General features: G+C 40.6%; 48 protein-coding genes and 1 tRNA gene (2 of these 49 only partly in view). 29 read left to right on the plus strand and 20 right to left on the minus strand.

Annotated elements, in window-relative coordinates:
* The 8 genes from BP549_RS11270 to BP549_RS11305 form a co-directional block, all read left to right on the plus strand.
* Nucleotides 1-1,331: the 3' portion of a methyl-accepting chemotaxis protein gene (locus BP549_RS11270; RefSeq protein WP_292380639.1), read on the plus strand. Its footprint begins 739 nt before the window's first position; 1,331 of the gene's 2,070 nt are visible here — the last part of the coding sequence; the start codon falls outside the window, past its left edge; its stop codon occupies nt 1,329-1,331.
* A gap of 28 nt (nt 1,332-1,359) precedes the next feature.
* Nucleotides 1,360-1,881 carry a chemotaxis protein CheW gene (locus BP549_RS11275; protein ID WP_292376737.1) on the plus strand — a complete coding sequence of 174 codons (522 nt, stop codon included), beginning with the start codon at nt 1,360-1,362 and terminating at the stop codon, nt 1,879-1,881.
* A gap of 243 nt (nt 1,882-2,124) precedes the next feature.
* A complete protein-coding gene (locus tag BP549_RS11280) occupies nt 2,125-3,441 on the plus strand; it encodes a GntP family permease (RefSeq protein ID WP_292380641.1) in 1,317 nt (438 codons plus the stop codon).
* 159 nt (nt 3,442-3,600) lie between these two features.
* Nucleotides 3,601-4,062, plus strand: coding sequence for a metal-dependent transcriptional regulator (locus BP549_RS11285; protein ID WP_292376739.1), 462 nt, complete (start codon nt 3,601-3,603; stop codon nt 4,060-4,062).
* A 348-nt stretch (nt 4,063-4,410) separates the two neighbouring features.
* Nucleotides 4,411-5,415 carry a metal ABC transporter solute-binding protein, Zn/Mn family gene (locus BP549_RS11290; RefSeq protein ID WP_292380644.1) on the plus strand — a complete coding sequence of 335 codons (1,005 nt, stop codon included), beginning with the start codon at nt 4,411-4,413 and terminating at the stop codon, nt 5,413-5,415.
* Between the two features lie 110 nt (nt 5,416-5,525).
* Complete coding sequence (locus BP549_RS11295; protein ID WP_292380646.1) at nt 5,526-6,290, plus strand: metal ABC transporter ATP-binding protein; 765 nt, start codon at nt 5,526-5,528, stop codon at nt 6,288-6,290.
* A gap of 38 nt (nt 6,291-6,328) precedes the next feature.
* A complete protein-coding gene (locus tag BP549_RS11300; protein ID WP_292376742.1) occupies nt 6,329-7,153 on the plus strand; it encodes a metal ABC transporter permease in 825 nt (274 codons plus the stop codon).
* A gap of 514 nt (nt 7,154-7,667) precedes the next feature.
* On the plus strand, nt 7,668-8,123 hold the full coding sequence (locus BP549_RS11305; RefSeq protein ID WP_292376801.1) for a hypothetical protein: 456 nt from the start codon (nt 7,668-7,670) through the stop codon (nt 8,121-8,123).
* Nucleotides 8,124-8,895: 772 nt separating this feature from the next.
* On the opposite strand, the gene porB is transcribed toward BP549_RS11305, so the two are convergent.
* From porB to BP549_RS11335, 6 genes are all read right to left on the minus strand, one after another.
* A complete protein-coding gene (porB, locus tag BP549_RS11310) occupies nt 8,896-9,786 on the minus strand; it encodes a pyruvate synthase subunit PorB (protein WP_292380649.1) in 891 nt (296 codons plus the stop codon).
* Nucleotides 9,783-10,991 (minus strand): pyruvate synthase subunit PorA, encoded by a 1,209-nt coding sequence (porA, locus tag BP549_RS11315; protein WP_292380651.1) that lies wholly within the window; start codon nt 10,989-10,991, stop codon nt 9,783-9,785. The genes porB and porA overlap by 4 nt, the downstream gene beginning before the upstream one ends.
* The gene (porD, locus tag BP549_RS11320) at nt 10,991-11,278 is read right to left on the minus strand and encodes a pyruvate synthase subunit PorD (protein ID WP_292376802.1); all 288 of its coding nucleotides are present in this window, start codon (nt 11,276-11,278) and stop codon (nt 10,991-10,993) included. Before porD ends, porA begins: the two co-directional genes overlap by 1 nt.
* A 41-nt stretch (nt 11,279-11,319) precedes the next feature.
* Nucleotides 11,320-11,868, minus strand: a complete 549-nt coding sequence (locus BP549_RS11325) for a pyruvate ferredoxin oxidoreductase subunit gamma (protein ID WP_292376745.1) — start codon at nt 11,866-11,868, stop codon at nt 11,320-11,322.
* 581 nt (nt 11,869-12,449) lie between these two features.
* Nucleotides 12,450-13,409, minus strand: coding sequence for a tRNA dihydrouridine synthase DusB (dusB, locus tag BP549_RS11330; protein ID WP_292376746.1), 960 nt, complete (start codon nt 13,407-13,409; stop codon nt 12,450-12,452).
* A 297-nt stretch (nt 13,410-13,706) separates the two neighbouring features.
* Nucleotides 13,707-14,264, minus strand: coding sequence for a signal peptidase I (locus BP549_RS11335; protein ID WP_292376747.1), 558 nt, complete (start codon nt 14,262-14,264; stop codon nt 13,707-13,709).
* 612 nt (nt 14,265-14,876) lie between these two features.
* On the opposite strand from BP549_RS11335, the gene BP549_RS11340 reads away from it, so the two are divergent.
* The 5 genes from BP549_RS11340 (at nt 14,877) to BP549_RS11360 (ending at nt 23,176) form a co-directional block, all read left to right on the plus strand.
* Nucleotides 14,877-16,976, plus strand: a complete 2,100-nt coding sequence (locus BP549_RS11340; protein ID WP_292380824.1) for a DNA-directed DNA polymerase II small subunit — start codon at nt 14,877-14,879, stop codon at nt 16,974-16,976.
* Nucleotides 16,977-17,689: 713 nt separating this feature from the next.
* A complete protein-coding gene (twy1, locus tag BP549_RS11345; protein ID WP_292380654.1) occupies nt 17,690-18,739 on the plus strand; it encodes a 4-demethylwyosine synthase TYW1 in 1,050 nt (349 codons plus the stop codon).
* Between the two features lie 707 nt (nt 18,740-19,446).
* A complete protein-coding gene (gene prf1, locus BP549_RS11350) occupies nt 19,447-20,694 on the plus strand; it encodes a peptide chain release factor aRF-1 (RefSeq protein WP_292376749.1) in 1,248 nt (415 codons plus the stop codon).
* 130 nt (nt 20,695-20,824) lie between these two features.
* The gene (gene argS, locus BP549_RS11355) at nt 20,825-22,534 is read left to right on the plus strand and encodes an arginine--tRNA ligase (RefSeq protein WP_292380656.1); all 1,710 of its coding nucleotides are present in this window, start codon (nt 20,825-20,827) and stop codon (nt 22,532-22,534) included.
* Nucleotides 22,535-22,765: 231 nt separating this feature from the next.
* Nucleotides 22,766-23,176, plus strand: coding sequence for a hypothetical protein (locus tag BP549_RS11360; protein WP_292376751.1), 411 nt, complete (start codon nt 22,766-22,768; stop codon nt 23,174-23,176).
* A 68-nt stretch (nt 23,177-23,244) separates the two neighbouring features.
* Here the strand turns inward: BP549_RS11360 and BP549_RS11365 are convergent, their stop codons facing one another.
* Entirely contained in the window at nt 23,245-24,957 is a 1,713-nt protein-coding gene (locus tag BP549_RS11365; protein WP_292376752.1) for an asparagine synthetase B family protein, read from the minus strand.
* Nucleotides 24,958-25,283: 326 nt separating this feature from the next.
* Here BP549_RS11365 and BP549_RS11370 point away from each other — a divergent pair, with 326 nt between their 5' ends.
* Nucleotides 25,284-26,330, plus strand: coding sequence for a methionine synthase (locus BP549_RS11370; RefSeq protein ID WP_292380659.1), 1,047 nt, complete (start codon nt 25,284-25,286; stop codon nt 26,328-26,330).
* Nucleotides 26,331-26,498: 168 nt separating this feature from the next.
* Nucleotides 26,499-27,533 carry a methionine synthase gene (locus tag BP549_RS11375; RefSeq protein ID WP_292376754.1) on the plus strand — a complete coding sequence of 345 codons (1,035 nt, stop codon included), beginning with the start codon at nt 26,499-26,501 and terminating at the stop codon, nt 27,531-27,533.
* A 225-nt stretch (nt 27,534-27,758) separates the two neighbouring features.
* Here BP549_RS11375 and BP549_RS11380 read toward each other — a convergent pair whose 3' ends face one another.
* Nucleotides 27,759-27,929, minus strand: coding sequence for a ribbon-helix-helix domain-containing protein (locus BP549_RS11380; protein WP_128506349.1), 171 nt, complete (start codon nt 27,927-27,929; stop codon nt 27,759-27,761).
* A gap of 293 nt (nt 27,930-28,222) precedes the next feature.
* Here BP549_RS11380 and BP549_RS11385 point away from each other — a divergent pair, with 293 nt between their 5' ends.
* Complete coding sequence (locus BP549_RS11385; protein WP_292376755.1) at nt 28,223-28,357, plus strand: hypothetical protein; 135 nt, start codon at nt 28,223-28,225, stop codon at nt 28,355-28,357.
* A gap of 226 nt (nt 28,358-28,583) precedes the next feature.
* On the opposite strand, the gene BP549_RS11390 is transcribed toward BP549_RS11385, so the two are convergent.
* Nucleotides 28,584-28,657: transfer RNA gene (locus BP549_RS11390), tRNA-Lys, on the minus strand.
* 524 nt (nt 28,658-29,181) lie between these two features.
* Here BP549_RS11390 and BP549_RS11395 point away from each other — a divergent pair.
* The 5 genes from BP549_RS11395 to BP549_RS11415 all read left to right on the plus strand — a co-directional run bounded on the left by BP549_RS11395 (nt 29,182) and on the right by BP549_RS11415 (nt 30,998).
* Nucleotides 29,182-29,388, plus strand: a complete 207-nt coding sequence (locus BP549_RS11395) for a TRAM domain-containing protein (protein WP_048122563.1) — start codon at nt 29,182-29,184, stop codon at nt 29,386-29,388.
* Nucleotides 29,389-29,445: 57 nt separating this feature from the next.
* On the plus strand, nt 29,446-29,652 hold the full coding sequence (locus tag BP549_RS11400; protein WP_011033303.1) for a TRAM domain-containing protein: 207 nt from the start codon (nt 29,446-29,448) through the stop codon (nt 29,650-29,652).
* Nucleotides 29,653-29,707: 55 nt separating this feature from the next.
* Entirely contained in the window at nt 29,708-29,914 is a 207-nt protein-coding gene (locus BP549_RS11405; RefSeq protein WP_011306043.1) for a TRAM domain-containing protein, read from the plus strand.
* 51 nt (nt 29,915-29,965) lie between these two features.
* Nucleotides 29,966-30,172 (plus strand): TRAM domain-containing protein, encoded by a 207-nt coding sequence (locus tag BP549_RS11410; RefSeq protein ID WP_292380828.1) that lies wholly within the window; start codon nt 29,966-29,968, stop codon nt 30,170-30,172.
* Between the two features lie 397 nt (nt 30,173-30,569).
* Nucleotides 30,570-30,998: a polymer-forming cytoskeletal protein gene (locus BP549_RS11415; RefSeq protein ID WP_292380664.1), complete on the plus strand. Its 429-nt coding sequence runs from the start codon at nt 30,570-30,572 to the stop codon at nt 30,996-30,998.
* A gap of 95 nt (nt 30,999-31,093) precedes the next feature.
* Here BP549_RS11415 and BP549_RS11420 read toward each other — a convergent pair whose 3' ends face one another.
* From BP549_RS11420 to BP549_RS11430, 3 genes are all read right to left on the minus strand, one after another.
* Nucleotides 31,094-31,858 (minus strand): ABC transporter ATP-binding protein, encoded by a 765-nt coding sequence (locus BP549_RS11420; protein WP_292380667.1) that lies wholly within the window; start codon nt 31,856-31,858, stop codon nt 31,094-31,096.
* Between the two features lies 1 nt (nt 31,859).
* A complete protein-coding gene (locus tag BP549_RS11425; RefSeq protein WP_292376760.1) occupies nt 31,860-32,648 on the minus strand; it encodes an ABC transporter permease in 789 nt (262 codons plus the stop codon).
* Nucleotides 32,649-32,768: 120 nt separating this feature from the next.
* A complete protein-coding gene (locus BP549_RS11430; protein ID WP_292380669.1) occupies nt 32,769-33,800 on the minus strand; it encodes an ABC transporter substrate-binding protein in 1,032 nt (343 codons plus the stop codon).
* Nucleotides 33,801-34,218: 418 nt separating this feature from the next.
* Here BP549_RS11430 and BP549_RS11435 point away from each other — a divergent pair, with 418 nt between their 5' ends.
* Complete coding sequence (locus BP549_RS11435) at nt 34,219-34,740, plus strand: helix-turn-helix domain-containing protein (protein WP_292376762.1); 522 nt, start codon at nt 34,219-34,221, stop codon at nt 34,738-34,740.
* A 236-nt stretch (nt 34,741-34,976) separates the two neighbouring features.
* On the opposite strand, the gene BP549_RS11440 is transcribed toward BP549_RS11435, so the two are convergent.
* The 5 genes from BP549_RS11440 to BP549_RS11460 form a co-directional block, all read right to left on the minus strand.
* Nucleotides 34,977-38,177: an S-layer protein domain-containing protein gene (locus BP549_RS11440; protein ID WP_292380673.1), complete on the minus strand. Its 3,201-nt coding sequence runs from the start codon at nt 38,175-38,177 to the stop codon at nt 34,977-34,979.
* Between the two features lie 184 nt (nt 38,178-38,361).
* Nucleotides 38,362-39,384: a thiamine-phosphate kinase gene (thiL, locus tag BP549_RS11445; protein ID WP_292376764.1), complete on the minus strand. Its 1,023-nt coding sequence runs from the start codon at nt 39,382-39,384 to the stop codon at nt 38,362-38,364.
* Nucleotides 39,385-39,797: 413 nt separating this feature from the next.
* Nucleotides 39,798-40,595: an anaerobic ribonucleoside-triphosphate reductase activating protein gene (locus BP549_RS11450; protein WP_292380676.1), complete on the minus strand. Its 798-nt coding sequence runs from the start codon at nt 40,593-40,595 to the stop codon at nt 39,798-39,800.
* Nucleotides 40,596-40,644: 49 nt separating this feature from the next.
* Nucleotides 40,645-43,029 (minus strand): anaerobic ribonucleoside-triphosphate reductase, encoded by a 2,385-nt coding sequence (gene nrdD / locus BP549_RS11455; RefSeq protein ID WP_292380679.1) that lies wholly within the window; start codon nt 43,027-43,029, stop codon nt 40,645-40,647.
* Nucleotides 43,030-43,119: 90 nt separating this feature from the next.
* On the minus strand, nt 43,120-43,371 hold the full coding sequence (locus BP549_RS11460) for a glutaredoxin family protein (protein ID WP_292376767.1): 252 nt from the start codon (nt 43,369-43,371) through the stop codon (nt 43,120-43,122).
* 748 nt (nt 43,372-44,119) lie between these two features.
* On the opposite strand from BP549_RS11460, the gene radB reads away from it, so the two are divergent.
* Nucleotides 44,120-44,833: a DNA repair and recombination protein RadB gene (gene radB / locus BP549_RS11465; RefSeq protein ID WP_292380682.1), complete on the plus strand. Its 714-nt coding sequence runs from the start codon at nt 44,120-44,122 to the stop codon at nt 44,831-44,833.
* A gap of 156 nt (nt 44,834-44,989) precedes the next feature.
* On the opposite strand, the gene BP549_RS11470 is transcribed toward radB, so the two are convergent.
* Entirely contained in the window at nt 44,990-46,090 is a 1,101-nt protein-coding gene (locus BP549_RS11470) for an inositol-3-phosphate synthase (RefSeq protein WP_292380685.1), read from the minus strand.
* A gap of 567 nt (nt 46,091-46,657) precedes the next feature.
* Here BP549_RS11470 and BP549_RS11475 point away from each other — a divergent pair.
* The 5 genes from BP549_RS11475 (at nt 46,658) to ppk1 (ending at nt 54,153) form a co-directional block, all read left to right on the plus strand.
* Entirely contained in the window at nt 46,658-47,701 is a 1,044-nt protein-coding gene (locus tag BP549_RS11475) for an S-methyl-5-thioribose-1-phosphate isomerase (protein WP_292380687.1), read from the plus strand.
* Nucleotides 47,702-48,011: 310 nt separating this feature from the next.
* Complete coding sequence (locus BP549_RS11480; RefSeq protein WP_292380690.1) at nt 48,012-48,179, plus strand: preprotein translocase subunit Sec61beta; 168 nt, start codon at nt 48,012-48,014, stop codon at nt 48,177-48,179.
* A gap of 25 nt (nt 48,180-48,204) precedes the next feature.
* The gene (locus BP549_RS11485; RefSeq protein WP_292380693.1) at nt 48,205-49,176 is read left to right on the plus strand and encodes an alpha/beta hydrolase family protein; all 972 of its coding nucleotides are present in this window, start codon (nt 48,205-48,207) and stop codon (nt 49,174-49,176) included.
* A 51-nt stretch (nt 49,177-49,227) separates the two neighbouring features.
* The gene (locus BP549_RS11490) at nt 49,228-51,396 is read left to right on the plus strand and encodes an endonuclease MutS2 (RefSeq protein WP_292380694.1); all 2,169 of its coding nucleotides are present in this window, start codon (nt 49,228-49,230) and stop codon (nt 51,394-51,396) included.
* 570 nt (nt 51,397-51,966) lie between these two features.
* Nucleotides 51,967-54,153, plus strand: a complete 2,187-nt coding sequence (ppk1, locus tag BP549_RS11495) for a polyphosphate kinase 1 (RefSeq protein ID WP_292380830.1) — start codon at nt 51,967-51,969, stop codon at nt 54,151-54,153.
* 220 nt (nt 54,154-54,373) lie between these two features.
* Here the strand turns inward: ppk1 and BP549_RS11500 are convergent, their stop codons facing one another.
* On the minus strand, nt 54,374-54,817 hold the full coding sequence (locus BP549_RS11500; RefSeq protein ID WP_292380697.1) for a lamin tail domain-containing protein: 444 nt from the start codon (nt 54,815-54,817) through the stop codon (nt 54,374-54,376).
* 623 nt (nt 54,818-55,440) lie between these two features.
* Here BP549_RS11500 and BP549_RS11505 point away from each other — a divergent pair.
* Nucleotides 55,441-57,090 carry a Ppx/GppA phosphatase family protein gene (locus tag BP549_RS11505; protein ID WP_292376775.1) on the plus strand — a complete coding sequence of 550 codons (1,650 nt, stop codon included), beginning with the start codon at nt 55,441-55,443 and terminating at the stop codon, nt 57,088-57,090.
* Nucleotides 57,091-57,218: 128 nt separating this feature from the next.
* Here the strand turns inward: BP549_RS11505 and BP549_RS11510 are convergent, their stop codons facing one another.
* Nucleotides 57,219-57,671: the end of a CHAD domain-containing protein gene (locus BP549_RS11510; protein WP_292380699.1), read on the minus strand. Its footprint extends 2,184 nt past the window's final position; the window shows 453 of its 2,637 coding nt (coding positions 2,185-2,637); its start codon lies beyond the right edge, outside the window — the gene reads right to left on this strand; it ends in the stop codon at nt 57,219-57,221.

Below are 57,671 nucleotides of genomic sequence, written 5' to 3' on the forward strand. Positions count from 1 at the left end.
AGAGGGACTTTGATCGCCTGAAAAGTCTTAAAGAGAAACAGGCGGTTGATGTGAAAAATATGGCAACCATAGCTGCAAAGGTTAAAGGAGATGCTGAAGCCGCCAGTACCGACCAGAAAGAGCAGCTCGATATCTTGATAGAAAATTCTGTAAATAAGATCTTTCTCGTTACCTTTCTTTCGATACTTATTGGGGCCTTACTTGTTTTTGTGATTCTGAACCTCTACAGAAAGCCCATCTACGAACTGCTCCAAGCAGCCGATAAAATTTCGAAAGGAGATCTTAATGTTGAGATTAAAGGAAATTCAAGAAGCGAAATTTCTCAACTCTCACAAGCTTTTAAATTAATGGTTGAAAACCTTCGTAGCCTTATAAAAGGAATTCAGGAAAGTTCGGTTCACCTTTCTACACTTTCAGAAGAAATGTCTGCTTCTTCTGAGGAAGTGGCTTCTGCTTCAAGGAAAATTTCTGACACTGCGGCTGAAATTTCAAACGGGACCGAAGTGCAGAGTACAAAGATAGTGGATATCACTCACGCAATGCAGGACATGACACATAATATCCAGGAAATTGCGGAGAATACCCAGAAGGTTTCTAAGAACACAAGTCTTGTTAATAGTAATGTCAATAGCATTGGAAATGCTTCAAGAGAGATTCTGTTAAAAATGGACCTTATTCATTCTTCCGTTGATGAGACTGAGAAAGTAATTATGGAGCTGGATTCCAAATCTCAACAAATTAATGAAATTGTGAATCTTATTACCAAGATTGCAGACCAGACAAATATGCTTGCGCTGAATGCTGCAATTGAGGCTGCTCGGGCTGGCGAACATGGTCGAGGTTTCTCTGTTGTAGCTGATGAAGTCCGAAAACTTGCCGATGAATCCGGTCATGCTGCTAATAATATTTCCAGTCTAATCAATGAAATAAGAGGGAGTATCAGTGAAACCGTGGAAAGTATAGAGGCCAGTAGAAAAGATGTGCAGGCCGGTTCATTGTCTGTTAATAACGCGGTTGAAATGGTTGCAGGGATTGTTTCTACAATCAATGAAATAACAAATATGATAGAAGATGTTGCAGCCGCTACAGAAGAACAGTCTGCATCCATTGAAGAGATCACTTCAACTCTGGAGGATATTTCTTTAATTTCGGAACAATCCGCCGCAGGAACCCAGGAAACGGCTGCATCTCTCGAAGAGCAGAGTGCTTCAATGTCAGAACTTGCCAATATGGCAAGTGACCTTTCTTTAATTGGGGAAAGGATGAGAAAAGCAACCGAGAAGTTCAAACTTGGTGACTCAAAAGAAGGATCAGAAAACACTTTAAGTTAAAATCTCTGAGTTAGTTTGAGGAATTCAAATGTTTGAAGAAACATTAGATGAGGGTTCAAGACTTTCTGAAGAAAATTTACGTTTAGTGACCTTTGAGCTTTCAGGTGAAGAGTTCGGAGTAGATATCATGCAGGTCTCCGAAGTTATTCCGGTTCCTAGGATCACCCGTATTCCTCAGGCTCCGGAATGTGTAAAAGGGCTCATTAACCTGCGGGGAAAGATCCTCGTGGTGATAGATCTTAACAAGCGGCTTGAGTTCAATTCGAAAGAGACCGACAGCCTATCCAGAATCATCATAGTAGAAGTCAAAGATACAGTTATTGGAATGCTTGTAAATTCCGTAAAGGAGGTCATTAACCTGCCCCTTTCTTCAATTCAAGCGCCCCCTGAGATGATCAAGTCGAAAATAAATGCGGAATATTTAACAGGCGTAGGAAAAGTAGGGAACAGGCTTCTTATTCTACTAAATCTTGTAAGAGTACTTGGAGAAGAAGAAATCGAAGAACTCAGTGAGTTATCTTCTCCTGAAGAGAATGTTTTTACTGAGTAAACTGTCCTCCACAAAAATTGGAAGTGAGCAGGGAAGGAGCTAGAATAATGGAGAGGATATTTAACTGAATGCACTATCCTCTACAAAAGAGAATGTTTAAACTTACTGGATTTTCTTATCCCTAAAAAATGCTTAATCGTTAAACTGTTTTCTCCCGAAAAGAATATTTAAAAAAATATTTAATCTTGAACAGTTATTCTCTGTTGAAGCAAATATTTAAAAACTCACGATCAGGTTTTAAGTATGCATCCTGTAGTTATATTCCTTTTCGCCCTTCTCTGCATTTTATTTTTTACAACCAGACTCAGGTTGCACCCTTTTCTCAGCCTTGTCCTTGTATCCGTTTTTACAGGAATCCTTGCAGGAGAGCCCCTGGCTACGGTCGAAGCAATAACCGGGGGATTGGGCAGCGTGTTTTCTCGTTTTGCTATTATTATTACTTGTGGAAGTGTTATCGGACTTTTGCTCCAGGGAACTGGAGGAATGTCCTTAATAGCCTCTGATATTATACGTTTTTCCAGAAATCCTCTACTTGCCCTTAATGTCCTTGGCTTTCTTTTTTCTGTTCCTCTAATGTGTTACATTCTTGCCTATGTTATCTTTGTTCCAATAGCTAAAGAGTTGGCTGCCAGACTTGATAACCCCTCTATTTCCACTGCAACAGCTCTTGCACTAGGAGCTGTTGCTTCATTTAACCTTGTCTATCCTTCTCCTGTCGTCATCTCGGCAGCAGAAGAGCTATCAGCTAATATGGACAGGCTTTTTATTCTGGGGCTTCTTATCGCAGTTCCCACTTCCTTTGCAGGTTACCTCTACTCTAGGAATTTAAAAAAGTCTAAAACTACAGGCCTTTCGGATAGAATAAAAGAAAAGACAGCCGAAGTTCAGGAAAAAGCTTCAGAAATATATGATAACCCTGCCGAAAAACCCCGGAGAATCGAAGCTTATTCTCCAATTTTTATCCCTTTACTTCTTATTCTCCTTCAGGCAAGCTTTGAACATCCTCATCCTATGCTCACGTTTCTGGGAAATCCGAACATTGCGCTCCTTATAGGAGTTCTTCTCTCCATCTTTTCCGGCAGAAAGCTCGGATCTCTGGTACTGAGAACGCTGGTCGAAAAAGCTGTAAGAAGAAGTGGGGTTGTACTTCTCGATCTCTGCGGAGGCGGCGCTCTTGGGGCTACTCTTGCCATGACAGGAGCAGGAGAGGCTCTTGGCAGGTTTTTCTTGCAGTTGAGCCTCCCTCATATCCTTGTGCCTTTTCTCGTTGCTGCAGCTCTTCAAACCGTACAGGGATCAAGGATTGTGACCATGCTCATTGCACCTTCTCTCTTACTGCCTCTGATTCCTGAACTGGGGCTTCCTCCGGAAATCGTTATCCTTTCAATGGCTTCAGGCACTTTTCTGATTTCCCATGTCAATGATCCTTTCTTCTGGATTTTTGGAGAGCTTGCAGAACTGGAACCCTCTGAGGTCTTCAGGTCAAATACCCTTGGGAGCGCCTTTATGGGTATCGTGAGTTTTCTGCTGGTATCTGCTGTGCATATCTTCTTTTACTGAGTTTCTTCTTTACTGATTTTTTCTCTTACTGAGAGTTTTAACTGTTATTTCCAAGATTTTTCCTGCGCTTCCTCTTTTCTAGTTTTGCTACAGTAAAATTATAACCCCATAATTTGGCATATGGCAAACAATAAATACCGGTTTTTTATATTTCTATATATGAATGAGCAAAGTTATCCTGAATTTACAGGCCTTGAACTCTCTCCGAGAAAGGTAGATTATCTTAAGTTCATTCTTGAAAAAGGAGGAACTGTAAGAACTACAGAGATCTCTTCAGGCCTGCAGGTAGACCCTTCAACTACGAGCAAGACCTTAAACGAGCTTGCAAATGCAGGCTACCTAAACCACGTTCCTTACAGGGGAGTGGATCTGACGGAATTGGGTAAGGCATATACGCAATTTCTTATCCGAAGGCACAGGATTCTCAGTCTTCTTTTAACCCATTATGGTCTTTCGTCGGAGGAAGCCTGTGATGAAGTTTCGCGCTTTGAGGCTTTTGTTTCCAGGGATGCAGTTGATAAAATCTGCAGCTCAATGGGTCACCCGATGTTCGGTGTATGCGGAGAAATAAGTCATGGAAAATGCCTGCATGAAGAAACACATCATCGATTGCCGGAATAAGTGAAGCATAAGTGAAGCATTAAAAGAAATACTAAACGAAATACTAAACGAAATACCAAAAAAGAACTAAAATGCTAATCAAGTTCCAACTGAGACACTAATCAAGCGCTATCAAGTACTAACAAGATATTGACGAGGCGCTAGTGAAATACTAAGTGATAAATCAATATTGCATAAAGCCCGAAATGAGCTTCGAGATAAATTTGGACTTACGCCAAAAAATTCCCTGAATCATTCAAAAATTTGGGTATACACCAAATTTATTCTCCTTGGTATCGGTCTTATCTCATTCAGAAATATATTCGTGAGCCAAGAAAAAGTGAAAGTGAAGAAAGCGGGATCTCAATTATGAATCTGAAAATTCTACCTCTATTAGTGCTCTTGACTGTTGGTCTGAGCCTTTTTGCCAGCGGCTGTACAGGTCCAAGTAACTCCCAAAATAATGAAAATACAGGACAGAAAGTTGAAGTAGCAGGGCCGAATGAGCCTATAATCGTAGCTGTAAGTGTGCTTCCTCAGGCTGAGTTTGTAGAAAAAGTGGGGGGAGACAAAGTGAAAACCGTTCTTATAATCCCTCCGGGAGCAGACCCTCACACTTATGAGCCCTCTCCTAAAGAGATGGGAAAAGTGAGTGAAGCTCGTATGTATGTTACGGTCGGCGTTGATATGCCTTTTGAGAAAGTCTGGATCGATAGATTCGAATCTATCAACAGCGGAACTCTCATAGTAAATTCTTCTGACGGAATTCAGCTTAAAGAACTTGCTGCCCATGACCATAGTGAAGGAGAGGGAGCAGAAGAACACGCAGCAGAGCTTGAAGAGGATGAGAATAAATCTGATAACAGTACTCAGACCGGCATTCACGAAGAGCTTGATTCCCATATCTGGACATCTCCTGCAAATGCAAAGATAATGGTCGAGAATATTTGCGAAGGACTTGTAAAAATCGATCCTGAAAACAAAGAGTACTATACTCAGAACAGGGACGCTTACCTTGAAGAGCTGGACGCTTTGGATGCCAGGATTCGGGAAAAGCTTGAGGGAAAAACGGAAAGAAGCTTCATGGTCTATCATCCTTCCTGGGGTTATTTCGCAGCGGATTACAACCTTACAATGATTCCAGTAGAAATTGAAGGAAAAGAACCAAGTGCTCAGGATCTGGCGAAACTTATAGACCTTTCAAAAGAGAAACAGGTCAAGGTAATCTTTATCCAGCCCCAGTTCAGCACGCGAAGTGCTCAATCCGTAGCTGAAGAAATAGGTGGTGAGGTTGTAGCTGTAGACCCACTTGCAAAGGATTACATTGGAAATATGAATAATGTATCCGATATTTTTGCCAGAAACCTTGTATGAAGTCAGTAAAATTAGCATTCGAGTCCTGATAAAGTCAATTACTCAAGTTTTGTATCTAAGTATCGAAAGACCGTAATTCGAGATAAAAACGATATTATGAAGGGAAGGCAATGGAGAAGGTTATAGAACTGAAAGATGTCTGGGTTCGTTACGGAACCCAGACTATTCTTGAAGCAATCAATTTTGAATTAAAGGAGCCAAATGGACTCCTTGGGATTATCGGACCTAATGGGGGAGGAAAGACTACATTTCTCAAGGTGCTTCTTGGGCTTCTGAAGCCTTACAGGGGAAGTGTGAAGCTTTTTGGGAAACCTCCAGAGAAAAGCAGAGAGCTTGTAGGATATGTCCCTCAATACAGAGGTTTTGATTTTGACTTTCCTATTAGTGTTTGGGAAGTTGTGCTTACAGGCAGGATCAGCCATACGGGCTTTCTGAAAAAGTACAGAGAAGAAGACAAAAAGGCTGCAGAAGAAGCCCTTAAGACCGTAGAAATGTTCCAGTACAAAGATCGGCAGATCGGGCAGCTTTCGGGCGGGCAGCGTCAGAGAGTCTTTATTGCACGAGCTCTTGCTACGAATCCCAAACTTCTGCTTTTGGACGAACCTAATTCCGGGCTTGATCCGCATATGCAGGATGAACTTTATCGCCTGTTGAACAGGCTCAAGCAGGAAATGGCAGTTGTCATGGTTACTCACGACCTCAGTGCAGTTTCCGTTTATGTAGACAAAATAGCCTGCCTAAACCGCACTTTTCATTACCATAACTCCAGAGAAATCCCGGTTGAAGATCTGGAAGCTACCTATCAGTGTCCTGTTGAACTAATTGCTCATGGAATCCCTCACAGGGTGCTGGAAAATCATGAGGAGAATTCCTGAACTCAAGGTTGGTTTAAAAAACAGATGGAGAAATAAAAATGTTTGATTTTCTGCAATACAGTTTTATTCAGAATGCTCTGGCAGCCGCTGTTCTTGCAAGCATAGCCTGCGGGATTATAGGAGTCTACGTTGTAGTTAAAAAAATAGTCTTTATAAGTGGAGGGATAGCGCACGCTTCCTTTGGAGGTGTTGGCTTGGGCTATTACCTCGGAATCAACCCCATGTTCGGAATTCTTCCTTTCAGCCTGCTTTCGGCCCTTGTTATGGGAACTGTTAGCAAGAAGTCTAAAATCCCGGAAGACAGTGCTATAGGTATACTCTGGTCTCTTGGAATGGCACTTGGAATAATTTTTGTCTATCTGACTCCTGGTTATGCTCCTGATCTTATGACCTATCTATTTGGGAATATTTTAACAGTCCCTCGCTCTGATCTTTACTTTATGTTGGTTCTTGATATAATAATATTAGGCGCAGTTTATCTTTTTTACAAGGAATTTCTTGCTCTCTGTTTTGACGAAGAATTCACAACCGTGCAGGGTCTTCCTACTGAGAAGCTTTACCTTTTCCTTCTCTGTATCATTGCTCTGACAATCGTGGTGCTCATCAAGGTCGTGGGTATCATCCTTGTAATAGCTCTTCTTACCATTCCTGCTTCTCTGAGCCGCAAATTCACCCATAACCTGAAGAAGATGATGCTAATTTCCATAGTTTTCGGAACTGTGATCAGTGTAACTGGAATAGGTCTTTCATATGCTCTGGATGTCCCATCCGGTGCAACGATCATTTTAGTATTGAGCCTTGTGTACGGATTTGCAGTTTTTGGGATGGAAATACTCGAGAGTAGAAGAAATTCCGGGGCTTAAAAGAACCCTGAGCTTCTTTTACAGATAGAAAATATTTCACGGGCTTATCAGGAGTTTTTCCGAAATAATTCAGTATTCATCCTGCACTCGCTCAAGAATTATCTAAAACTCTTCTGAACATTATTTTAATTACCATTCAAATATTTTTTTGTGAAATTGAATAGTAATTAATTATAATTATATTTATTCGGTTTTATTAAGACATAATTTTATATATGGTGAGATGCAAGAGCCTAATCGTTTAATTTATTATATTTTATAGAATCCCAGGACTAAATCTCTCAGGCTGGGTTTATAAAGAAAAACGGAGTCTGAAGCACCTAACCCATTTGCGTATAACCGCTTCGAGTGGGGAAGCAACGGATACGCTGGCAACTAAGCATTTATTGGGAGCTATCCTAAGCCAATCCATAAGTGTATCTGAAAGCCACATAAAAGCAAGTGACTGAACCCGCCATATGAAATGGAAGCCACTGTACTTATTAAAATAAATACCGCAATCAGGATGATAAAAATGAACCGTGATACAACCCGGGATCAAAATATAAAAGAAAATGAAACTTTCGCTGGAGAATACCTCGATCTTCCGGATATCCCCCTTCCGGAGACCGATAATGTTCTGTATTCAATCCTGAACTCATTAAATCAGAATATTGCAGATTTTCACACCTTTGTGAAATTCAACCCCTTTCTGTCTGAGGACCACCTGAATGTTGAATTGCTGAAAAGAAGCATGGGCATTCACAGGGACTTTACAGCTCTGTTCCTGCACACTAAAGAAGAACTGTTATTTACCTACCCCGAATTTATTGAGAAAACTGAAAAGGTGCTGTTCAAGGGAAATGTTGGTACAGACTGTATAAAATATACTAACAAATTATGCAGAACAATAAGTGATTATAAAATAGCTCTGCACAGAGAAGGCTATTTGCCTGACCTGAGAAGACAGTTGCCGTTAGTTGATCTGTAATCATTCAGTAACTTACTTTTTTCAATAAAATTTCTTTTTTAATTCAGATTTAAAGCCAGGATTCCATTCTTATGTCTTTTTAATATCTCGATAATTCTAATTCGAGTAATTCTAACAATTTGAAAATCAAGGATACTTCCAGGCTCAATCAAATATAGAAAAGAAAATTTTCTTTCCTTGTTTATATATAAACTTATTTTATATATTACGGTACTTCCAGAATTTTATATTTAATTTTCAGTACATCCGTAATTTTATATAATCAAAAGATATCTGAATTGCCAGGCATCTGTGAAAAACGGTGTCTTTGAAAAACGGTGTCTTTGAAAAACGGTGTCTTTGAAAAACGGTTCTTAAAAAACGGTTCTTAAAAAACGGCATTAAAAACAGATGCCTAATCACACTTAATGAGAAGCCTATTCATAGTCTTATTCTTTCTTATTTTGCATAAATTGCTTTTTCAGTTTTTAAGACGCTAAGTTGACTATATAATATCCACAGTAAAATTTCAATTCATTCAGAGAACTTTTATATAATCCATGTTAATGCACATAGCCAGCTTTAGACTCTAATTTTGCTACTTTTCACTTTAGTTTTCGAGCCTATCCCAAAACTTAAAATTTGCTTCTTCGGTTTCCACATTTTAAGTGATCAATCGAGCTTCAAATCATGAAAGTAATCCAGGATAATTCTGATAATTGAGAATGAAAATGGGTTTTGAGATGAGCTCACTAAAAAATAAAAGTAAAATAAAAAAGCAGAACTTCAGTTTTTACTGAAGTCCAAAGTGCTTTATGTTCCAGTCTGCAGTAGCCTGGATCTTCTTGATTTCTTCGTCACCGCCTTCCATAGTGAAGAGGTGTTTGAACCTTTTCTGGGTCCTCAGGTATTCCTCAACTGGTTTGGGGTCCTTAACCTTCCTGACCTGGGTAATTTCCCCGTATTCCATTTCGTACATTGGCCAGAGGCAGGTTTCTACTGCGAGTTTGGCGATTTCCAGGGTCTTGGAGGTATCAAAGCCCCAGCCTGTTGTACAGGGACAGTGAGAATGTATATAAGTTGGGCCCACGATTTCAGTGGCTTTCTTGACTTTACGCATCATATCTCTTGGGAAGCCTATTGAAGTTGTTGCAACGTAAGGAGAGCCATGAGCTGCCATAATAGCAGGCATGTTCTTCTTGGGGCGCGGGTTTCCAAAGGAGACTTTTCCGGGTGGAGTGGTAGTTGTGCTTGCATCGAAAGGAGTTCCACTGCTGCGTTGGATTCCGGTATTCATATAAGCTTCGTTGTCCATACAGACATATGTGAAGTCGTGGCCTCTCTCGAATGCGCCCGAAAGGGAACCGAGTCCTATATCCATAGTAGAACCGTCTCCCCCGATTGCCACAATCTTGATATCATCCTTTTTGCCAAGAGCCTTCAAAGCAGCTTCCACACCTGAAGCCACTGCGCCTGCATTTTCAAAAAGGGAGTGGATCCAGGGAACCTGCCAGGAGGAATACGGGAAAGGCGTGGACATCACTTCAAGACAGCCTGTCGGGTTAACCACAATTGTATTTGGGCCTGCGCCCATGAGTGTGAATTTTGCAGCAAAGGCATCACAGCAACCTGCACAGCCGCTGTGCCCGGATGTGATATATGTTTTTGGTGCAGTTTTACTCATAGCAACTCCTCCTTAAGATCCAGAAACTGGCTTTCAACCGTGATTCCGGACTTTGCAACTTTTTTGGTTTTTTCTATAACCTTTGCAATACTTTCCACGCGAATGTCACGGCCTCCGTGCCCTATAGTATAGCCAATTACAGGTACACGGACTTTACTATTGTAGAGGCAGGACTTGGTTTCTGTAAAAAGCGCTCCTTCGTTTGTCCCTATGGAAATATTCTTATCGAGTACGACGACGGCATGAGCATTCTTAACAGCTTCGCAGATCTGTTCCTTCGGGAAAGGCCTGAAGGATCTGACCTTTAAGACACCGATCTTTTCTCCTTTTGCTCTGTACTCGTCAACAACATCCTTGACAGTGCCCAGAATAGAGCCCATAGACATGATAATAATCTCGGCATCATCAAGCATGTATCCGTCAATAAGTCCTCCGTGGTATCTACCAAAGACTTCTTCAAACTCCTTTGCAACGGCCTCGATTTTCGGAAGAGCTTTCTGCATTGCCTGCTCATGGAGATATCTGAACTCTTCATAAGTATCTGGGGCTGCAAAGGCTCCGAAGGTCTTGGGATCTTCAGGGTCGAGGATATCATCGGGCTGGAAAGGCGGAAGGAAATTGTCGGTTAATTCCTGTTCAAGTAGGACCACAGGCTCGTAAACATGAGACAGGATAAAACCATCCATGCAGACCATACCTGGAACCATTATCTCATTGTCTTCTGCGATTTTATAGAGCTGGGGTAGAGTGTCACATGCTTCCTGAACATCCTCTACATAGAGCTGGATCCAGCCTGTATCCCTCTGCGCAATCGCATCCTGGTGATCGTTCCAGATGTTGATTGGAGCACTAATTGCTCTATTTGCCACTGTCATTACAACCGGAAGCCTCATGCCTGAAGTGTTAAAAAGTGCTTCATGCATGAGCAGAAGTCCCTGAGAAGTTGTGGCTGAATAGGTTCTTGCGCCTACTGCTGATGCTCCTATGAGGGCAGAAATTGCCGAGAACTCGGCTTCCACATTAATATACTCGCAGTTGGGGATTTCACCGTCTGCTATAAACTGTGACAGATCTTCAACAATATGTGTCTGGGGAGTAATCGGATAGGCTGAAATAACATTTGGACGGCAGACCTTTGCAGCATGGGCCACAGCATAGGAACCTTCCACAACGACCATTTTTTTCTTGTAAGCTGGATTAATCATTATTTCTCCTCCAGAATCATTTCAATTGCATCTGCAGGGCACTCATTTGCACAAATTCCGCAGCCTTTGCAGTAATCATAATCATATTCAAAAAAGCCGTCTTCCCTGGGTTTGACAGACATATCAGGGCAGACAATTTCGCAGATGCCGCACTTGGTACATTTTTCGTAAATATAAACAGGACGGAAGTTTCTCCAGCCTCCGGTTTTGTTTTTAAGGGTAGACCCAGGTTTACAAACTCTGCAGCGTGAAATGTTTAAACCTTCCTCTTCCTCTTCATTTTTCAGAACTTCGGGTCGTATCTTGCGGTCTTGTTCGGATCCGTTACTCACGCTTCTTCCCCCTTTATAAGCTTGTAGGCCTTCTGAATTGCATTTGCATTCTTTTCTCCAACCTTTCCTGGAAAACGAGCCTTTATTGCATGCTGGATTGACTCAACATTGATTTCTCCAGTTGCACCCGCAAAGGCACCAAGAAGGACGGTGTTTACAATGGGAACTCCTATAATATCCATTGCCACCTTCGTAGCATCCACGGTCATGACCTTAGCTTTTGTATCTAGTTTCAGGCTTTCCGGCTTTTCAGTTGTGTTAACAATAATTATCCCATCATCCTTTATCCCGCTTGCAACATCAACAGTTTCGAGCAGGGTTGCGTCTTGGACGATAACATAATCCGGAGTGTAAATCTGGCTTCGTAGCCTTATAGGATTATTGCTAATCCTCGTGAATGCCTGGACTGGGGCACCTCTACGCTCTACCCCAAAAGCGGGAAAAGCCTGGCTGAACTTTCCATCTTCAAAAGCTGCAACTGAAAGCAATTCAGCCGCGGTAACAGAACCCTGGCCTCCTCGACCGTGTATTCTGATTTCCTTCATCTGGATTCTCCTTTTAATGAGATTTTATCTATCGTTTTTCTAATTTTTCTGTATTTTTGCTGTTCTCGGCAGTCTGTTTGACAAGTCTTAATTAGCTGTCTGGCATACTGCTATTAATCGAATCTAATAGAATACTAATCGAATCAACCTAATGTTATCCAATTTACTAATTTGTCAGACATAATAGGTATCAATCAGCGTCTGACTCTTTCTTCAGGCACTACTACGATATAAAATAAATATAAAATGTATATGTACTTCAGGGATCCAAAACCTAAATGGCAAATTGTTAACCTGGATCTCTTTCATACCATTGAGTTATAATTAATATCGAAAGATTTATTTTCAATTCTGGGTTCACGCTGTTTTGTGCCTGATAGTTCATGGATAATAGTGTAGAATATTATTAGGCTTTCGGTGAATTAAAAGAAATTATTATATATATTTCTAATCTTTAATTATTTTTTTAAACGTATTATATTTGTTATTCTCCAGGTTAACCTGTCTCTTGTTCACGTTTTGTCACACATTGGCCGTAAACAAAGATCTTTTAAAAAATATGGAATATTTTAATATTTCTCCTAATAGGAATCCTTTATTAACTCAATCATCGCCTTTCCATCTTTCAGATTATTAATCTTTTCCCTAATCTGCCGCGAGCCACGCAGCCCTTTTGTAAACCAGTGAGCGTGCATTCTTAGATTTGTAGATGTGTAAAGATTATATTCTTCAAGTAAGGCGATATAGTTCTCAAAGTTCTTCAACTGCCGTGCCTGCCTGTCAAATTCCAGCTTTTCCCCGGTTTCCAGATAGTGCCTTATCCTTTTAAAAATAAAGGGATTTCCCATTGCTGCGCGCCCTATCATAAGCCCGTCACAGCCTGTAAAATCAAGGGTAGCTTCGGCAGACTCCTCATCCCTTATATCCCCGTTTGCAATCACTGGAATGGAAATTTCATGTTTGACGGCTCGGATCACTGTAAGGTTCGAACTTCCGGAGTACATCTGCTCTGCTCTCCTGCCATGTACGGTCAAGGCCGAAGCTCCAGCTTTTTCGATCAGGCGCGCAATCTCAAGGGTTTTTTCATCCCTCTTCAGAATTCGGATCTTTACAGTTACAGGAGTCTTCAGCACATCGGTTAGCTCTGAGATTATTTCGTATACAAGTTTCTGGGAATTGAGAAGAGCCGAGCCACATCCTGTTCCCGTAATGCGCTGCGCAGGGCAGCCCATATTCACGTCGATAATCTCAGGACTGTACTCCTCTTCAATAAAGAGTGCAGCTTCCCTCAATTTCTCAGGAGAACTTCCTACAAGCTGAACTCCGAAAGGTCGGTCTTTAGGGGAACAGATACCTTTGAGAAGAGATTTTCGGTTTTCGTTGAGCAAGGCATCTGCGCTGATCATCTCGGTATAGGTAAGGTCAGCTCCATTCTGCCTGCAGAGCAGCCTAAAAGCCAGATTTGTCACATCTGCCATAGGTGCAAGAAGAAGATTTCCAGGGGTTTCGGTTTTGCCGATTTTTAATTTATTCAGTTTCATTTTTCCGAATGTTTTTTATTGATTTTTCTGTTTTTTATTGTTTCTTAATTATTATTCTAACGGTTTTTTTCATTTCTTACCTTTATTTATCTGTTTTGGAATTGTTTTGCCTTCAAAGACTGTAGTCTTATTGTGATATTTCCTGTTATTTCTTGAAGTTTTTTATGGTTAAAAGCATCAACCAGAAATAAAAAGGATAAACTAGGAAACCAAAGCTTTAAAGAACAAGTGTTTGAACCCGTTTCTTTACAAACTGGTTCAGAGCTTAAAAAGATAAGTTGTGGATATAGACCTTGCTCATGAGAAGATCAGTCTGACATATCCCAGATAAGGAATCCTGTACTGTGCGGTTCCTATAATCCATTCGTCTTTTACAGGCATATTATAGCTTATCTGTCCTTCTTGGTCATAGTGAGTGTTGGTTATAACATTGTCTCCTTTGGTAATATAACCGGAATACGGAGCAACTGGGCCGTTCTCCCACATAGGCTCTCCAGCTTCTACTCTGTACATAGCCCTATGAATTATTGGAGTCACTCCTTCCTCTCCATATGGGCGGTAAAGAATCACATCTCCATAATCTGAAAAAGACTTATAGTCTGTATTTTTTCCTTCCTCATTTGTGGTAATGTCCACTCTGTCGGCGCTTTTGATGAAGATAATATCTCCTACTTGCATATGCGGTTCCATACTCCCCGACTCCACCGCAACCATAGGAGTCCAGAGTCCGAATGCCAGCTTGGAAAGGACCATGAAAATGATCACGACAGCTACAACAGACAGCAAATCCTTCCCAAGGGAAACCCAGGGTTTTTCCTGTTCCTGGACACTGTTTTCCTTATTAATCTCGCTCATGTTAAGCCTTTATTCTTTTGATTTTATTCTTTTAGGTGCTAGGTGCTGCGTTATATTCTATCCTACTCTGTCCGACTGAAATCTTATCTGGTTGGATTTAAAATCTTATCTGGTTGGATTTATTATGACCCAAGGATTAATACGATTTTAAGACTATATGCAGCCGCAGAACTATTTCAGCCATACATTCTACTTTTCTGACTTATATAAGTTAGTCAAAAATTGATTTATTAAGCCTTTTAATTAGATTTATTGAAGACCTTATCTTTATCTATATTAGTTTTGAACTGACTCTTTTGAATTGATTCTTTTATAATTTTTAAACAAATAATGAACAGATTCATTCTACATTAATAGGAACTAATACTCATTCTACAATAGATAGGAATTAATAACTATAAGTATTCTATCGAGAATACAAAGGTTTCATAAAATCTTCTATTATGGTAGCAAAGTAAATTTAGTAAATTAGTTTCGTATCTTATTAATTTTTATATTTTAAGCAGCTTTTGCTTTAGTCTCTGCGAGTCTTGAGTGAAATCGGTTACAGTGCCAGATCAGGCACGAAGATTTGAAAGAGCTCAGATAAGTTCGAAAGGTCAGGTTGGAATTATGGAAAGAAAGGATATTATAAGGGCTATTATGGAAAAAGAGTATCAGATCAGCCCTGAAGCCGTGGAGCTCATCTATTCCAGTAACTCTCCTGAAGACCTGCTCAAATATATCCTCTCAACTGTAGATGACTCTGTTATTGTCATAGGAACCGAACATATAGATTTTGAAGGCTTTGCCGCTTACGGAAAGGCTTCAACGCTGAATTATACAAAGAAAGAAAAAAATCCTGATGACACAGAATATGAAAAAAAATCTGATTTCAAAACTTTAGCAGGGGAGTTCCCCTCGGACAAAATAAATGCCCTTGATACAGAGAAAAAGAAAATTCTTTCGGGGGCTCCCATACTTTCTTCCATACCAAGCAATCCATCATCTGAATCTGATTCCTTTTTAGTGCCCAATTCTCTTTCAGAGTCTGCTCTTTCCTCAGAGCCTGATGTTGTTATTACAGCTCATGAGTCGATTCTAAAATCACTTCAAGACTCTGTTCCTGATTCTATTTCAGTTCAGGATATGGTTCCAGATATGGCTTATGAACCAGCTCCGGATATTCTGAACACTTTACATACTCCAGACACTCCGAATACTCTGAATACTCCGGATACTCAATCAAATGTGGTTTTATCTGACGAAGCCTCTGCCTCCCTTTCTTCAGTAAAGGCAGCGCCTCTGCCTTTCTCCTCTCTCCCCTCTCAGGCTATAAATAGGTCATCTTCTTCTTTTTTTGGGCAAGGGAACTCTCTTCCCCCCTCTCCTTCAAATAGAATTTTCAGGAAAGAGTCAACTTCCTCCTTTTCTGGAATCGGATTTCTTTCTGGTTCTAAGAACGAGGAATACAAGCACTATCCAGGCAGAAATCCTGTGACTGTATTTTCCGATATAACAGGGCATTCCACCTGTGTAGGGGAATACATGCAATTTGTGCAGTATTTCAGGGATAGATACAGCAGGCTTTCAGAGATTATTCGGGGAAGGATCAATGCACGTCCCATCGAAAGCTTAAAAAGAAGAAGCTTTCGCCGAGGAGGAGGAGACGGAGGTTCTGAGGAAATCTCGATTATAGGCATGGTTTCGGACATCAGCAGCACAACAAATGGACATAAAATTCTTTCGTTAGAGGATCCGACAGGTTCTTTTCCAGTTCTTATTCGGAATTCAGATAAAGAACTTTTTGAATTTGCATCAAGAATTCTCCTCGATGAGATCATAGGTGTAACGGGTTCGGTAACAAATGACGGAAGCCTCATGCTCGCCACAAAGCTAATACAACCCGATATCCCGAATAATGTCCAGCGCAGAACCGGAAGCCACGGTAAAGCTGTACTGATTTCGGATGTGCACGTGGGTAGTTCCCAGTTTATGGAAGATGCCTGGCTTGATTTCCTGGATTTTTTGAAAGGAGAATCGGACTCAGAAAGCATGCGAGAGCTTGCAGCCAGTATTCGTTATCTTGTTGTTGCAGGAGACATTGTTGACGGAATAGGGATCTATCCTGACCAAGAAATGGAACTGGAAATTCTAGATGTCTATGAACAGTATAGGAAAGCTGCCGAGTATTTCAGGGAAATTCCCGAGCACATTCGCGTAATCATAAGCCCTGGAAATCATGATGCTGTCCGCCAGGCAGAACCCCAGCCCGCTCTGCCGGAAAATATTCAGGCTTATTTCCCTCAGAATATTGTTTTTGTTGGTAATCCTGCTTTTCTGGAGCTTGACGGTGTCCGTATTCTTATCTACCACGGCAGGTCGATTGACGATCTTGTGGCGAGCATCCCCGGAGTCTCATATCAGGAACCTGCGGGTGCAGTTCTTGAGATGCTAAAACGCAGGCACCTTGCTCCTACCTATGGGAGCAGGGTTTCCATATCTCCTGAGAAAAAGGATTATTTCATAATCGATCCTGTGCCCGATATCATTCATACAGGCCATGTCCACACCCTTGGAGTCCAACGTTATAAAAACGTCCTTCTGGTCAATTCTGGAACTTGGCAGGGCCAAACAGAGTTCCAAAAACGTGTAAATCTGGTGCCTGTTCCTGCAAGAGTCCCAATTGTAGATTTAGAGAATTTTGACGTAAAAATTCTTGCTTTTGACTGATTTTGATTGGATTTTGTTTATTCAGCTTACCCTAAATCAGTTATTAAGGTAGTCTAATAAATATGCAGAACTGAAAGATATTTGTGTTAAGGTTATGATTTTGCTTATCATAGCATATATCTTTGCAGAAGGGACACTATTATATATTAGACCCCTTGAAAAATGATGAGTTTTTTAAGGGATATTAAACCTTATTTGTCCAATTAAAGTACATTTAATTGGGAAGGGACTGAAGCTATGTTTAATTAGGTAAATAAGGCTTAATATATGTTCAAAAACTGATCATCTTTTGAGGAGTCTAATATTAAAGTATATGGATAACTTTACGTAAATATTAGTTAATGCTTATTAACGTCATCTATCTATCAAAAATATGTGAATATTGTAGCAACTTTGGAAAAGAAACACAATTCTTTTCTGGTCATGTCCGTAAGTTATTGAAAACCATAAGCTTAAGAATATCTATACATTTTCCACAAAGTGGGGAATGTGCCCGATTTTCCAAATAAAATCAACAACTCACGGACAAGATCTGAGATTAATTGTATTCAACTGATTAAGATTCAGTTGAGTCTTAATCGAGAGTCGAACTTTTTTAGCCTCTGGTAAGATCTAAATTATTACAGGTTACAGTTGGTTTGTATAGAGTTCTGAATCTCTCCAAAATTATTTTCCGATCCTTATATATACCTCAAAGATTTAATATTCGAAAAATGCCGCTAGAAGAAAAAAAGGAAAACGCCGGGAAAGATTTCCCGGAAATTCAGGAAGAAAATCTGGAAGGAGAATCTACTGTTCTTCCATTTGACATTCCTGATTTCAAAACTCTCCTGAAAAAGCAGGGCTATGCTTTGGCAGGCCGCCACTCGGCCGTTAAGACCTGTCTCTGGCTCAGACACGCTATGAATGACCAGGGGTTCTGCTATAAATCGAAGTTTTATGGAGTTCAGTCTCATCGATGCCTTCAGATGACTCCGACGCTTATGTGCAATCAACGTTGCCTTTTCTGCTGGCGCCCGACTGAGGTTCCTGTTCCTGCGCCCGAGGAGTGGGATTCACCTGAGAAGATAGTGGAAGAAAGTATTGTCTGCCAGCGTAAGTTAATTACAGGCTTTGGCGGTTCTCCTAATGCACTTAAGGAACGCTGGCTTGAGGGCAATGAACCAAACAATGTTGCGATCTCCCTGTCAGGTGAGCCAACCTTTTATCCTTATCTCCCGGAGCTTATCGAGGAGTACGAAAAAAGAGGTTTTACGACATTTCTTGTCACAAACGGCACAGTTCCCGACATGCTTGCAAAAGTTTCCCCTTCCCAGCTCTACATGAGCCTCGATGCTCCGGATCTTGAGACTTATCTTAAGGTCTGCCAGCCCAGATCGCCTGCCCTATGGGAAAAGATCAATGAATCTCTGTCCCTAATGAAACAGAAAGAATCAAGGACAGTTATCAGAACCACCCTGGTAAAAGGTGAAAACCTGTTCAAGCCTGAGGCTTATGCCAAGCTAATGGAAAAAGCCTCTCCTGATTTTGTGGAGATAAAAGCGTATATGCATCTGGGTTTTTCAAGGCTCAGGCTTGACCGATCTGCAATGCCTACTCACGAAGAGGTCTTAGAGTTTTCAAAGGAACTTGCAAAACATATTGGGTATGAAATCGCAGACGAATCTGAAATTAGCAGGGTAGTCCTGTTATCAAAGGATGGGAAAAAGTCCCCTGTCAACAGAAATAAATCTTCTGTCAAAAAGGTTCTCTATCTTGATTAAACTCAAGTTTTCTACCATTAGTACTAATAATAATTAACCTCAGAGTATACAGAATGGTTTTTATATACCTACAAATATATAATTTAAGTCGGGGGATAGAAACAAATATAAACTCATGTTTCAATTAGGATATAGTTCCAGCATGGATTAATCCAGTTTTATAGTCATATACAGTTTGAGTAAAATTATGTCTCACATCTAGTGTTATCAACAGAACATGAAAACGAACAAGTTTACGCCTTATAGGCACTGGCTTTTTTCCGGAATTTCGGAATGTCGGTTTTTCTGACAGCGTACTCTTACTTTCAGTTTTTCGTGTTCAAAGCGGTTTTTACATTCAGCTTTCGGTCGAGACTGAACTCGCTGTGTGATTTGTCGTTATCAAATCTTTCATCACCCTTGTTGAGCTAACCGAAAAGCTAAACGAATGATGAACTGAATAACAAAAATTACCAAGATTCCTAATTAAAATGTCAAAAGTGAGATTCTTAGATGTGTTTTCAAATTCCGTAGTTCAAATTGATTCTAAGCTCAAGACAATTTGAGTTCAAATTGATTGAAAGTTCAAACTTATTCACTAATCCAAGTTAATCTGCCTTACATTTATTAATCTCAATCGAAAAGGTAATCTCAAATTCAATAATGGATTCAATTTCAAATTTACCAGAAATATCAGAATTTTGCTATCTTCATGGGGAACTTTTAAAATGACTGAACAATCTGCACACGAAAAATACGAATTTAAAAAGAAGCTTGAAAGCCTGAGGGATAAGAAAGGAAGAAGTACCGAGCTAATTTCGCTTTATATTCCTCCTGACAAGCAGATTTTTGACGTTACAAACCAGTTGAAAGACGAACACGGGCAGGCTGCAAATATTAAGTCTAAGCTTACCAGGACTAATGTACAGGGGGCCATTGAATCTCTCCTTTCAAGGCTCAGATATTTAGACAAGGTACCTGAAAACGGAATAGTTTATTTCACAGGGGCCGTGGATATCGGAGCTAACAAGACGAGTATGGAGAGCGAAGTAATTGTCCCTCCTGAACCCATTACTGTTTATAAGTATCACTGTGACTCCTCTTTCTATCTTGAGCCTCTTGAGGATATGCTCAAGGATAAGGGCACGTTTGGGCTTCTGGTGCTTGACCGCAGGGAAGCCACAGTAGGGCTTCTGGTCGGAAAAAGGATCGAGGCCTTTCGCAACCTTACCTCAACAGTTCCGGGAAAACAGAGGAAAGGTGGTCAGAGTTCTCATCGTTTCCAGCAGCTCAGGCTAATTGCCATCCATGAATTCTATAAGAGGATAGGAGACGCCGCAAATGATATTTTCCTAGCAGTTGAGCCTAAAGATCTCAAAGGTATCCTGATAGGAGGCCCTTCTCCTACGAAGGAAGAGTTCTATGCCGGAGAGTTTCTGCACCACGAGCTTATGAGAAAGATCCTTGGGCTCTTTGATACGGCTTATACTGACGAATCAGGGCTCTCGGAACTTGTGAATGCTGCCGCAGATAAGCTTCAGGATCTTGAACTCATGGGGCAGAAGAACGCTGTCAGGGCCTTCTTCAAAGAACTTATTTCCGACTCAGGTAAAGTAGCCTATGGGGAGACCCAGGTACGAGCAAACCTTGAAATCAACGCTGTGGATGTGCTCCTGCTTTCCGAAGATCTGCGGGCTGAAAGGGTAACCACGAAGTGCAGTGTTTGCGGATATGAAAATAAGTGGACACGGCGCTGGAAACCTGGAGAATCTGCCCCGACAGCCGGGAATTGTCCAAACTGTGGAGCTTCCCTTGAAGTCACGGACGTTACCGATATCGTTGACGAGTTCTCAGCCCTTGCTGACAAAAGCAATGCAAAAGTTGTTTTCGTGTCTACCGACTTTGATGAAGGGTCACAACTCATGAACGCTTTCGGAGGCATTGCTGCAATTCTAAGGTATAGTACTGGAGTCTAATCTCATCCGGACTCCTATCCAATACTTTTTATCCAATACTTTTTTAATCAGACTGTCCTTAGATCACTGAATCAAAATTAGTAAATTAAAGTTATCATATTGTTTTCGTAGTTTTTACAGGTGATTTATCTTGTTCCTGGAATTAAAAGCTCAGGCTACATCAATCTTAAAAGACGCTATCCAAAAGGTCGGACTTGAAATTGAAGATTCCGAACTTTATTTCGAAACCTCTTCTTACGCTGACCTTGCAAGCAGGGCCGCTTTTAGGCTGGCAAGTCTGTACAAGCAAAACCCGAAAGAACTTGCAACCCGCATTGTTTCTGCAATCGAAATTCCGGATAATTCATACATAGGAGAGGTAAGTGCTTCTGGCCCTTACATTAACTTCCATGCAGGAAGGCACTATCTGAACAGGACAGTTACTGCAGTTCTTGAAGAAAAGGAGAAATTCGGCTGCGGAGTCCCAAAGGATAAAATTTTACTTGAGCACACCTCAGCAAACCCTAATGGTCCTTTACACGTAGGGCACATCCGAAACTCCATTATCGGAGACACTCTTGCCCGCATTCTCAGGAGAGCAGGATATGATGTAGAGGTACAGTATTATGTTAATGATATGGGTCGCCAGATTGCAGTAGTTTCCTGGGCATGCGAACGCTTTGAGCTTGACCTTTCCAGAAAACCCGACTCTGCCATTGCTGATGTGTATATCAAAGCTAATGTCGAGCTGGATAAAAATCCGGATTATGTAAAGGAAATCGATTCTCTTATGGAAAAGGTAGAAGCCGGGGATGTCAGGACAATCGACAGTTTTAACAACGCAGTTTCCCTGGCGATCTCGGGAATTAAGGAGACCCTGCTTCGTTTAAATGTTGTCCATGATAAGTTTGTCAATGAATCTAGTTTCCTTAAATCCGGGGCAGTGCATGACATTGTCGAAAGGATCAAGGCGACCGGTAGGACAAAAACAGACAAAGGGGCACTTGTGGTAGACCTTTCAGACTACGGGTTTAAAAAGACCCTTGTTATCCAGCGTTCAAACGGTACTTCTCTTTACACGACAAGAGATCTTGCTTACCATGAATGGAAAGCCGGACAGGCAGACCGCATAATCGATGTTTTCGGAGCTGACCACAAGCTGATTTCAGGCCAGCTAAGGGCCACCCTGAACGCAATCGGAGTCAAGGAACCTGAAGTCGTTATTTTTGAATTTGTCTCTCTCCCTGAAGGTTCAATGAGCACCCGTCGCGGGCAGTTCATAAGTGCAGATGAGCTCTTTGACAGGGTTACGGAAGCAGCCCTCGAACAGGTCGAAACTCGTCGTCCTGAGACCTCTTACGAATTCAAGAAGCAGGTTGCAGAAATGGTGGGAATAGGCGCGGTAAGATATGATATTGTAAGGGTCTCCCCGGAAAAATCCACGGTTTTCAACTGGAAAGAGGCTCTGGACTTTGAGAAGCAGGGCGCTCCTTATATCCAGTATTCCCATGCTCGTGCCTGCAGTATTCTCGAGAAAGCAAAAGAAGAAGTAGCCTGGGATCCCTCTGCAGAAATCGAGCCTTCTCTGCTTGTCGAGGACACTGAAATCGATCTTATCAAGAAGATGGGGTCGTTTGACAGTATAATCGACCTTGCAGCCCGCGAACTCAAACCTCACGTGATTGCGATCTATGCCCGTGAACTCGCTGATGCTTTTAACCAGTTCTACCGCTTTGTCCCTGTAATTGCTGCCGAGGACGAGAAAGTCAGGGCTGCAAGACTGGCTCTTGTGAACTGTGCAAAGATTGTGCTTGCAAACTCACTTGATACACTTGGAATTGCAGCACCCGAATCTATGTAAGTAAAAAATAAATGTCTGTATAGACATATTAAAAGGAGTTAGAGATAAAAATAAAAATAACTTTTTTATCTTTTTATTCTCTTTCCTTCTCTCTTCTTCCCTTTTCTTTTTGTTTCTCCTCAATCTTCCTTTTTTGAATATCATCTATCCGCTCCTGAAAAGGAGGTTTTGAGAAAAATATAAAATCTTTTGCAGCAAAAAATATAGTTTACAAATACTGATGCAGATATTATGACCACTATAAACGAAGCTTTTCGGATATTCTTGAATGAGCAGGAAGCTAGCTTGAAACCTGATGCCTTCTTGGACCTTGAAGATGTAATCCTTCTTTATGAAGAATTCCTGGAATTTAGTGCTGAAGATTCTTTCTCTGAAGAAGACAGAGAAATTTATAATGCCCGAAATGAACATGACAACAAGAGCTATTGCGACATTTTTGGTCCTGAGCATCTCACCCCATCCGGAATTAAGGAGTTTCTCAACGATTATGTAGTTGAAGTCGGAGGAGGCAAGAAGTTTACGGGTACAGCCGCTAGAGTCCTTGAAAAATTCTTTGAATGGGCTCAGGAAAAAGGTTACATTGACGAAAAGGCTTTTGAAGTAAATAGCAAGGTTCTCAAGAAGTATAAGAAAAGCTATTGAGTATCTAGAAAAATGGGAATTTTTTTGCTTTAGTTACTCAGTAAAACTTTATATTTGTCTCATTATAATCATGCTCTTTCCTTAATACCTGATAGGTAACTTAGAGTGCTTATCCCATTTACTGACATAGGATATTTTGTTTCATTTCTATATTCTATTATAGTTTTTAGCATTGGATATTTTTCAATATTCTTATTCTTATATCTGGAAAATTTTGTCAGAAGCCTTGAGATTAAGGGATTTTCAAAGTGCATCCCCCATATCGGGTTATCTATTTTCTCGTCATAATAGCTGTGAATAAATGTCCTATAGTACTGTAGTTTTTCATATTTTGAGCGTTTCTCTAGAGGCTTAAGGTTTAAAATATCGGTAGTACAATCTATTTTTTTAAGTATGCTGAAATCTCCTGAGAATAACCAATCTCTTGCATATTTTTTGTAAAGGTCCTGATTTACCCTGTGTTTTATTGGTATTTTCAGATAAAAATTAATCAGTTCGGTGTCCCAGAATGGTATTCTCCATTCATACCCGAAAAACTCATAGGTTCTGACTGAATTTATAATAAATTTGGGCTGTCTTTCATTAAAATCAAAAAATTCTATTGCATTTGCACAGGTTTCATTATCATTTATTTCCAGTCCAAATATTAAGTTCTTTAATTTTTCTTTAAAAATAGGTTCAAGCTCATAGTTATAGGGTAATTTCCAAAGATTGTAATGCATTCTCAGGGAATCTGCCAAAAAGGTTTCTAAATCATATCTTATTGAGGTGTCGAGGTAAGACTTGGGAATATGACTACCTGAAAGCACATCTCCGGTGTGTCCTGGAACAAAAACGGAATTGTCTGGAATTTTTCTCTGGTTTTTCAGTTCTTTGAGAGCGACAAAATCATGTATATGTGGCAGAGATGACAGGTTCCCAGCCCATTCTTGGAAATAATTGCCTTCTTTAGAGTTACGGCATTCATGACACTTTTGAGCTGTATACTTTACAAAAAACCATTCATATCCAAGAGCTTTTGCTACCTGTTTACTTATCATGGATTGTCGATTACCTTCTCTTCCATAACTAATACAGATAACGTCATTGACTCCAAGCCTTTTTAACATTGTAACAATAATACGCGAATCCAGTCCTCCACTTAAAGGCACAACCAACCGTTTTCCCTGTTTTATGGTACTTTCAATAAGTCTCGAAAAAACGTTTATAAAGACAGAATCCAGCATTTCAAGAAGCTTCTTTTCAGGCAGTCCATAATAGTTTCCATGTAAAAATCTGAAATAGTAGGAAGTTTTAAGGCTGTCCTTTTCTTTCTGATAACTTAAGATTTCTCCATTTCTCATTTGTTTTATGCTATCAAAGAGAGTATCTCTCCCTGTTACATAGCCTACAAGCATAAATTCTGCTGCATTTTCCTCATTAAGTTGCTGATTAATTTTGCTTTTTAAATAGCAAGCACTGTCTGACACAATAAATGTGTCTTCTGCTATTGTATAAAATAGTGGAATACTCCTTAGTTTGTCCACAGCACAAAATATCGTACTTTCAGTCTCAGCTACAATCGCAAACTCTCCATTTAACTCTTTAAGGAGATTTTCAATTTCTTTTTTCTGGCCGTGATTTTCTTTACAGATTAATGACGATATTAACTCAACGAATTCTTGTGGATTCAGGAGTCTATTATTAAAAAATACATTGCCTTTTAGATGATATGTAACTCCGTTAAATTCTATTTTTTTCCACGTATAATGCTTATTAAGTAAGCTTACCTCATTTTTCACTGTACACCCCCAAAATTGACCCCTTTATTAATTTATATTTTCCTACACTTTTCTTCAACTAAATGTTAAAACAATACAGCGAACGCTTAAGGTGGAATAATCTTTAATTTTAGAATTTCCATCCAATATGTCAGAAACTGTGGTTTATTTTTGATCGAAATTATTTGCCAGAAAACACATCTATGTAAATATGATATTATTTATTAGCTCCAATCTATACTTCATTTGTTTAAATTCCTTTTTATAAAATATAATAATAACCTTGTGTTATTGAACAGGATGATTTCCAATAATTATAATACTTGATACTGTCTTAAATAACAGGTATGCAGGACGTTATTTTTATTGATGGAGGCAGTCTTCCCACGCCTGAAGGTATTACAAGGGAATGGGTAAAGACCGCGGCTGAAAACCGGGATGAGGACGAGAAACTTTTTTCTATGGTAAAGGAGGCTTTCCGGAAGAAAATAGATGTGGGAGTGCATGTACCCACTTATCCTCAGTTTAGAGATATGATAGGGCAGTTTCTGGATATTATAAAAGATGAAAAAAACTGTTATGAGCCTTATGTACTGAAAGAAGAAAATGCAAAGATCCTTGAGTTGGAGATAATTGACGAGGTTGCAAAACAGTACAGGGAAGAAACAGGAGAAACACTTGAAGTCAGGGTTTGTATTGCAGGCCCAACAGATCTCTACCTCCAGGCGTTTGGGGCAACGGATTATGTAGATGCATATCATGTCCTTGCACTGGACCTTGAAGATTTCATAAAACAGGCGTTTATGGCTGCGAAACACTTTAAAATAAAGGTTATAGCCCTGGATGAGCCAAGTCTCGGGATAAATGACAGAATTCAGTTTTCTGATACTGACATCATCTCTGCTCTCACTGTCGCTTCCACCTACGCCAGGAATCAAGGGACAGATATGGAAATTCATCTTCATTCTCCATTAAAATATAAACTTGTCTGCGAGACCCCTATCAATATTATAGGCTTTGAATATGCGGCAACTCCTTCTTACCTTAATCTTCTGGATAAAAAAGTGCTTGAGGACTCAAACACCTACATCAGACTTGGAGTCTCAAGAACCGATATCTCCAGCCTTATAGGCATTGTCAATGAGACTTATGGGGTCAATGCCTGGAAGAAAAGGGAGTACATGCAAAAAATCGTTACTGACCTTGAGACTCCGAATGTCGTAAAACAGAGGCTTGAAACGGCTTATTCCGTGCTTGGAGATCGGATAAAGTATGCAAGTCCGGATTGCGGACTGGCTTTTTGGCCGGATCAGGAACTTGCCTTCAAACTTCTTGAGAATACCGCAAAAGGCATTAATGAATTTAATGCGGAGAAGAAAAGTGAGGGCAACTAATTTTTTTGCAATAATCTCTCTTAAATAATAAGGATAATTTTTCCGAAATAATCTTCTCCTAAAAGATTGAATAGTCGAGTGAAATTTAAGTTTTCTAGTTTTTTTTTCTTTTTTATATTTATTCTGTTTTCCAATAACGCTAAATCCTTAAAGGTCTACTAAGAGGATATGGAAGAAATCATCTTTGACGATATTGGGAGTTATCCCCTTCCTGAAGGAGTTAGTAAGGAATGGGTCCAAAATGCCTTTAAAACGAGAACCGAAGATGAGAAACTCTTTACGGTAATCAATGATGCCTTTCAGCAAAAAATAGATGCAGGTGTGAATGTTCCTACCTATCCCCAGTATCAGGATATGAATGAGCAGTTCCTGAGGGTGATCAGGGATTCTAACTGCTGTGACAGCCCCTTTGAGGTAAAACTTGAGTGTTCCAGGATCGAAGAGCTTGAGGCTATAGAGAAGGTTGCAAAAGCTTATAAGGAAAAGTTTGGAGAGACTCTGAAGGTAAGGATCTGTGTAACCGGTCCCACCGAACTTTATCTGAAAGAGTTTGGAGGTACAAAGTATACGGACATCTATTCTCTTTTTGCAAAAAGCGTGAATAATTTTGTTAGAAATTCCATGAGATCTGCAAAAAATTTCAAGATCGCAACGGTTTCTATTGATGAACCAAGTATAGGGCTGAACCCTGAGCTTGCTTTTGATGAAAACGATATTATTTCTGCCCTTACTAATGCTTCAAAAGCGGCCAGTAAGTGGGGAGCCGATGTAGAGGTTCACCTTCACTCTCCTCTTTACTATAATCTTGCCTGTGAAACTCCTACAATTAACGTTATAGGGGTAGAATCCGCTGGCACACCTTCTTACCTGGAATTAATAGATAAGAAAGTTCTGGAAGATACGGATTCTTTTCTGAGACTTGGGATTGCGAGAACCGATATTTATACTCTTGCAGGAATCCTTAGTGAAAGATACTGTACTAACGTCTGGAAAGATCAACAATATCTTCCGGAAATCGTTAGCGGACTTGAAACCCCTGCTACTATAACTAAGAGACTCAGGGTTTATTACAGGCGTTTTGGCAATCTGATTAAGTATGTAGGTCCTGACTGCGGGCTTGGCTCCTGGCCCAACCAGAGAATAGCTTTCATCCTGCTTTCCAATGTAGCTCAGGGTATAAAGGATTTCAGGGAATCTCTCTGACCCTGAACTCTTTAATTAGCTTTTATATGAAATTTATCTGGAAAATCCGTAACCTGAAAGGGCCATAGCCTGAGAAATTAGGCTTCGTTTTTCCTTCCAGTAGAAGTTACATAGTAAAATTGTATTTCTTGAAAAATAGCCGACAGATGCCAAAGCACAGTGGAAATAGAGGGGTATTTTTTATAAACTCTTTTTATAGCAAATTTCGATTTTCAGGATTTTTAATCATTTGTCGAGTCTCCCGTGCCTTCTATCGATATCATCCATCATATCCAGCATTTTTCGAATAGCAGTTCGAATAGCATCAGATTGACTGACAAATTTTTTGTTATCTCCTACATGTCTATTCAGGTCATCTAGAAGTTCTTGGGGAATTTCGACACTTACTTTTGGCATTAGAGCTGCACCTTTTAGATTTTTATATATTTGATATTTTTTACCAATTGATAACAATCAATTAGTCATTTCCAAATATGTTACTGATATTTTAATAATGTGAGGTTATGGGATTACCTTATAGGATAAATTGTTGAGTTATAAATTCGATCTACAGAAATAATCCTGTAATGGATTCCCATCTAGTGGATTTTCATCTAAGGGTTTTATATAACAGATTTGAAATTCTGAATTTTTAAGAATCCAGGATAAACCTAGGACAAAATCAAGCACGAAATCGGGGCACAATTTTTTTGATCAAGGGTATTTTCTGCATTACTGCTACAATGATAAGAGAAACAGTGAACAATAAGCCTGTAACCTACAGGATAGATATTATCGGGCTTAGAAAAGACGGAGATAGTAAAAACACACCGAATATCCCGTGACGTACATAATGCAATAGCATTGGATGAAATAAGGTATTAATATAAAAAATTAAAATAACATAATGCTCCAGATTTAAAAGCCATATTTTGCTATATAATGACTAAGATTAACAAAAATTCTATTAGTTAATTAATGAAAGAGTCCATAAATCGATGAAAAATGCTCAAAATTAGTAAAAGAATACTCAAAATCACTTAACGAAATCTCAGAAATAGATAACGATAGCGGGCCCGAAGGGATTTGAACCCCCGGCCTATGGATTAAGAGTCCATCGCTCTGCCTGACTAAGCTACGGGCCCACACATTATTATTCTTGCTAAATAAGCGATTCTCAGAATGGATCTTTAATTATTTATAAGTTTCGGCATGGGTACTTTTCCTTTATAATCTTTCCGAAATAAATCTGAATTTTGTAGAATTTTTTCAGGCTTTTTAAGTAAAAATCTTTCAAAAATTTTTAAATTTTATAAAGAATCTATTTTATTCAGATTATTTTTATTTTTTAAATGAATTGACCTTATTTAAGTATCTTTCAAATTAGAAATCAGAAGTCTGACAATCAGAAGTTAATTTTTTTTCCTAACTTCATTACTTTTCTTTTTTCACAGATATTAAAGCAAAACGTTATATACAAGCGAATATGAGTATGACCAATTAATTGACTTATCCGAAGCTCTGTTGGGGATCAGTTAATCAAATAGATTAAGTAGAATGTGTACTTCCTGAATTTGGGTTCAAGTTTGGCTTGTTAAGTACTTTTTTACTCTTTTCTGTCGATAGAGCTTTCTTAAGCTAATTAATAGAAGTTAAAGGAATGAATGTAATGTTTAGAGATGAACGTGCTCCTGTGCCCGTTGAAGAGGGCGAAACCTACGACGTAACTATTCAGGATATTGCTCGCCAGGGAGACGGCATTGCCCGTATCGAAGGTTTTGTAGTTTTTGTCCCGAATACAAGTGTTGGCGATGAAGTCCAGATTAAGATCGAAAGAGTACTTCCCAAATTTGCATTTGCAAGCATTGTCGAGTAAATGCAGGAAAATAAAATAACTGTATTAAATTTAAGTAAATTAAAGGAATGATTTCCCATGTTCAGAGAAGAAAGTCGCTCAGTCCCTGTCGAAGAGGGCGAAGTTTACGATGTAACTATTCAGGATATTGCTCGTCAGGGAGACGGCATTGCTCGCATTGAAGGTTTTGTTATCTTTGTCCCGGGCACCAAAGTTGGCGATGAAGTCCGGATTAAAGTCGAAAGGGTACTTCCCAAATTTGCATTTGCAAGCGTCGTCGAGTAAATGCAGGAAAATAAAGTAGCTGTGTTAAATTAAGTAAATTAAAGGAATGGTTTTCATGTTCAGAGAAGAAAGTCGCTCAGTCCCTGTCGAAGAGGGCGAAGTTTACGATGTAACTATTCAGGATATTGCTCGTCAGGGAGACGGCATCGCTCGCATTGAGGGTTTTGTAGTCTTTGTCCCGGGCACCAAAGTTGGTGACGAAGTTCGGATTAAAGTCGAGAGAGTACTTCCCAAATTTGCATTTGCAAGCGTCGTCGAGTAAACTCGGGAAATAAATCATATCGTCTTCAATTAATTATTAGGAATGGTTTTCATGTTTAGAGATGAAAGCAGCTCAGTTCCTGTTGAAGAGGGCGAAGTTTACGACGTAACTATTCAGGATCTTGCTCGCCAGGGAGACGGGATCGCCCGTATCGAAGGTTTTGTTATTTTTGTCCCCGGCACCAAAGTTGGCGATGAGGTTCGGATCAAAATCGAACGGGTTCTTCCCAAATACGGTTTTGCCAGCCTTGTTGAGTAAGCAGGATATTCGAAACGAAAAAAAGCGAGACCGAAGAATAATATTTACATATAATTTTTCAGTCTCCTTTCCATTCACATACTTATTAATCTCCTAATTTTCATTCTTGGAGTTATTTTCCTTTAATCTATTCTTGTTTTTGTGCGTTTATAGTCTGTATATTCTTATCTACTTATTGTCTTTCCAGTTTATTTGATAGGATCATATTTTTTGCGTATTTCATCATGTTCTTTATGCTTTAATTGTTTGTTCACGGCGTCTGATAGTGAACATTCGATGCTATTATATAATAGATATTCAATCATATTTTGAAAACTAAATTGACAAATTTTTGCCAATGCTTCAGAGATGTTTGCTTTACATATATAGCCGGGAAAGTATCCCGGAGTGATTTCTAATGATTCGTTTTATCAAGTACCACCCCAGGTCCAATACTTACATCATTGAAAAACGGGCTTTTCTTGAGGAAGATCTTACTCTGAACGGCAATGTAATTGTCGGGCAAGAAGTGAAGTTCTGGAAGAACCTCACAGTGACTGGCAGGCTTGAACTCGGAAAAGGTTCTATTGTTAAGGGCAATGTAAAAGCCAAAAGTGCTCTTATCTGTTCTGAGGCAAAAGTTCTGGGTAATATAGAGACAGATTCTGAACTCGTTCTTCTTGATAGAGCTAAAATAAATGTTGCGGCCTGCCAGGGAGATATCCACGTCAGGCCCGGGTGCACACTAGACTCCGTAAAAGCAGACGGTACACTTGAACTTATTGGAAAAGTTATTGTCAGAAAAGTGGAACCATTAACAAAAGTGATTATCCGAGCTGAAGAATAACGGAGTTTTCTACAGGAATTTAATTTTTTTCTTTTTCTTCTTTGTTTGCCTCTTCACATTGTGGCTTATCTTTATTTTGTCAAAAACATAGTACTTTACCTGTGGAACCTTTCTTCTTCCAGAAGTCTCAGGACACGATCCCTTAAATGGTTAACCTCTGGGCTTGTTCTGGATCGCGGGCGGGGAAGATCCACTTTTACAATCTCTTTTATTCTTCCTGGTCTTGCGGTCATGACCACTATTCTATCCGAAAGAACAACTGCCTCATCCACACTGTGAGTTACAAAAAGGAAGGTCACATGTTTCTGTTCCCATATCTTCAGGAGTTCATCCTGGAGAACATTTCGAGTCTGAGCGTCCAGAGCCCCAAAGGGTTCGTCCATAAGGAGGACTTCAGGCTCATTGGCGAGGGCTCGTGCAATGGCTGCACGCTGCTGCATACCTCCGGAAAGTTCATATGGATAACTATTTTTGAACTGCTCAAGGCCTACAAGCTCTATATATTTCTCCACATGTTTCCGGGCTTCAGACTTACTAATTCCCTGCATTTCAAGCCCGAAAGTAATATTATCGATAACTGTTCTCCAGGGAAACAGGGAATATTGTTGGAAAACCATGCCTCTTTTAGGGTCCGGGCCAGTTATAGGAACTCCATTGAGTGTAATTTCTCCTGAAGTCTGGGTTTCAAGTCCTGCAGCAATACGGAGCAGAGTGGTCTTCCCACAGCCGGACGGTCCTAGAAGGCAGATAAACTCTCCGTCTTCAACATCAAAGCTCACATTATGTAAGGCTTCTGTACCTGAATTGTCTTCTTTTTTAGTGAAAATACGTGAAATGTTTTTTACACTTACTCTGCCCATTTTATACCACAGTTCCTGATGTCCATCTCAGTAATTTTGCGTCTACATAACGTCTGAAGAAGCGGTCAATTAAAAGGCCCACGAATCCTAGCAGGATCATATAAACGAGTACAAAATCCATCCTGTGTAGATAATAATTGTGCCAGATCTGATATCCAAGTCCCCTGTTACTAACTCCAAACATTTCCGCAGCTACAAGGCACATCCAACCGACTCCCATGGAAATCCTGATTCCTGCAACAATTGAAGGCATAGCTGAGGGAATTGCGATATGACGTATAAGATCCAAATTTCGGGTACAACCAAGAACCTTTGCTGCTTCAACATAAACTTTAGGTACATTTTTAAACCCAGTATAAGTATTGACAATAATAGGAAATACCATTCCTGCAAACACAACGAAACCCGCAGCCTGATGAGTCAATCCAAACCATACAATTGCAAAGGGAATCCAGGCAAGAGGGGGGATCGGGCGAAGTATCTCTATTATAGGATCAATTGCTCTGTTTGCTTCCTTGAACCATCCCATAATTATTCCGAGAGGAATTCCTATTACGAATGCTGCAATAATACCGATTGAGAAATGAAGCAGACTTGTCAGTGCATCCGTGAAAATTAGTCCACTTTCAATGATTGAAAAGAAAGAGGTGGTTACATCATAAAAACTAGGCAGAAGCAACTTATTCTGTACTATTCTATCCGCTACAAGCTGCCATATCGCAATTACTATTATTAGAGACAGTGCTTCAATACCATTTTCTTTTATTGTTTTTATGAAATTATTTTTCATGTCTACTTAAAAGGATTCTTACTTTTTTACCTTTCCGGCACATTTTATCTCTCAGAAAAAAGAGAATTTGAGGTTGTCCCTTATATATGCAGAGGCAACCGAACTTTATTTTATTCTTTGTTATTCCTTAGCTTGTTCCTCACTTATTGCTTTCTCATAGAAGCTTGTATCAAAGATCTCTTCCTGTGTCAGGGCTTTTGGAATATACCCAAGCTCATACTGAACGTTTGAGTAATTGACAGCTGAGTTTTCGATCAAGGCGGGGTCTGTAATCCATTTTCCATCCCATTCCTTAAGAGATGCCTTTACAATTTCAAGATTCTCTGAAGTTTTGTTTGAGTAAATTTGGGCAGCTTCGTCCACATGCTCCTGGTTATATTCTGTTGCCTTAATATGTGTCTTTGCAATCTGTTCCACAATATCCGGGTGTTCCCTGATAAGTTTTCCACTTACGACAAGTACACAGCAGGAATGGTTTGCTTCCATTTCTCCAGACTGTAATATGATACGCCCATTACCTTCCTTTTCTACAACTGTTGGGGAGGGGTGAGGCAGGAATACAGCATCAACCTGTTTGGCTGAAATTGCAGTGACAGCATCTCCTGGAGCCATTCCAAGAATTGTCACATCTTTTTCAGGGTCAAGCCCGTTTTCCTTGAGCCAGTTCCTGATCAGGGTATCCTGAATTGTGCCTGGCGGGTAAGTAGCGATCTTAAGGCCCTTTAAGTCTTGAGGGCTTTCGTATTTGTACTCGGGCCGAAGGACAAGACTTGAACCGTTTATCTGGACAGGCTCAATAATCTTTGCGTCAAGGCCCTGGCTGAGAGCTGTGATCACAGGGGCTGCCCCTACATAGGCAACATCCAAGTCTCCAGCCAGCATTGCCTGCATTTCAGGAGCTCCTGTCGGAAACTGGTATTCATTGATCTTCGTTATTCCATATGGTGCAAGGTCTGATTTCCACCATCCATTTTCAGCCGCAGTCATATATGCGATCTGATGGGTACTTGGCTGATAGCCAATATTCAGTTCGGTAAGTGTAGAAGTCTCATTTACTTCACTTTTATTACCTTCATTACTAGATGTGCAGCCAGATACGAAGATAGATGCAACCATCAATAAAACGAGTAAAATTATACCTAATTTCTTCAAAGCTTCACCTCGATAATATTTACAACTGGTAATAATTCATGTACTGATAATCCATATAAATGATAACATCCATTACTTAAATAACATTTTTATAACATTTTTTTGAAATTTGGTCTTTCTTCATTAAGAAAAATTAACAGGCTTTCTATCTTTCTTTTTGTCATCTCTCAATAAACTACTTTGAGAAGAATTTTATATTTCCATATAAGAATTCCAATTATAATAAAAAGTATATACGCTGCTGGATATTAATATTTTTTTACACTTCCTATATATAACCTCTCAAAGCTGTTTTTATTATATCCCAAATGTATTAATACATCTGGACATAGTTCTCATTAAGGACTATATTTCCTGCAAAATGTAGATTATTTACCGTCGTTAAAAACTCTTTACAGAGTTTAAAAGGTTGAATTTTATGAATGTTGCAGACAAGGTTATCAAATCCGCATTCGAATCCGATGAGGTTTTTCAAAAAACACTTTCCACTGTAATTAAAGAGGATCTTAACCTCACTGCTGTGGATTTCGCCAAAAAAGCAAATATACCTCCGAGTACCCTTTACAAGATCCTGTCCGGGAACCGGGATCCCAATATTAAAACTCTCCGCCAGATCGTTAAAACAATCCGCGATATTAATGAATCAGACAGTGGAGATTTTATTGCTGTAATTGCAGCCCGCACGGTACTTGACAATATAGTAGAAACAAAGAAAAAGATAGCTGGTAGGCTGGTCACAATCAGGGAATATTCTGCAACCTCAATGGAAGAAGCCATAATAGCAGCAGTTAACGCCGAAAGAGATGGAGCAAAATCCCTGGTCTGCGCTCCTATAGTAGGCCCGACTGTGGATAAAATTCTAAATATTCCTGTCACAACAATTATCCCGAAAAACAGTCTCCTAGATGCGATTGAACTTGCGCTCAAAAAGATGGAGTAAAGTACAGTCGGGCATTCAAAATAAATCTATGTGGCGTGGAACAATGAGTGTTGCGAAATAAAAGATACTGAATAGCTATCAGCAAAACCCTGAAAAACTGCTGAATTTAAATCAAAGTTGTATTTTTTATTTTAAAAATAGAAAGGGTCCGCGTTTTATGTTAACGCGGGAATTTTAAGTCTTTACTCTTTTTTGTTTTTGAATTTCATTTTCCTGAAGAGTTTATCTTCCTGGATTTACTTCTTCATTAACTCCTTAAACTTTTCCTGAATCATTCCAATATCCCCACCGCCTTTTGTAAAGTAGTAAGCAGCTCCACCGACTATTAACAGGATAATGGCTATAAAAGCATAGAGCAGTAAGGAAGATTTTTCCTTTACAGTGTAGGTTGCAGTTTCTCCTCCAATTTCTACCGTGTAGGTTCCTGGCACATCTTCTGCGTACTCAAAGGTTACAGTCGTATTATTTCCAACATCCAGGGAAACTTCTTTTGAGTCGCTTACGTTTCCATTAATAAGCAATTCTACACTCTCATTTCCTGCAGCATTGCCTTTATTTCCGATATTTATCGAAATTGCCGCATCCTTTCCTGCACTTACCTCTAAAGGCTCAATTACCAAGTTTGAATATTCGAAGACAGCTTCAAAATCTTTTACTTTTACATTTACTTCCTTATCCTCGAATCCTTCCTTTGTTATGCTCAATTCCAGATTGCCACTTTTATCTGTCGTATAGGCAGTTTTTCCGTCGGAATCTGTTTTGGCAATGGTATCTCCATCAATCGATACAGCTGCACCCTTAATGGGCTCGCCACCGATCGCCTTGACAACCTCAATGTTCAGGGTGTCGCCAACATAAACTGTCTTCGGTGAAATGGTAACTATCATTTCTTCTTTCGGAGCACTGACGTTAATATTTTTGTTTGCGGTTTTGTAGTCATCCTTTTCTGCAGTTATCTTGAAGGTTCCAATCTCTTTAGCGGTATACTCGACAACCCCATCGTCACTTGTTTCGCCTACACTGCTTTCGTTAACCAAAACATTAGCGCCTTCGATTTCTTCTCCACCTGCAGTCACTTTGATATCAAATGTATCTCCTGCATAGATATTATCAGGTACATTTATTTTCAGTGAGTTGTTGTCGTCTCCATTGCCACCGGTTTCAACCTCTACAAAGGGGTAGAACCTGAGATTACTGTCATCAGCAGTTTTGAAACTGACATTACCCATGACCTCAACGGTTTCATCCTGGCCAAGTCCGATGTTACCATCGTTCTTCATTGTGATGCCACTTTCAGAGACACTGGTAACCTCCATCTCACCAAAGGAATCTCCATTGTTGATTTCAGTGTAATCGTCCGAGAGCTGGAAGAGACCCTGTATGAAGACAGCGGAGGTCTCACCTCCTTGAAAAACCGTGCCGATATGGGCAATGATTATGGGCACATCTTCTGCTTCTCCAAGATCAGCTTCATAGACATAATCATCGCCAGATTTGAGGAATGCCTCATCTACTACATCGCCATCTTTTTCAAGCTGTACCCGGACAGATTCTCCGTTGATATCCACTTCCACGATATTCAAAGAATAACCATCTTCAAGGGCAAGGGCAGAACCTGAATCCATAGACCTTTTGTCGTCGTTGTCTGTAAGTACTTTACAAAGAATGTTGTCCGAAAGAAGACTTACATCATCAACAGCTCCTTCCACGGAGTCTTCAGTATATCCGGCAAAGTATTTGTCTGCCATGAAACCAATAACTGTGAAGTTTCCCCATTCGTTGTGTTCAAAATCAACGGCTTGAGGTGTGGACTTGTAGACAAGTTTATCTGAAGGTATATCTCTATCTCCAAGCTCTTCTACTGTAAGGTTTTCAGTCCCAATTCCTTCATCTATGTTGTAATAGAAACCTTCAAAGTTAAAGGGTGTCCAGCTGGGGAGTGAGTCACCATCGATTTTCTCGTCATAGACAGTTCCGCGCAGCTCGTAGGTACCGGCTTCCGAAGTGTCAAGGACCGGGGCAAAGCGCAGTTTGTTGTCATCAGCTACCTGAATCTGTATTTTACCCATTAGGTCTACTGTATCTCCCTTATCAAGTCCGACGCTATCATCATTCTTCATCTTTATTTCATTGCTGCTCAGGGAGGTTACTTCCATTTCTCCGAATGTGTTTCCGTTTTCAAGTTCTACGTACTCGTCCGAAATCTGGAAAAGACCCTGTATGAAGACAGCGGAGGTCTCACCTCCTTGAAAAACCGTGCCGAAATGAGCAATGATTATGGGTATATCTTCTGTTTCTCCAAGATCAGCTTCATAGACATAGTCTTCACCAGATCTGATAAAAGCTTCATCTACTACGTCTCCATCTTTTTCGAGCTGTACCCGGACAGATTCTCCATTGATATCCACTTCCACGATTTTCAGGGAATATCCTTCCTCGAGAACAAGAGAATCTCCGGCATTCGCTGATTTTTTATCGTCAATATCTATGAGAATCTTGGAAAGAACCCCATCAGAAATAGGGCTGACGTCATCTCCTACAACTTCAGATCCATTTTTAGTATAACCTGCAAAGTATTTCTCTGCCATGAATCCGATTATCTGGTACGAACCCCATTTACTGTATTCAAAATCAGTTTCAGTAGGTCTTGTTACGTATTCAATATTTTCTGATTTTATGCTTCTACCTATATCTGTAATGGTCATCTCTTCAGAGGATACTCCTGAGTCAAGGTCATAATAGAAGCCTGAGTAACTCTGGGCGGTCCATGTGTAGGTTTCGGGCATTCCCTCTTCCCATATCCTGTTTCCAGTTGAATTGTCTGTGGGTCCGACGTTCAAAGTCCACTTTTTTGTCGATGACTCATAAACAGAATTAGGATCGCTGATCACTGCCTTGAGGGTAAAATTTCCTGTACTGTCCTCTTGAAAATCGTATGAAGAAGAGGTTACACTTTCCTCTTTTTTCTGTGATTTGTCTTCAACAAACCATTCAACATTAATGTTTTGGTTATCTGTGCTGGAGTTGACTTTGAAAGTTTTAGACACTCCTTTATCTACTGAAATATCTCCTTCGGAGGGGTCAGTCTTAACAGATAATCCTCCGGCTGCTTTCCCTTCAACGTTCCAGGCTGCTATTTGCTCTCCTTCTACACTGGCTGTCACCTTGTACGAACCTGACTGGAAGACATGACTGAGAGTCGCAATATTATTCCCGCCAGTAGAACTTGTTGTGCTATTTCCATTTTCAGTCCATACAACATTTGCTGTTTCATTTAAAGGAATGGTGAAGGTTTGAGTTTCACCCACTATTCCTATAACAGTCGAATTCTGTGAGGGTGTAGGGTCTGACACTATACTGGGAGCTGCAGCTGTAGCTCCACAAAGTAACCCTAGTACCAGAATTGCTGTAAATATTTGTAAAATAGCTTTACTCATGTTTCATCCTTCTAAACATTGTGCATAAATTCTATTTGTTATCTTTATATCAAATCTTTATATCAAAATCTTTCAAATTTACTTTGTTTTTATAATTTTCATGAAGTTTCTTTATTAATATTTTTTATTATTTCCATAACTCTAGTTTTTGATCGGGGGATTTAAAGTCTTATTTGGTATTAACTCAAGATAATCTCTCAGCAGCTTCGGCTTTTAGCTGCTGGTATCCTCTCTGCTCTATAGTTATAAGTTTACATTCCGGGGATTCGAGTACAATGCCTGCTTCATACTTTGTACATTCTCCTATAACAGTTAAGTTACATATATTTTGTACTTTTTTCATCTTTTGGGGGTCAATTGTAATAAGAAGTTCGAAATCTCCGCCCATGTACAGGGCAAATTCCCTCAGCTTGTCCGAATTTGAAGCAAATTTCCGGACCTCTTTGAGGATGGGAAGTGAATTTTCCCGAATTCTAAAGCCTATATTGCTCTGCTTGGCAAGGTCGTAAAGGGACATCGCAAGGCCATCACTTGTATCCATCATGGATGTTACTGCTCCGGACTCGGCCAGTATTCTGGCTTCTTTCGTGCGTGGAATGGGCTCAAAAAGCGCCTTCAGGACTGTTTCACTCACTGGTTTTCTCGATTGAAGGGCTTCCAGGGCTGCCCCTGCAGATCCTGTATATCCAGTGATACAGACAAGGTCGCCTGGCCTTGCTCCACGCCGCAGGAGGAGATGGCTTTTTTTTACTCTGCCAAGTGCCGTCCCCGTAATTGTCAGTTCTGCGTGGGTATCAAGGTCACCTCCGATAATCGCAGTCCCGCAGAATTCGGCACACGCCTGCATACCTTTTGCAAGTTCTTTAACAAAAGCAATTTCGGTATCTGCAGGCATTCCAATTGCCATGACAAGCCCTGTGGGCTCTGCACCCATGGCTGCAATATCACTGAAATTTACGGCTGCTGACATCCAGCCCATTTGCCAGGGGGTCATCTCTTCCGGAAAATCGGTAGTCCTATGCAGCATATCAGTAGTAACAACCAGGCAGTCTTCTCCTTTCAGGTCAAGAACAGCGCAGTCATCCGAACCGGCGCCTATAAGGATTCCTTCCTGTCCTTTCTCCCTGCCATCAGGTGCTTTGAAAATCTCAGATAAGATGGAGATTAGAGCGCGTTCTCCGACTGAAGATACTTTTGTGTTTTTCATGGTCTTTTTTGAAAAATATGACTTTTGCTTTCTTTTCTATAAATACATGCTCTCTATGAGTCAAAGTGCACTGAGTTCCTCTCCTTTATTTAATTTGTGTAACGCACAAAGTTACACAAAAATTTAGTAATATCCTCAGAGGTATTTTCAGTATTCAATAAGATATTCCCAAAAATTTTAACACTTATCCCTAGGCATAGAATTAATAAATTTCTCGAATAAATTTCTCAAAGGCTTCTCATTTGCTTTTTATCCTTTGGGATTTATAAGACTTCTGTAAACTTCAAATTCCTTTGAACTTAAAACATGTTTTACACAAAAGCTTAAAAAGAGTCAGTTTACCCTTTTAAGGAAGCAGACAAGAAAGAAAAGTACAAAAGATAAGTTAGTATCAGTAAACTGTCAGATCCATATCAGAAGCTGGATTCTCGTACAGAATCAGAGATTACTTCTTCTCCACTTTCTTTTGTTCTTATCCTCACGTTTTCCAGAAAACGTTTTGCAACTTTCCCGAGTTCGTACAGTTCTTCCCGTTCTAGAACTCGGAATTCCCTTAAATTCTCCTGCAAGCTATATTCCGGAATTCCCTGTTGCAATGCATATATAAATCCTTTATTTTTCACATGTTTTGAGATCCAGGCAGCTATACTGGCAATCTCTTCCCTGCTTCCGATAAAATCCCTGATTAACGTTGTCCGGAGTTCTAGCTCCAGGCCGCAGGAATCTGCAATCTCAAGCGTTTTTATTACAGATGCAGTAATCTGTTCAGGATTCTTTTTCATCGCTTCAGATTCTCCGCATCCCGTAACTTTTCCATAAAGTGCGGAATCATCCGGGGGAGCTTTTATATCAATAAAAAATTTATCAACCAGCTTTCGTTTAACCAATTCGCTTGCCATTTCAGGGTAACAGCCGTTTGTATGAACCCCAATTGCAAGCCCTATTTCTCTTGCAAATTCCGCAAGAGGAATAATTGCTTCCTGCATAAGAGGTTCTCCTCCTGAAAATACAACTGCACTTACAAAGGGCCTCGATTCTTTAATCTGCTCTTCCACAAACTCCAGTTCTACAGAGTTAAATCCCTGGATGTAGGGATGGTTCTGGCAGTAGGGGCAGCGAAGGGGGCATCCCCGAAAAAAGATAGTAATTACGGCTTTCCCTCTCCAGTCCACGGTCGAGAGCGAGACAGTGCCTGCGTAGTTTACTTTCATAGCCTACCGTTTCTCACATTTTTCATATTTAAAAAGGATTAAGGGACTCTTACCTGAGTTCCCTTGTGCTGTATCGCTTTCTGTCCAGAAGTTCCTGGCGTTTGCCTTTGTTCCAGCCTTCAACCGACTGAAGATATCCTGTAATCCTTGAGAGATGCTGCACATTTTCAGACCTACACTTCGGGCATCTATCCAGCAATCCATCGGCTACATATCCTTCGTCGGTGCATACGGTCATATCCTTGGTAAAGGCAAAGTAACCTGTCTGGGTATTCTTTGCTATATGCATTGCAAGCTCCTGAAGGCCGTCTGGATCAGGTTTTCCTTCCCCAAGCCAGATATGCATAATATTTCCACCGTCTACAATTGGGAAGAAGGTATGTTCGTATTTTATCCTTTCAGGCAGAGAGATATCTGCACCAGGTGGAACATGAGTCCCATTAGTATAGTAGATTGGCAGATCATGCGTCTGATTCAGCTCACGCTTTGCGGTCTCTAAATTCCCTTTAATTGTAAACTCGGCCTTGTCGGCATACTCCTTATGAAGGAGGTCCGAGACTGCAAAGCGTTGGGCAGTCGTTTCCGCAGGCGTTCTTGCAAGAGCAATTTCCATACCGTTTTCCTTTGAAAGCTTTTGAGCGTGCATTTTCATTTCAAACATAGCCCTGATCGCAAGCTTATATGCAGCAGGAGATTCGTGGATCTGGTAGCCTGTATGGTACTGAACCATTTCATTGATTCCTACCACTCCTATAGTATACACAAGGCTTTCGAAATCCACAGCAATTGCTCCTTTTTCCCCTGTATTCGGATCTTTTGGGCACTGGGCTGCAAAGGGAATCCTATTTTTCTTAATCAGACTGTTCATCCATTTTCGCTTGATCTTGAAAACTTCCACACCCTTGTTCATCAGGGTTTTGAGTTCATTGAAAAGTTTTTCGTCATCGTGTTCAGCCCTGTATGCCGCCCTTGGACAGTTTAAAGACAGGACCATCCATGAGCCCATTGAAAAATGTTTTCCGTTCCTGAAATGAAGTTTGTCGTCGAATTCTTTATCATCTGTAGGGTTTGCAGAAAACTGATACGCACAGCATTGATAACATGAAATTCCTTCTCCTGCACCCCTGTACTCCGGGAGCTGATTATCAAAGTAAGGAGTCCCGAATTTGGCAGCCAGCTCGAAGGTCATCCTATACAGATCTTTGTAAGTCGGAATCTCAGGATGAACCCTGTTGAATTCTTCGTCTTCTTCCATAAAGTCAGGTTCAATGGAAATTTCAGGTTTGGGGAAGCTAAAAGGTTTGCCCCAGGCATCTCCCTCAAGCATGACATCCATAAGCGCCTTAAATCCGAGGCGAACCTCTTTTTCAAATTCTCTGTAGGTCTTGAGTGGAGCCTGCTTGCCGTCCCAAACCTTACCCATAGCAACAATAGGAATATTTCTCCAGAGCTTCGGAACTCCAGGGGAAAGCTGCACAGATGAAAAGACAGTCTGTCCGCCTCTTGCGCACATCATCTGCATCATTTCATAGACGAACATCTGCATAAGCTGTCTGATCTCGGTTTCAGACTTACCTTCCAAATAGGGAGCCATAAAAGTCAGGAAATTGTAAAAACCCTGTCCGCCTGCAAAATTGGTCTGAGCCGAGCCCATAGCTTTTACAGCATGAAGGAAAGCTACCTCAGCATTTTTTGCGGGTTTTGCTACGCTTGACTGGGTTCCAACTCCATCGGGCATGAGACCATAGTAGAAAAAGTAACGAAGATCCCAATCCTGGCAAAAAGGCCTTGTGCCCATATATTCAAGGTCATGTATATGGAAATCCCCATTAAGGTGAAGGTCGGCAAGCTCTTTTGGCATGAGAAGGAGATTTTGCTCCTTGGACATTTTGTCGGCTTTCCTTTTATGTGAGGTTTCCGCGTTGTTCAACTGGTTTGCATTATCATTTGCCTCAAAGCCGTATCCGGTATCAATTTCATATGCATCGTAGACCGAAGCCCCAACCCTGGTCATGATGTTTCTCCATTCAACATGCCCCCTGTCAAGCAGAATATTGTTTACGATTTCCCGGATAAGTGGGCCTGAGAGAAACTTGAGATTCATCTTTTTAATTATCTTTTCTGCTTCCCTTGCAATCTCAATTGCTTCCTCTTTTGTAATTGAGGGTTTATTGTAGAAGATTTCGCTTAATTTAGTTTCCTTAAGGAGTTGGTTTACAATGATGTTCCTATCCCAGTTAAGAATGAAACCATCTGTTGTCCTTACCCTGGGTAGAGGGGAGACGGACAGCCCATCAAGGGTTTTTTGCACTGGCTGGTTGTCAGATAACTGGTCATCTTTTGGGAAAGAAGAGGCGGACAACTCTTCAAGTGTCTTTTGAGCTGACTGGTTGTCAGATAACTGGTCGTCGGGTAAGAGAATCTCGGCTGTCATTTTCTCATCTTCAGTAGCTGTTTTAATAATGAAATTCAATAGCGGAATTTGCAGAAATATTCAATTTATTTTAATTTCAGATCTCTTTTATCACAGGATTTCCTGGATTTTTTCAGGGTTTACTTCTCCCCCAATGAAAAGCTCCTCGTGCGTAAGGAATGTATCATTGATCTGTAAAACAGGCGCTGTCACTGTAAAGACTCCGTTGAAACGCAGTTCCGTTAGGGCCTCGGGAGTAGACATATCTGCTACCTCAAAAGCAATTGAGTGTGCTTCTAGGAAATTTTTTAATTTACTGCATTTCGGACATCGTTCCGTTGTATATATGATTATTTTTGCCATGCTTTACGTCCCTCTGATTTTACTCTAATTCTTAATCTGATTTTTAGTTGCCGTTTCTTGCTCGGGTCTTGTTTCTTTCTTACATATTTTGTTTTTCTATAGTGTTTGCAGAGTGAGCGCGCAGGTGCAAAGCGCGTTAAGCAATAAAACAAAACCCCACATGGGTTACCATTCCTCAGCTAACCCTTATAGTCCCTATAAATATGTATTTTCATGTATCAGTCAGCAATATCGGAAAAGGGTACAGCTTCTTAAAAGGTTCCCCCAGGATATCTTTTTTCATTCTATTGAGTGAAATTACCTTTATTTTCAGGTAAATATTCTAAATGCTATGTCGCTTAATAATCGTTTTTCAGCCCAAGTTTGGATACAGTAACATCTTTGTTTTGTATACAAAGATTCACTCTTTGTTACCAAGTCTGGTAATAAATTTGAGGATTCCTGTTTTTGAAATACTGCCTTATTTTGGTAAACAATTTCAAGCACAGAAGGCTTTAAAGGACATCTGCAGCCTATTTGCCAGGTACAGGTACGGCTAAGATCTATAAGGAATTATTCCTCGAAACCGTGAAAAATATCACAAAAAGACAATTTTCTTTTTGTCTCTACTTTTGTGAAATTTTTCTTTTTCTCATGGCTGGGAATCCGTACCTGAGCATTTCTTTTATATCAACTTTGTCTTTTTTATTCCGTTTAGAAATCTTTAATATTCCTGAAAAGGTTGAGGATTACAAAAAAACGTTATATCATGGGGCCAGTTATATGTATCAAGCACAAAAAGAGGTGTCACTTCATAGAAAAACTGTTATCTTCCGGCTGCAAGCCTCTTGACGAACTTCTGGGAGGAGGTTTCGAAAAAGGGATCGTGACTCAAATCTTCGGACCTGCAGGAACCGGGAAAACAAATATCTGCATCCAGCTTGCAGTGGAATGTGTAAAGCAAGGGCAGAGAGTCATCTTCATAGATACCGAAGGGCTTTCTCCTACTCGTTTCAAGCAAATCGCAGGGGAGAATGCAAAAGAAATAGCCAGAAGCATCATTATCTATGAACCCCTGAATTTTGAAGAACAATATGCGGCCGTAAGAGAGGTGGAGAGAATAGCTAGTGAGAATATAGGTCTCGTAATCCTGGATTCTGCAACTTCATATTACCGGTTTGAGCTTGAAGACAATGAGACAGGCATGAAAAGCCGCAGAGAACTTGCTAGCCAGATAGGATTTTTGCACGCCCTTGCCCGTAAATATGGTTTTGTTGCAGTTATAACCAACCAGGTATATTCCGATATTACTTCCGGAGGCGTGCGCCCTCTTGGCGGCAGTTCCCTGGAGCATATCTCAAAGACAATTATCCAGCTTGAAAAAACTGGAGAAGGAACCAGACGCGCCATTCTGTATAAACATCGATCCTGTCCGGAAGGCTCGAGTGCAGAGTTTAGAATTACAGCCGAAGGGATTCGCTAAGCCGAGAAATTCGCTAAGCCAGAAGAATTCCCTAACAGATTAAAATTAGAAAAAGTTCTTAGAAAAGTCCTTGATAATTAAGAAGAAAAACTTAAAACTCCCGGGAACTTCCGGGGGTTTTAGAATTCCTTTTTACAGGAATCTCTTACCAGAATTTTAACGTTCTCTGGTTCCAGATATAAATTCTTCAGTCCGCCTGTAAGCTTCGTCGTCAGGGTACTGAATTGCCGGATGTTTCATAAAGTAGGAAGCCGGGGAATATAACACTCCTCCTATTCCACGGTCAAGAGCCAGCTTGCAGCATCGGATAGCATCTATTACCACACCTCCTGAGTTAGGAGAGTCTTCTACAGAAAGCCGGAGTTCAAGATTCATAGGTACATCTCCAAAAAGCTTGCCTTCCATTCTCAGGAAGCAGATCTTGTTGTCTTTTTGCCAGGCTACGTAATCGCTGGGTCCAATGTGAATATTATCGTCATCAAGCTTTTTGGAAAGCACGGACTGAACAGCTTCGGTCTTTGATTCCCGTTTGGAAGCAAGCCTGCTTCTGTTGAGCATATTGAGAAAATCCGTGTTTCCGCCAGTATTTAGCTGGTATGTTCTTTCGAGTTTAACGCCTCGCTTTTCGAAAAGATCTGCAAGAATCCTGTGCGTGATGGTAGCTCCAAGTTGAGCTTTGATATCATCACCAATGATCGGAATATTCTTTTCCTCAAACTTTTTTGCCCATTCGGGATTGCTTGCGATAAAAACAGGCATATTATTTATAAAAGCCACACCTGCCTCAAGGGCACACTCTGCATAAAAACGGACTGCTTCTTCAGAACCTACAGGCAGGTAATTGAGAAGCATCTCGGCACCCGAATTCTTAAGTTCATTCACTATATCTACTTTTGTGGCTTCTTGTTCCTTGCTAACAACAAAGGTATATTTTTCCCCATAATTCTTCATATGGTCAGAGACCCCGTCAAGGATCTTGCCCATTTTAACCTTCACACCTGTGGATGAAATATCAGGACAAAAAACCGCTGTGCAGTTCGGGGGAGCAAAGATTGCCTTGGAAACATCTTCTCCTACCTTCCTGGCATCAATGTCAAAGGCAGCAACGACTTCGATATCGCCGGGCTTATACCCTCCAATTTCTCTGTGCATCAGTCCTATGGGCTCTTTATCTTCGACTTTATAGTACTCAATGCCCTGTATCAAAGAACTTGCACAGTTCCCGATTCCTGCAATTGCTATTTTTATTTTTGTCATAGGCGCTTACTCTCCGATGAATACCCGGATTATCATAAACCGCATTAATGAAATGACATATCTTTTACAATTAAATAAAATGACATATCTTTTACGATTAAATGAAATCTAAAGATTCAAGGATTTACGGATTCAATGTTCCTGAAGTTTAAGAATTTATTTTCTGAAATTACGACTTCTTGTATTGCAGCTATGAATTTTAAACCTTCTCCTATTTGTTCTGTTACCCTATAAATCTATTATATCTAAATTTGCGTCATTGGGAAAAGAGACTGCATTTGTTTAAATCCTAATATGTGTTATCTGTTTTTTTAAATATAATTTTATTTTGAGGAATGGTTGCAGGAATCTTTATTAGCTACAATTTTCCAGCAACTATGGCGTTTAGTGATAAACGCCTTTAACACAATTTCGTTTTGATTAATATAAGATTAATATAATTAATTTTAAGTCTTTAAGGTTGCACGGATAATACAAAGAAGAAAAGATAACGAGTCTGAGAGTTGAATAGGTTTTTATCTGATGGACAGCTTGAAAGAAAAGCCGGAATTTCTCCGGTACAACTTGATGCTTACATTGGAAAGTGATCTAATGAGGACAATTGACTGGAAGGAAGAGTCCAACTCCGTGGTGCTGGTAGACCAGACCCTGCTCCCGAAAGAATACAGGATAATTGAATGCAAAACCCTGAGTTCTCTGTGTGAGGCTATAAAATCTCTCCGGATAAGAGGTGCCCCTGCTCTCGGTGCAGCAGGAGGTTTCGGGATTGCCCTTGCAGCTTTCCTGAGTGGGGCCAGAGATATTGAAACAATGACAAGAGATCTAGAGATTGCGGGAAAAACCCTTAAGTCAACTCGCCCGACTGCAGTAAATCTTAGCTGGGGCGTGGACAGGGTTCTAAGAGCAATTTCGGATGCCTTTGATGTTCAGGGAGTCAGGGACATTGCCCTTCAGGAAGCCAGGGATATCGCGGAAGAAGATATAGCCACAAACAAGCGAATAGGCAAATTCGGGGCAAAATTCCTGAAGGATGGAGATACCGTACTCACACACTGTAATACAGGTAGGCTAGCCTGTGTGGACTGGGGTACAGCTCTTGGAGTTGTGCGTTCGGCTATTGCTGAAGGCAAAGAGATCAAGGTTATTGCTTGTGAAACCAGGCCGTTGAACCAGGGAAGCAGGATCACTACATGGGAGCTGATGCAGGACAAGATTCCAGTAACCCTTATTTCGGATTCAATGGCTGGGTGGGTAATGCAGCAGGGACTTGTAGACAGTGTGCTTGTAGGAGCTGACAGGATCACACAGGATGTCATTTTCAACAAAATAGGCACATATTCTCTCTCTATTCTTGCAAAAGAGCATGAAATTCCCTTCTATGTAGCAGCTCCAGTCTCTACTTTCGATTTTAATGGTTGGGAAGGCAGTGTAAAGATCGAGATGCGAAACCCGGATGAATTGCGCTTTTTCGGGTCTGAGCAGCTTGCCCCAAAAGACGTGGAGGTTTACAATCCTGCTTTTGACGCAACTCCTATGGAAAACGTAAATGCAATAATTACTGAGAAAGGAGTATTTTACCCGCCCTTCCTGCTGGACGAAGTATTTGTTTGAGAATTGTCCGCTTCAAGAGCGTGACGAGTTTCCTTCAACTTTTCTGAGTCTCAGCTATATAAGAAATTTCTCTGCTGGGTTTATATATCAGAACTGTAAATTATGTGGTAATTACCAAATTTAACAGGAAATTTAACAGTTACTTAGTTATTTAGCAATATTAAGTGGCTATTTAATATTTATGTTAAATTTTCTAATTTTCAATTGTTAATTTCCAGGTAATCTTTAATTATGCCAGAAAATCTATTAAAGGCAAATACAGGCAATGAAATTTATATTTTAATTAATGCATTCACACAGGTGTTCACACATGGCTAAAAAATCAGGTTCCGGGCTCCAGTCTTCTGCAGGGCTAATGCGCTACTATGAAGCAGATAAAAATGCAGTTCATATCCAGCCCAAGACAGTGCTGATTGTCGGTGCCATTACTGGCATAGCAGTATTATTTCTAAGTGCTGTAAACGGTTTCTGGCCGTAATCATAATTTTTTCGGCAGGGTTCCCTTGAGCAGGCAGAGTTCAGGAAAAAAAGAAAGCAAACGCAGAGCTTTTTCAGGGACCAGAATATCTAAACCCTCAGTTTTTTTTCTGGGTTTTCTCCTTATACTCGTGGGTATTTTCGGGGTCATGTACAATCCTTCCAACTCCGCAGGCGCTGCGGCTCCCTGGGAAGTTTCGGAAGCAGGTACTCTATATTTTCCAGAGCGAGAAGAGCCAGTATTTACTATCCAGGAAATCGAAGATATATATGCCCCTGAAAACTCGGACACTTTAAAATTGCTGTCTTTTGAAAGCAAAGGGGAAAATCTTCAGGCTCTCTTAAGAATTCCTGGAAACTTCTCTTCTTCTCCTGGCTTAGTCCTATTACCTGGAGCAGGGGTTAGCAAAGAAGCCGAACAGGGTCTGGCTGCAGAGCTCTCTAATATGGGATATGCAACTCTTACTCTTGACCAGCGCAATCTGGGCGTTATAAGTATAGAAAGAGACCTTGAACTTTTCAAAGCTGGTCTTGAGCCCGTGGAATATACCATGGTTTATGATGCCCTTAAGGCCTCAGACGTACTGGCTGCCCAGCCAGAAATTGATCCTGAAAGGCTTGCAATTCTCGGGGAAAGTAACGGAGGAAGAGTTGCAATCCTTGCCTGCGCCCTCAACCCTTCACTTAAAGGGATTATCGGGATCAGCACCTCAGGGTACGGCACTGAAGAAATTGATTCTTCCCTTGCTGACGATCCTGAAGCTTACCGCTTTTATCGCTCAATCGATCCGGATACCTATCTCCTTAATCTATCGCCTGCGAAATTCGTGCAGATCCATTCTTTTAATGATACCGTAATCTCTCATGATCAGGCGCTGCGAACCTTTGCCCTTGCAAAAGAACCAAAAGCGATGTATAACGTTACTGAGGCAACACACGGATATACGGCCTCAATGCGCCCTTATCTTGAAAAGGAGCTTGCCCTTCTTTTGAACTAAAGTTATGAGCTTAATGTCCAGCTAAATTTATTGGAACAAGAGTACTTACATATGAAAAGTATTTTGGGTATGAAAGCTTCTCAGCCACTATTAAGCCTGCGGGAAATTCATGGAATCGGTGAACGGGTAGCTGATAGACTAATTGGCCATTTTGGAACTGAAGACGCGGCTCTTCAGGCTATTTTTGAAGGAGATATAGTTTCGCTATCTGAAGTCAATGGAATTAGTCACAATTTTGCTCTTTCCCTTGCCAGATATGCCAAATCTAGTGCTGAAGGCTGCTCAATTTCAGATTTTCTCAAGACAAAAGAAGCTCTAGACCTTTATTCCCGCCTGCTTGAGCTGATAAAAAGTTTTGCTCATACGGCGCATTCTAGGGATAAACTGGATCTTTTCTACCCTTTACCTGCTTCGCGCATGGATCTTATCCAGGAAAGACATGCTTTCGTAAGAGAATATCTTGAACTAGGAAATGCCTTTTCCGAGAATCCCGAGTTTATTAGGTTAATCTCGATGGTTCGTAAGCTCAGGCCAGTGCCTGGGAACCTAAGAGTTAGAGATCGGATAATCCTCTGCGGAGATTCAAAAATCCTGGAAGCAGCTAGAGAAAAGTTTCAGGACTTTTTGCCTGTCCAGGCCGTAGAAGACCTCTCGGAATTCATAGATCTTGCGAGGGGGTATTTCAGTGTTATTGTTTTTGATGATACCTATCTTAGCTTTGATCTACCTGAGGACATTGAACCCGAATATTTCCAGGACCTTTCCAGAGCTGAATTCTGGCAGGTTTTGCCTGAAAAAGAACTGGTATTTTTTGCTCGGAATCTAGACTGCATCCGCGCCTGCCTGAATATCGTATCATCTCTGCGTTCTAAGAACTTTGAGCTCTTTGAGGAACTGTCAAAAGAGAGGCTTGATATACTTGAGGGAGCTCTCTCAAAGTTGGGTGAGGATGGAAAGCCTGTTGAAGGCTTTGACCCTGAACTTGATAGGCTCGAAGCAGCCTTGGAAAATCTTGATCCTGCATTGACCTCGTCTCTGATTGAAGCTAACCAGCGCATGAACTTAACTCTTGAGGCAAGTTCGCTTACTCTAAGCGGGCAGGAACTCATCAAGCTTGTGAGCGGGGGAATGGAGATTAAAGACCTGCTTGCAAAGGATCTTAATAAAATCTATAAAGCTGAAATTGAAGCCATCAAAGAAGAGCTTGCTGAAAAACTAGGGCTTCAGAAGCAAGAAAAACTAATGCTTGACTCACTCTTCCCGGATGAAATTTCCTATCCTCTCTGTGCAGACCAATCTCAATTGCAGCTTCTAAGGCAAAAGTTGAACAATACTCTTGAGAAAACAAGACTTGCTCGAAAGAGGGAGCTTGCAAAAACGCTTTCAGCTTTTCACCAGCCTGTAGAAAAACTTGTCAAGAAAGTTCTGGATTTTGACCTCGGCTTTTCAGTATCCTGCTTTTCGGCAAAATTCCAGTTGAGACTGCCCGAGCTGATTTCTGAAGTCGGAATAGGCTTTACAGCCGGAGAAAACCTCTTTTTAAAAACCCGACACGGAGAAATCGATCCTATAAATTATTCCATCGGAAAAACTGGTTTTTCCCCATCAGGCCTGGAAAACAGGGTTGTACTTTTGAGCGGAGTAAACTCAGGGGGCAAGACTTCCCTGCTCGAACTTCTTGCCCAATGTGTAATTCTTGGGTATATGGGCTTTCCGGTCCCTGCAAAAGAACTTGAGCTCGGGCCTATCGAAGAATTCTACTATTTCGGGAAATCGAAAGGAACTCTCGATGCAGGAGCTTTTGAAACTACCCTCAAGCAGTTCTCAGTACTCTCTGAATCCTCAGGAAAACTGGTGCTTGCGGATGAACTAGAATCGATAACTGAGCCTGGCGCTTCTGCGCGAATTATAGCAGGAATTCTTGAATATCTGTCCAGAAATAAACAGAGTCTCGGGATTTTCGTTTCCCATCTTTCGGAACTCATCCTTGAAAATACCGAAACAGAAGTAAGAGTAGATGGAATCGAGGCCAATGGCCTGGACTCCCACCTGGAGCTGATCGTAAACCGGAATCCTGTATACGATTGTATTGCTCGAAGTACTCCCGAGCTAATTGTGGAACGGCTGCTCAGAAAAACTACAGGAAAAGAGCAGGAGTTTTATTCACATTTAAAAGGTAAATTTAAAGTATCTCAAAAGGACTCAAAAGTAAGCTCTTAAAAAATTTAGTTCATTATTCTTAAATATATTAATCGAGAATTTTTATGAGAGAGCCCGATCTCTACTTGTCATCTCACTATAATCAGGTTTCTGCTTGTCATCTCCCTATACTTTTTCCCTTTAACTCCTGGCATATTTTTGTTTTTGTCGATGATTGACTCTAAGAGATAACGTTATAAATCTTTAGTTCTATATATTAATAAATAGTTATGAGTTGGCGGAGATTCCGTAGAATTCTGAAAAGCCGGTAGATGCAAAAATTTATATATACGCTGGTGTCAATGCATGTCCGGTAACTTCATATGGAGATTGCCTTCCCCTTTATGCGAGGGCCTCAAAACCCTAATCGGCTAAAAGGGTTGATATTATTAAGGGAAATTTCCCTGAGGCTAACTACCTTAAATCGTTTGAGTGAACCCGGGGACATCTTCTTTTCAACCTCGTAAAACCGGGTGACAATCAGGTAATGAAATTGAATTATGAGATATACAAAGACTCTATCTTCAGGTCTTTTATTATTTTTAAAGGCAGATGTGAAGAAATTCAAAACCCAGGCCATGCGTGATAGTAATGGAGCGGAACTTCCCCATTCAGTGTGCAGATTTTGATAGGCTGGTTATGGATAATGTTGAAGGAGCTCGGGTAGAAGTTTCCAGTATGCCTGATCTAAGTGATCCCTGTTTATATACGGACCGCGAGTACAGCTGGCTTCAGTTCAATGACAGGGTACTAGAAGAGGCTTTTGACGATCGCAACCCTCTGCTTGAAAGAGTCAAGTTTCTTTCGATTTTTGGAAGCAACCTTGATGAATTTTTCATGGTCAGGGTTTCAGGTATCCAGAAGAGAATAGTGGAAGCTATAAAAGATGACCGGACAGATGAGCTGGCGCAGGAACAGCTTCGCGTTATCCGAAAAGAGCTTCTCAGGCAGCTTTCTCTCAACGATAGCTGCTGGAATGAAATACTTGAGCCTGCCCTCCGGGAAAAAGGAATTAAAGTTCTCAATTACTTTGAGCTTTCCGGAAAGGAAAGAGAGAAGCTAAGAGGTTATTTTGAGAGAAATATTTTCCCTTTGCTTACTCCTCTGGGTTTTGATTCAGGGCACCCTTTTCCTCATATTTCCAACCTCAGCCTTAACCTTGCAGTACTAATTGATGACCCGGACTATGGGGAACGATTTGCCAGGGTTAAGATCCCTCCAATGTTCATGAGGCTAATAGTTGTTCCTGAAGATGATCAGGATAGAATTACTTCCAGTCTGGAAGAGCTGAACACAGGACGTTTTGTCTGGCTCGAACAGCTTATTGCTGCAAATCTTGATCTTCTATTTCCGGGACAGCGCATTCTTGGAGCTTATCCATTCAGGATCACACGCGATGCAGACCTCGGGTTTGATGAGGATGGAGATAAAGACCTCCTGACCGCTGTAAAACAGAGAGTCGGCAGGAACTACTTCGGGTCGGTTGTCAGACTTGAGACCGATTATACAATGCCCACAAGAGTCTCGGATATCCTTCTTAAGAACCTTGACCTTACCTCTTCCCTTATGTTCAGGTCTGCAGCTCCTCTTGGGCTCTCAAGTCTTATTAAACTTACACAGATTAACCGTCCTGAACTTAAGTATGAACCATTTGAGCCGAAAAAACATTCTCAGCTGGCGAAAAGAGAGAATATTTTTGCAAATCTGAAAAAACAAGATATTCTTCTCTACCATCCCTATGATAGTTTTGAGTCGGTAATTGATTTCGTAGAAGAGGCTGCTGACGACTCGGATGTTCTGGCAATCAAAATGACCCTGTACAGGGTGGATGACAATTCCAGAATTATTCAGGCCCTTATGAAGGCTGCAGACCGGAAAAAGCAGGTAGTGGTTCTTGTGGAACTTAAAGCCCGCTTTGATGAGGAGAACAATATCGGCTGGGCAAAGGAACTTGAGCGCAAAGGGGTCCATGTAGCTTACGGCTTTCCGGGACGCAAAATCCATGCCAAAATGTGTCTTGTGGTCAGGGCTGAAAAAGAAGGCATCGGGTACTATGTGCATATGAGCACAGGAAACTATAACGCAGTCACAGGAAAACTGTATACCGATATGGGCTATTTGACAAGTGACTCTTTCATAGGCAAGGACGTCTCTGATCTTTTTAATGCCCTTACCGGATATTCAAGAAAGGACCATTATATCAAACTCCTTGTAGCTCCTCAGACTTTAAGACATCAGATTCTGGAGCGTATCAGGCGTGAAATCGATCTGCACGAGAAGTGTGGGAACGGACACCTGATCTTTAAGATGAATTCCCTTGTGGACTACCAGTGCATTCGGGAACTCTACAGGGCTTCTCAGGCTGGAGTGAAAGTAGACCTTATTGTCCGGGGAATTTGCTGCCTCAGGCCAGGTATTTTCGGGCTTAGTGAAAATATCAGGGTTACCTCGATAGTTGGCCGTTTTCTCGAACATTCCAGGATATATTATTTCAGGAACGGCGGAAAAGAAGAAATCTTTATGGGAAGCGCTGATCTCATGCCGCGCAATCTGGATAACAGGGTAGAAGTCCTCTTTCCGGTCTCTACCGAATACATTCCTGTTGTGAGAGATGTAATCCTTGGCACTCACCTAAGAGATAACGTCAAAGCTCGCCTGCTTCTCCCTAACGGCAGGACTGAAAGAATCTACCCACAGCCTGAAGAAGAAGAACTGGATTCTCAGTTATGGATGCTTGAAAATAGCAAAAGCTGGGATTTAGGATCTAAGAAAGGTTGAAAATGGGAAGTTCTTCTTTTCATTTTTTTCTTCATTTTTCTCTATTTTTATAGTTCACATTAGTCTACATTTCTAATTGGTTTATCTGTGATTTATACAAAACTGGAAAATAAAAAATCTAATTAACTGTTATTGCGCTAAAAGATAGTAGGAATTTCAATATGCTTGGTTTATCTTATTATTACTAAAAAGAAAAAAATGAGAACGTTTTATTTTAAATTTATCCCTTTTTCTTAGAAACTAATTTTTCTTGAGCGTTATACAAATATGCTGTGTCTCCATACTCCTTATGTTTTGGGTCATAGTTATTCCAGATAAATGAATACTTATTCCAATAAAGCGTACTTCCAGAGTTTTTACCACTTCCGCTTCTGAGAGTTACCGAAGATTTAGATTTCAGTGTGTATGAAGAAAATGTATAAGTATGCTTAGCGCCCTCGTCTTTTATTTTCCAACCTTTCAAATTTATTAATGTCTTTCCTCTATTTGTGATTTTGACATATTCTTGATATGGCTTTTCACCAGGAGCGCCGACATCCAAAACACTGATATAAACTGAGTTGCTCGAACTGCTGCTCTTAGTCGTTGCACCTAAAGCAGGAGAAAGAGTGCCCAAAATTAAACACATAGCCAAAAAGATAACAACTATTCGATTTTTAGACATAATCTCACCTATGATATCTGCCCTTATTTTTTGAGATATTCATCTAGTATATTTAAAATGTGTATATTTCTACTGATTTATACAAAATAGAAAAACATATATTTACAAAATATTCAGGTATGGGCATACATAATTATATTTAAACTTCTCCAGACAACTTTTTGGATAGTCTGGCTTGTCGCTAGCTGATTAGTTGTCAAGCTGGTCAACAATAGCACTTCTGTTTACTAATTTTAAAAAGTTCTTTCTGAATTCGATCATTACAGTAACTATATGAATAGAGACTTTAATAACCTATGAGTGTAAACTGAAACACAAAAAACATTTTAGATCCACAGATATATGTTTTTAATAAAAACGGCTTAGTTTTTCCTGTAACTATTATACAGAAAAAAACCCTTAAAAAAGAGCTTTCTTGATACCCTTTCTTTATTGAGTGTATAAATACACAATCTGTCCAATACATAAACTGAATCTGTGCGGAAATAATAACGGTTACAAACTTTCGGAAACTACTAAATAATCTCAAATAGAATAAAAATATGAACTAGTATTGTGAAGCTTATTTTGAGTTTCTCGACTCCTTCGAGAAAAACGAAAGACAGGGCTTTCAGGTGGTAATAATGGAACCCGAGAAAATCTCCGAAGGCAGAGTTGTTGCGTTTATCGATATAGGCACTAACTCGATCCGGCTTCTTCTGGTTCGGATCAACCCCAATGGGTCTTACCTGCCCCTGACCAAGCAGAAGGAGACCGTCCGGCTTGGAGATCAGGAATTCATAGATAGGATTCTGCAGCCGAAGGCAATAGAACGCGCAGTTGTTGTCTGTAAAAAGTTCATGGAACTTGCCAGAGCCTACAGGGCAGAAGAGGTTATAGCTGTGGCCACCTCGGCAACCCGCGACGCAAGCAATAAAGTTCAGCTTCTCGAAATGTTGAAACGGGAGGCAAACCTGGAAGTCTGTACAATCTCCGGAACCGAAGAAGCTCGCCTTATTTACCTTGGAGTTTCAAGCGGGCTTAGGCTCGGGAACTCAAAAGCTCTATTCATAGATATCGGAGGGGGGAGTACCGAAGTATCAGTGGGGGATCAGACTCATTGTTATTTTCTCTATTCCCTTAACCTTGGAGCGATCAGGCTGACAAACATGTTTCTACCGGATGAGACAGGGCCTGTTTCCGAGGAGCAGTATGAGCAGATTAAGGCCCATATCCGGCGTAAGATTACAGATATAACAAAAGACCTTTCTAGGTATAACATAAGCTGTTCAATCGGAAGCTCGGGAACAATTGAAAATCTTGCCAAGGTCGCTTTTGTCTATCTGCACAAAACAGCCCATGAAAGCTTTGAGAAACTGGAATACGAAGACCTGAAGAAAATAGTCCGGGCAATATGTGCAATACCTCTCGAAGAACGGCGCAAGTTCCCGGGAATCAATGCACAAAGAGCAGATATTATCATCTCAGGGGCTGCAATTATTGAAACGTTTATGGAAGAGCTGGGAATCTCCGAAATTCGAGTAAGTAAACGCGGGCTTCGAGAAGGGCTGCTTGTAGACTATATCTCAAAGAGCGAATTCTCCTACATGATTACCCAGATGTCGGTAAGAAAACGCAGCATTATGCAGCTAGGGCTTACCTGCAATTTCGATGAAGAGCATGCCCATACCGTTACCAGACTTGCCCTTGAGCTCTTTGACAGTATTCAGGCGCTTGGAATTTATGCGTTCAGGGCAGGGGAAAGGGAACTTCTTGAGTACGGTTCCATCCTGCACGATATAGGGACATTCCTATCATATGATACCCACCAGGCTCACGCCTATCATCTGATACGGGAAAGCAGTCTTCCCGGTTTCCAGCCTGAAGAAATCGAAATCATAGCGAATCTTGCCTACTTCCACAGGAAAAACACGCCTAAAAAGAAACATCCCAATTTTGTCGGGCTTAATAAAGATGTAGTAAAAAGCATCAGGGTTCTCAGTGCCCTGCTCCGCATTGCCGAAGGCCTCGACCGCTCTCACAATGGAATTATTTCGCATGTCCGGTTTTATATTGCCTCTACTGACAGCCTAGTGCTTGAAATGCATGCTCAACGGGAGTGCCAGCTTGAAATCTGGGAGGTAGAGAAACAGAAGAAATACTTTAAGAAAATTTTCGGATACAATATTCAATCCAAAGTTCTTATAAAACAGGAAGCTGGAGTTCCCTTAGTCCTTGAAGGGGGTGCTGAGCTTGAGGAAATCCCAGGGGTTGAAATGTCCTCAAAAAATTAAATTAAAATTAAATCAAAAATTAAATGGATTTATGGAGAAAATTTTGAAGTAAATCTGTTCAGAAAGCTTAGTCATAAAATTTATTCGCGAAGTTCATCTATAAAAAATTACTACAGTTGTGTACTGCATTAATACAGGTTTCTCACTGCGTTTTCAATCCTTTCCCTGAAATTTTCATTGCATATCTTTTCCCACGCTTCGGGAAAGGTATTGAGCAGTGTCTGGAGTTCTTCTTCCCTGTATGCGATATAGGCTTCGATTCCTTCTGCGCCCTCGGAAAACTTCTTTTTTCTGGAATCTTTTTCACTTTCGGCGGAATCCCATTCTCCGGTTCTCAGGTAAGAACCCAGCAGGTCAAGTGCAACGACTGCATCGTGGAGATTTCCAAGATAATCCTGGAAGGTTTTGAGTTCTTTGATCAGGAGTTTTGCGTCTTCTCCAAGTACGCTCTCAAAGAATTCGAGGGTATAACGCATTCCTTTGGTTGCAATTCTGAGCCTGTGGAGACGTTCAACAGGAAGATAAGGCCCTTCCACCCATTCGGAGTAAGCACTGATATCTGCTAAACGTCTATAAAGGAT

This window comes from Methanosarcina sp. UBA289 (genome assembly GCA_002496565.1).
Taxonomy (GTDB): domain Archaea; phylum Halobacteriota; class Methanosarcinia; order Methanosarcinales; family Methanosarcinaceae; genus Methanosarcina.

Coding starts and splice junctions, on each gene's coding strand:
- BP549_RS11275 (WP_292376737.1), top strand. CDS start 1,360: ATGTTTGAAGAAACATTAGATGAGGGTTCAAGACTTTCTGAAGAAAAT.
- BP549_RS11280 (WP_292380641.1), top strand. CDS start 2,125: ATGCATCCTGTAGTTATATTCCTTTTCGCCCTTCTCTGCATTTTATTT.
- BP549_RS11285 (WP_292376739.1), top strand. CDS start 3,601: ATGAATGAGCAAAGTTATCCTGAATTTACAGGCCTTGAACTCTCTCCG.
- BP549_RS11290 (WP_292380644.1), top strand. CDS start 4,411: ATGAATCTGAAAATTCTACCTCTATTAGTGCTCTTGACTGTTGGTCTG.
- BP549_RS11295 (WP_292380646.1), top strand. CDS start 5,526: ATGGAGAAGGTTATAGAACTGAAAGATGTCTGGGTTCGTTACGGAACC.
- BP549_RS11300 (WP_292376742.1), top strand. CDS start 6,329: ATGTTTGATTTTCTGCAATACAGTTTTATTCAGAATGCTCTGGCAGCC.
- BP549_RS11305 (WP_292376801.1), top strand. CDS start 7,668: ATGAACCGTGATACAACCCGGGATCAAAATATAAAAGAAAATGAAACT.
- porB (WP_292380649.1), bottom strand. CDS start 9,786: ATGAGTAAAACTGCACCAAAAACATATATCACATCCGGGCACAGCGGC.
- porA (WP_292380651.1), bottom strand. CDS start 10,991: ATGATTAATCCAGCTTACAAGAAAAAAATGGTCGTTGTGGAAGGTTCC.
- BP549_RS11325 (WP_292376745.1), bottom strand. CDS start 11,868: ATGAAGGAAATCAGAATACACGGTCGAGGAGGCCAGGGTTCTGTTACC.
- dusB (WP_292376746.1), bottom strand. CDS start 13,409: ATGAAACTGAATAAATTAAAAATCGGCAAAACCGAAACCCCTGGAAAT.
- BP549_RS11335 (WP_292376747.1), bottom strand. CDS start 14,264: ATGAGCGAGATTAATAAGGAAAACAGTGTCCAGGAACAGGAAAAACCC.
- BP549_RS11340 (WP_292380824.1), top strand. CDS start 14,877: ATGGAAAGAAAGGATATTATAAGGGCTATTATGGAAAAAGAGTATCAG.
- twy1 (WP_292380654.1), top strand. CDS start 17,690: ATGCCGCTAGAAGAAAAAAAGGAAAACGCCGGGAAAGATTTCCCGGAA.
- prf1 (WP_292376749.1), top strand. CDS start 19,447: ATGACTGAACAATCTGCACACGAAAAATACGAATTTAAAAAGAAGCTT.
- BP549_RS11360 (WP_292376751.1), top strand. CDS start 22,766: ATGACCACTATAAACGAAGCTTTTCGGATATTCTTGAATGAGCAGGAA.
- BP549_RS11370 (WP_292380659.1), top strand. CDS start 25,284: ATGCAGGACGTTATTTTTATTGATGGAGGCAGTCTTCCCACGCCTGAA.
- BP549_RS11375 (WP_292376754.1), top strand. CDS start 26,499: ATGGAAGAAATCATCTTTGACGATATTGGGAGTTATCCCCTTCCTGAA.
- BP549_RS11380 (WP_128506349.1), bottom strand. CDS start 27,929: ATGCCAAAAGTAAGTGTCGAAATTCCCCAAGAACTTCTAGATGACCTG.
- BP549_RS11395 (WP_048122563.1), top strand. CDS start 29,182: ATGTTTAGAGATGAACGTGCTCCTGTGCCCGTTGAAGAGGGCGAAACC.
- BP549_RS11400 (WP_011033303.1), top strand. CDS start 29,446: ATGTTCAGAGAAGAAAGTCGCTCAGTCCCTGTCGAAGAGGGCGAAGTT.
- BP549_RS11405 (WP_011306043.1), top strand. CDS start 29,708: ATGTTCAGAGAAGAAAGTCGCTCAGTCCCTGTCGAAGAGGGCGAAGTT.
- BP549_RS11410 (WP_292380828.1), top strand. CDS start 29,966: ATGTTTAGAGATGAAAGCAGCTCAGTTCCTGTTGAAGAGGGCGAAGTT.
- BP549_RS11415 (WP_292380664.1), top strand. CDS start 30,570: ATGATTCGTTTTATCAAGTACCACCCCAGGTCCAATACTTACATCATT.
- BP549_RS11420 (WP_292380667.1), bottom strand. CDS start 31,858: ATGGGCAGAGTAAGTGTAAAAAACATTTCACGTATTTTCACTAAAAAA.
- BP549_RS11425 (WP_292376760.1), bottom strand. CDS start 32,648: ATGAAAAATAATTTCATAAAAACAATAAAAGAAAATGGTATTGAAGCA.
- BP549_RS11435 (WP_292376762.1), top strand. CDS start 34,219: ATGAATGTTGCAGACAAGGTTATCAAATCCGCATTCGAATCCGATGAG.
- BP549_RS11440 (WP_292380673.1), bottom strand. CDS start 38,177: ATGAGTAAAGCTATTTTACAAATATTTACAGCAATTCTGGTACTAGGG.
- thiL (WP_292376764.1), bottom strand. CDS start 39,384: ATGAAAAACACAAAAGTATCTTCAGTCGGAGAACGCGCTCTAATCTCC.
- BP549_RS11450 (WP_292380676.1), bottom strand. CDS start 40,595: ATGAAAGTAAACTACGCAGGCACTGTCTCGCTCTCGACCGTGGACTGG.
- nrdD (WP_292380679.1), bottom strand. CDS start 43,029: ATGACAGCCGAGATTCTCTTACCCGACGACCAGTTATCTGACAACCAG.
- BP549_RS11460 (WP_292376767.1), bottom strand. CDS start 43,371: ATGGCAAAAATAATCATATATACAACGGAACGATGTCCGAAATGCAGT.
- radB (WP_292380682.1), top strand. CDS start 44,120: ATGGGGCCAGTTATATGTATCAAGCACAAAAAGAGGTGTCACTTCATA.
- BP549_RS11470 (WP_292380685.1), bottom strand. CDS start 46,090: ATGACAAAAATAAAAATAGCAATTGCAGGAATCGGGAACTGTGCAAGT.
- BP549_RS11475 (WP_292380687.1), top strand. CDS start 46,658: ATGCTTACATTGGAAAGTGATCTAATGAGGACAATTGACTGGAAGGAA.
- BP549_RS11480 (WP_292380690.1), top strand. CDS start 48,012: ATGGCTAAAAAATCAGGTTCCGGGCTCCAGTCTTCTGCAGGGCTAATG.
- BP549_RS11490 (WP_292380694.1), top strand. CDS start 49,228: ATGAAAAGTATTTTGGGTATGAAAGCTTCTCAGCCACTATTAAGCCTG.
- ppk1 (WP_292380830.1), top strand. CDS start 51,967: ATGGAGCGGAACTTCCCCATTCAGTGTGCAGATTTTGATAGGCTGGTT.
- BP549_RS11500 (WP_292380697.1), bottom strand. CDS start 54,817: ATGTCTAAAAATCGAATAGTTGTTATCTTTTTGGCTATGTGTTTAATT.
- BP549_RS11505 (WP_292376775.1), top strand. CDS start 55,441: ATGGAACCCGAGAAAATCTCCGAAGGCAGAGTTGTTGCGTTTATCGAT.